Below are 57063 nucleotides of genomic sequence, written 5' to 3' on the forward strand. Positions count from 1 at the left end.
TGGCCGGGCTACGCGACCGCGCCTCCGCACCGCCGCGTCGCCCGGATAAGCGCAGCGCATCCAGGGCATCGCGAACTGGCGGCCCGATCGGCCATCCGGGCCAGGGCACACGCACCTTCGCCCGCAGCCAACCCGCCCGCAGCCCCACCGGAAGATGTAACCGTCGCTAATGCGCCCCGGGCTGCGGCGAGGCTGCCGCCGGCTCGACCCAGATGCGATCCCACATCTGCGCCAGGCGCCGGCGCGCCTCCCACGGCCACTCCAGCTGCTGCGGCGGCAGCTCGCGCCAGCCGGCCCCGTCGCGCTCGGCGACCGCGAAGTTGAAGCTGTAGTCCGGCTCGGCGCCCATGCGCAGGTCGCTCAGCACCAGGCGACCGTCCCGCACCTGCGCCTTCATGAAGCCATGGTTGAACCACGCCAGCCGCGAGACGGCCGGATAGCCGGCCACCTGCGCCAGCGCGTCGACATCGGAGGCGTGGCGACGGAAGGCGATCGGCCGGCGATCGGCCACCAGCGAATGCTCGCCTTCGACGAAGCCCTCCGGCGTCATCGCAACCACCCTCCACAGCAGCGTGTTGAACGGCATCGGCACCGAAAAGCGAGGCGCATCCTGCAGTCCCAGGGCCGCCAGCGAGCGCTCGGCCTCGCGTTCGACCATCGACTTGGCCACCAGCGACCAGCCCAGGTAGCCGCAGCTCAGGACCAGGCCGGCCACCAGCGCCTGTCGCGCGAGCGGCCTGGCGCCCGCGAACAGCGCCATGCACACGCCCAGCAGCAGCCACAGCGTATAGCCCGGGTCGATGATGAACATGCTCGACCACATCACCGGCGGGGTCGCGAGCGGCCACAGCAGCTGGGTGCCGTACACCGTGAACGCGTCGAGCAGCGGGTGCGTCACCAGCGCCAGCTGGATCGCCCAGAGCCAGGGCCACGGCGCCTGCGCCACGCGACCGCCGCCGCGCCGGAACAGCGCCCAGATGCCCCAAGCCACCAGCGGCAGCACGAACAGCGAGTGGCTCAGGCCGCGATGCAGCGTCATCAGCGCGACCGGATCGTCGGTGAACAGCGCGATCGGGAACGAGTCGAGGTCGGGCAGCGTGCCCAGTGCCGCGCCGGCCAGCATCGCCGCGCGCCGGTGGCCGGCGGGCACCACCGCGCCCGCCACCGCGGCACCGAGCAGGAGCTGGCTGATCGAATCCATGGGCGAATGCTAACAGCGGGTGGAGACGCGGCACATCGTGCGGGCGGCCGCGTCCAGGCGCCCCGCCGGTGCATTCGACGTCGACGCCAGTGGCGGCGCGCGCATGACGTTCCGGCGAATTCAGGCGGCGCGCGCCACCGCGGCCTGCGCCACCAGGCGCAGCCTCGGCGCGAGTTCGGCCAGCGTCTCTCCACGATGCGACAGCAGCCGCAGGGTGCCGTCGTGGTCTTCGGCCAGCGCGGTCAGGCTCTCGACCCAGTCGCCGTCGTTGGCGTACACCAGACCGCCGTGCACCTGCAGGGACGCGCGGTGGATGTGCCCGCAGACGATGCCGTCGAGCCCGCGGCGGCGCGCATCGTCCAGCCCCGCCTGCACGAACCGGGCGATGTAGCGTTCGGCCGCGCCGCTGCGCGACTTGAGGAACTCCGACAGCGACCAGTACCGCAGGCCCAGCCGACGCCGCGACGCGTTGAGCCACTGGTTGCCGGTGAGGATGCGCTCGTACAGCCAGTCCCCGAACCGCTCCTGCAGGTTTCCGAAGTGGGTGATGCTGTCGTAGTCGTCGCCGTGCACCACCAGCAGCCGGCGGCCGTCGGCGGTGACGTGGATCGTGCGCCGCCGCACCTGCATCGACGGCAGCATCAGGCCGCAGAAGCGGCGGATCGCCCGGTCGTGGTTGCCCGGCACGTAGACCAGTTCGGTGCCCTGCCGGGACAGCGCATGCAGCGCCTCGACCACGCGGTTGTGCGCCGGCCCCCAGGCCGCGCGACGCTTCGCCATCCACCACAGGTCGACGATGTCGCCGACCAGGTACAGCCGCTCGCACTGCAGCCGTTCCAGGAATCCGCACAACTCCGCGGCGTGGCAGTGGCGCGACCCGAGATGGACGTCGGAAATGAACACGGTCCGGCAATGCGGCAGCGTCGCGCTCATGCGGCCGCCTCCACCGGCGTACTCAGGCGCAGGTAGCGCGCGCTCTTCGCCAGCCGCAACCGCTGCAGGTCCACCTCCACCAGGCCGTCGATCGAATCGCTGAACTCCGGGTCCACGCCGAACGCCAGGAAGCGCACGCCGCCGGGTTCGCATAGTGCGGTGTACTGGCGGTAGAGCACCGGAATCGCCACGCCCATCGCCGCCAGGTCCCGCTGCAGGCGCGCAAGCGAGGCAGCCGCGTCCTCGTGCGGATCGACCGGTGGCGCCACGCCCTGCCACGGCCGGCGCGCGACCGCGAACACGTCGTCCCCGGTGCCGTGGTGGCGGCGGTAGTGATCGACGATCCGAGCGCTAGCCAAGGGCGGCAGCGCGGCGCTGATCGACACCGCGCCATACAGGTAGCGCACCTCCGGGTGACGCGCGAGGTAGGCGCCGATGCCCTGCCACAGCAGGTCCAGGCTGCGCCCACCGCGGTAGTCGGGATCGACGAAGCTGCGGCCGAGTTCGACCCCCTGCGCCAGCCGCGGCCGCATGGCGTCGGCGTAGTCGAACAGGGTGGCGGTGTAGAGGCCGTCGGTGCCGCGCCTGGCGAGCACCGGCGCGCAGCGCGCGATCCGGTACGCGCCGGCGATGCGTGCCGCGTTCGCGTCCCAGGCCAGGAGATGGTCGTAGTCCGGATCGTGGCGGTCGATGTCGCGCGCGCGCCCGGTGCCCTCGCCGACCGAACGGAATGCACGTTCGCGCAACCGCCCGATCTCCTGCAGCAGCGGCGACCCCTCCCGGCACCGGGCCAGCCGCAGCTCGCGTCCTTCCGGCGTGGTTCCGATCAGGTCGGTGGCCGCGATCGCGAGCCGCAGCCGCGCCGGCGCCAGCGGTGCGGGCAGTGGCGCCATGCGTGGCGCCGCCGCGCCCAGGCGATACAGCGCGCGCCGTACCTCGCGCAACTGTCGCCGGGCATCGCCGTCGGCCGGCAGGCGCACCGGATGGCCCACGTGCAGCTGCAGCGGACGGCCGCGACGGGCGAACATCTCGCGCGCCAGCAGCGCAGTCCCCGCCGGCCGGAACAGCGCCGAGGCCCCGTAGAACAGCGTCGAGTTGCGCGCCACCACCCGCACCGGCAGCACCGGCGCACCCGTGCGCCGCGCGAAATGCAGGCAGCCCCGGCGCCAGTGGCCGTCGCGCACGCCGCGCAGCGACAGCCGCGACACTTCGCCGGAGGGAAATACGATCACGCACTGCTCGCGCTGCAGCGCGGCCTCGATCGCCTGCAGGCTGCCGGCGCGTGCGCGGCCGCCGAACACGCGCACCGGCAGCAGCAGGCCGGACAGCGGCTCGAGCGCGGCGAGGACGTCGTTGGCCACGATCCGCACGTCGCCCCGCACCCGCCCGACCGCGTCGAGCAGCGCCAGCGCGTCCAGTGCGCCGGACGGGTGGTTGGCGACGATCACCAGCCGCCCGTGCGCGGGAATCCGCGACAGCCCGTCGTCGGCGATGCGCGCCTCGGTGCCGAGGAAACGCAGCGCCGCGGCCACGAACGCGAGATCCTGCAGGTGCCCGTGCCCGTCGAGGAAGGCATCGATCGCGTCCAGTCGCGACCAGCGCACCATGCCCCGGAGCAGCGGCCGCGCCATCGCGCCGCGCCGTCCCCGGAACCACTGCGGCCAGCGCTGCTGCAGGCGGTGTTCGATCGGCGGCATCGAGATCTCGGGGTCGGCCCGGTTGGCCGGCAGCCTGCGCTCCGGGCGCGACAGCGGCGTTGCGCTTTTCCTGCGCCGGCGTGACACCGCACCCGCCGGTGCCGCGCGGTCGCCCGGATGAGCGCCGCGCATCCGGGAAGCCGCCCCGCCCGGACCTGCGTCGCCCCCGGCACGCGTCGCTCCCTGACGCGACCGGGAAAACGCATGGCTTCGGGTAACCTGAAGCGCCGCCGCGCGCCGGGTGCGCCACGGGGGCGCCCCGTGTATCATGCGCACCCATCTTTTCATCCGAATTGAAGGATATAAGCCGATGTCCAGCTACCTGTTCACCTCCGAATCGGTCTCGGAAGGCCATCCGGACAAGATCGCCGACCAGATTTCCGATGCGGTGCTGGACGCCATCCTCGCCCAGGACAAGCGCGCGCGCGTGGCCTGCGAGACGATGGTCAAGACCGGCGCGGCGATCGTCGCCGGCGAGGTGACCACCTCGGCCTGGGTCGACATCGAAGGCCTGGCGCGCAAGGTCATCAACGGGATCGGCTACGACAATTCCAGCGTCGGCTTCGACGGCCACACCTGCGCGATCATCAACATGCTCGGCAAGCAGTCGCCCGACATCAACCAGGGCGTGGACCGCAAGAAGCCCGAGGAACAGGGCGCCGGCGACCAGGGCCTGATGTTCGGCTACGCCTGCAACGAAGCGCCCGAGTACATGCCCGCGCCGCTGTACTACAGCCACCGCCTGGTCGAGCAGCAGGCCAAGGTGCGCAAGAGCGGCAAGCTCGCCTGGCTGCGCCCGGACGCCAAGAGCCAGGTCACGCTGCGCTACGACGGCAATGCGATCCTCGGCCTCGACGCGGTGGTGCTCTCGACCCAGCACGATCCGGACATCAAGCAGAAGGACCTGGTGGAGGCCGTGCGCGAGCACATCCTCAAGCCCGTGCTGCCGAAGAAGTGGCTCGAGGCGCTGGGCAGGAACAAGGTGCACATCAACCCGACCGGCAAGTTCGTCATCGGCGGCCCGGTGGGCGACTGCGGCCTGACCGGCCGCAAGATCATCGTCGACACCTACGGCGGCATGGCCCGCCACGGCGGCGGCGCGTTCTCCGGCAAGGATCCGTCGAAGGTCGACCGCAGCGCCGCCTATGCCGCGCGCTACGTGGCCAAGAACATCGTCGCCGCGGGCCTGGCCGACAAGTGCGAGGTGCAGGTGAGCTACGCCATCGGCGTGGCCGAGCCGACCTCGATCTCGGTCACCACCTTCGGCACCGGCAAGGTGGGCGACGAGGTGATCGAGAAGCTGATCCGCAAGCACTTCGACCTGCGTCCCTACGGCATCACGAAGATGCTCGACCTGGAGCACCCGATCTACCAGGCCACCGCGGCCTACGGCCACTTCGGCCGCAAGCCGAAGGACATCACCTACGTCGACGGTGCCGGCAAGAAGCACACCGCCACCGCGTTCTCGTGGGAGCGCACCGACAAGGCCGACGAACTGCGCAAGGCGGCGAAGCTGAAGTAGGCGTCGGCGCACGCCCCCGACGCGGGGGCAACCGCCGGTACGACGGGCCGCGCAAGCGGCCCGTTTCCGTTGGGCCTGGCCGGAGCTGCCAGTCGCCATCGACCCGAGCGCTGCGACGCCGGCCGGCAACGCTGGACACCGTGCGGGCATTGCCACCCGCCCGACGCGACAACGGAGCGTCGGCGCTGGCGTGCTCCGGCGCCGCGTGCTATGTCTAGCCGCATCCCCCACGCTGGACCCGGATCGCCGATGTCGCCTGGCTACGACGAGATGCACGATGCGCAAGGCCAGGTCCGCGCGCACTACGCTGCATTCGACGACTGGCTGCGCGACACCCCCGAAGGCGAGATCGAACGCAAGCGGCGCGAGGCCGAGATCTCCTTCCACCGCGTGGGCATCACCTTCTCGGTCTACGGCGAGGAAGCCGGCAACGAACGGCTGATCCCCTTCGACCTGGCGCCGCGCATCCTGCCCGCGGGCGAATGGCGGATGCTCGAGGCCGGCCTGCGCCAGCGCGTGCTGGCGCTGAACCTGTTCCTGGCCGACGTCTACGGGGACCGCCGCATCCTGCGCGAGGGGCGCATTCCCGCCGAACTGGTGCTGGAGAACAGCGAATACCTGGCGCAGATGATCGGCGTACAGGTGCCCGGCGGCGTGTACTCGCACATTTCCGGGATCGACCTGGTGCGCGCGGGCGACGGCCTGTACTACGTGCTCGAGGACAACCTGCGCGTGCCCTCGGGCGTGTCGTACATGCTCGAGAACCGGCGCATGATGGCGCGCCTGGTGCCCGAGCTGTTCGCGCGCCAGCAGATCGCGCCGGTGGAACGCTACCCCGACGCGCTGCTGGAGATCCTGCGCGAGGCCGCGCCCGACGGCATCGACAGCCCGACGGTGGCCGTGCTCACGCCCGGGGCGGCCAATTCCGCGTACTTCGAGCACGCCTTCCTCGCCCAGCAGATGGGCGTGGAGCTGGTCGAGGGCCAGGACCTGTTCGTGCGCGACGACATGGTCTACATGCGCACCACGCGCGGACCGCAGCGCGTGCACGTGATCTACCGCCGGATCAACGACGACTACCTCGACCCCACCGTGTTCCGCGCCGATTCGCTGCTCGGCGTGCCGGGCATCTTCGAGGCCTACAAGGCCGGGCGCGTCACCCTGGCCAATGCGCCGGGCACGGGCGTGGGCGACGACAAGTCGGTCTACCCCTACGTGCCGGAGATGATCCGCTTCTACCTGTCGGAAGAGCCGATCCTGCTCAACGTGCCGACCTGGATGCTGCGCAATCCCGACGACCTGCGCTACACCCTCGAGCATCTGCCCGAGCTGGTGGTCAAGGAGGTCCACGGCGCCGGCGGCTACGGCATGCTGGTCGGCCCGGCGGCCACACGCCAGGAGATCGAGGACTTCCGCCTGCGCATCCTCGCCGACCCGGGCAACTACATCGCCCAGCCGACGCTGTCGCTGTCCACCTGCCCGACCTTCGTCGAGAGCGGGCTGGCGCCGCGGCACATCGACCTGCGGCCCTACATCCTCAGCGGCAAGCGCATCCACGTGGTGCCCGGCGGCCTGACCCGGGTGGCGCTGCGCGAGGGCTCGCTGGTGGTGAACTCGTCGCAGGGCGGCGGCACCAAGGACACCTGGGTGCTGGAAAGCTGATGCTGTGCCGGACCGCCAACGACCTGTACTGGGCGTCGCGCCACATGGAGCGCGCGGAGAACACCGCGCGCCTGATCGACCTGGCCCTGCGCATCTCCATGCTTCCCGAGCGCTACGACCGCGGCAAGGCCCAGGCCGGGCCGTGGCGGCGCGCGCTCGACGCGCTGGGCGCCAGCGGCCGCTACACGGCCCTGTACGGCACGATCGAACCCGAGGGCGTGCTGCGCCACCTGCTCCTGGCGGCGGACAATCCGTTCTCGATCCACAGCTGCCTGCGTGGCGCGCGGGAAAACGCGCGCGCGCAGCGCGGCGCGATCACGGCCGAGATGTACGAGGATCTCAACACCTCGTGGCTGGAGATCCGCAGCCGCACCTGGGACGGCGTGCGCAGCGACGGCATCAGCAACATCGTCGAGTGGGTGAAGTCGCGCTCGGCCTCGTTCCGCGGCGTCACCATCGGCACGCTCGGCCGCGGCGAGGCCTACCAGTTCCTGCAGCTGGGCGCCTTCATCGAACGCTCGAACTGGGCGATCCGCCTGCTCGACGTGGTCGGCAGCGAGGGCGAGATCGACGAGTCCGGCGAAGTCCGCGACGCGACCGACTATTTCCAGTGGAGCGCGCTGCTGCAGTCGCAGTCGGCGTTCGAGACCTACCGCCGCCTGTACCGCGAATCGGTCACCCCGCGCAGCGTCACCGACCTGATGCTGCTGCGCGACGTGAACCCGCGTTCGCTGCAGACCTGCCTGAACACGCTGCACGAGGTGCTGCGGGCGATGACCGGAGGAGAATCGCTCGAGGTGGTGCGGCTGGCCGGCGCGCTGTCGGCGCAGACCCGCTACGCGCGCATCGACGACATCATCGCCCGTGGCCTGGAGCCCCACCTGCAGGCGACGATGGACCTGCTGGTGGAGCTGGGCGAAGCGATCCACGCCCAGTTCATGGTCTCGCTGGAGGCGGGCCACACGCAGTCCCAGCAGCAGGGCTAGCGCGGCCGCGGGCCCGGACCGGGCCGCGCCCGTCGGTCGCAGGCGCGAACCGCTTCACGATCCGCGGGCGCCGCGGGGGCGCCCCTCCCCGTCGGCCCACGCGGCGTTCAGCCGCGCAGGCCCTCCCCTCCCCCGGGGCGGTATAATCGGCAGCCCGTCGAGGGGCGCTGCGACCGTGATTCCACGGCCAGGCTCGACGGTTGCACCACGCGACAACGGCGCCCGTGACCGCATCCATTGCACTCACGGAGTTCCGCATGAACGCACAATTGAAGACCTTCTCCCAGGAAGGCGACTACAAGGTCGCCGACATCTCGCTGGCCGACTGGGGCCGCAAGGAAATCGACATCGCCGAGCACGAGATGCCCGGCCTGATGTCCATCCGCCGCAAGCACGCCGCCGACGCCCCGCTCAAGGGCGTGCGCGTGACCGGCTCGCTGCACATGACCATCCAGACCGCGGTGCTGATCGAGACGCTCAAGGACATCGGCGCCGACGTGCGCTGGGCCTCGTGCAACATCTTCAGCACCCAGGACCACGCCGCCGCGGCGATCGCCGCCACCGGCACCCCGGTGTTCGCCTGGAAGGGCGAGACGCTGGAGGAGTACTGGGACTGCACGCTCGACGCGCTGTCCTTCCCCGACGGCAAGGGCGGCTTCCTCGGCCCGCAACTGGTGGTGGACGACGGCGGCGACGTGACCCTGCTGATCCACAAGGGCTTCGAGCTCGAGCAGGGCGACGAGTCCTGGGTGAACGGGCCTTCCGGCAGCCACGAGGAGCAGGTGATCAAGACCCTGCTCAAGCGCGTGGCCAAGGAGCGTCCCGGCTTCTGGAAGGCCGTCGTCGCCGACTGGAAGGGCGTGTCGGAGGAAACCACCACCGGCGTGCACCGCCTCTACCAGCTGGCCGAGCGCGGCAAGCTGCTGGTGCCGGCGATCAACGTCAACGACTCGGTCACCAAGTCGAAGTTCGACAACCTCTACGGCTGCCGCGAGTCGCTGGCCGACGGCCTCAAGCGCGCGCTCGACGTGATGCTGGCCGGCAAGGTGGCCGTGGTCTGCGGCTATGGCGACGTCGGCAAGGGTTCGGCGGCCTCGCTGCGCGCTTACGGCGCGCGCGTGATCGTGACCGAGATCGATCCGATCTGCGCCCTGCAGGCGGCGATGGAGGGCTTTGAAGTCACCACGATCGAGGACACCCTCGGCCGCGCCGACATCTACGTCACCACCACCGGCAACAAGGACATCATCACCCTCGACCACATGAAGGCGATGAAGGACCAGGCCATCGTCTGCAACATCGGCCACTTCGACAACGAGATCCAGGTCGATGCGCTGTACGCGTCGGGCGCGGTGAAGACCAACATCAAGCCGCAGGTGGACAAGTTCACCTTCGCCAACGGCAATGCGATCTTCCTGCTGGCCGAGGGCCGCCTGGTGAACCTGGGCTGCGCGACCGGGCATCCGAGCTTCGTGATGTCGAACTCGTTCTCCAACCAGACCCTGGCCCAGATCGACCTGTGGGCGAACAGGGACGCCTACGAGTCGAAGGTCTACATCCTGCCCAAGCAGCTCGACGAGGAAGTCGCGCGCCTGCACCTGGAAAAGATCGGCGTGAAGCTGACCAAGCTCACGAAGGAGCAGGCCGACTACCTCGGCGTGGCGGTCGAAGGCCCGTACAAGCCGGAGCACTACCGCTACTGAGCGGGCCCGGCCAGGCGGCATCTCGACGGGCGCCTTCGGGCGCCCGTTGCGTGTCCGGTACCCGCTTGTCCCCGGCGCGCGCGGGACCTACCCTGCGGCGCACCGCCCGCATGGATCCGACGCGATGCCCGAACCGACCATCCCCGGACCCGACGGCCGCCCGCGCTGCCGCTGGTGCGCGGCGGCGCCCGAGTTCTTCGACTACCACGACCGCGAATGGGGCTTCCCGGTCGCCGACGACCGGCGCCTGTTCGAGAAGCTGTGCCTGGAAAGTTTCCAGTCCGGCCTGAGCTGGCGCACGATCCTGGCCAAGCGCGAGAATTTCCGCGCCGCGTTCGCGGGCTTCGACTTCGATGCGGTGGCGCGCTTCGGACCGCGCGAGGCCGAGCGCCTGCTCGGCGACGCCGGCATCGTGCGCCATCGCGGCAAGATCGAGGCGGTGATCAACAACGCCGCCCGCGCCCGCGAGCTTGTCGACGCCGAAGGCTCGCTCGCCGCCTTCGTCTGGCGCTACGAGGCCGGGCGGGAAGCGGATGGCGCGGCGCAGGCCGTGTCGACGTCCCCCGAATCCGTGGCGCTGTCGAAGGAGTTCAAGCGCCGCGGCTGGGCCTTCGTGGGTCCGACGACGGTCTACGCCTTCATGCAGGCGATGGGGCTGGTGAACGACCACGCGCACGCCTGCGTGGTCCGCACGGAGGTCGAGGCGGCACGCGCGGCGTTCCGCCGGCCCGCGTAGTCGCGCGCCCCGCGCGTGCCGAAGCCCGCGGACGACGCGCACATGGGCTGTCGGGTCCGGTACGGACAGCCGCCACTCACGGCCGCCAGTTCGCGTTGCGCTCCCAGAACTCCACGCTGCGGCGATAGGCGTCGCGATCCAGCGGCACGCCCGACCCTCCTTCCTCCACGCCCAGCGCATTGCGCATCATGGTCACCGGCGCCATCGGGATCTCCTCCGGCGCCATCGTGTACAGGCAGCCGACGATGCCCCAGTCGCCGTCGATCGGGGCGCCCTCGGTCGCCAGCTGTTCCGCGCTGTAGAGGATTGCGACCAGGTAGTCGGCCACCGGCGGCTCGACGCCCTCGAACCAGCGCACCAGCACCGGCAGTTCGTCGCGCGAGCGCGCTTCGTAGGCCGAGCGCAGCAGGTGGCGGTTGTCGTCGGTGACCGGCACGGTGAGGCAGCGCGTCGAGGTCCAGTTGCGATGCACGTGCAGCCGGCAGAACGGCGCGTAGCCGTCCAGCACCCGCAGCGGCGCGTGGTCGTTGAGATGGCGCTCGAACTGCGACGGCGTGCAGTCCTGGATGGTGTTGCGCCGCGGCGCGCGCGGAAACAGTCGCGCGCGGGCGAACGGAGTGAGGACGATGCGCATGGCGCCATGATGCCAAACGCGCGATCCGGGACCCTGCCAGGCCATCGGAGCGACGGCCGGCGCGGCGGGAGGCCCGCCCCGGCGTCAAGCACCGGCGTCGCGCGCTCCCGACGCCGCCTCGTCCCGTCCCCCCTCGATCACCGGCCCCGTCCCCGGATCACTCTCCGCAGCCACGCCTGCCGCGGTCCGCGCGAGGCACCCCGGAACACGGGCGGTGTCGCAAAAGTCTTATCATCCATCGCGATACAGAGATATAATCCGCCCGTCCCCGCCGCGGCCGCCGTCGATGATCCCCGTCAGCTTCGAGTTCTATCCGCCCAAGACCGACGACCAGCGCGAGCAGCTTGACCGCACCGTGTCCCGGCTCAGGTCGCACGCGCCGGACTACGTCTCGTGCACGTTCGGGGCCGGCGGTTCGACCCTGAGCTACACCGCCGACACCGTGCGCCGGCTGCTGCAGGACCACGGCTTGGACGCGGCCCCGCACCTGTCCTGCGTCGGCGGCACGCGCGCGGAGATCGCCGAGCTGCTCGATCAGTACCGCGCGCTCGGCTGCCGCCGCCTGGTCGCCCTGCGCGGCGACCTGCCTTCGGGCATGGGCCATCCGGGCGACCTGCGCTACGCCGCGGACCTGATCGGCTTCATCCGGGAACGCCACGGCGCTCACTTCCACGTCGAGGTCGGCGCCTATCCGGAGATGCATCCGCAGGCGGAGGACGCGCTGACGGACCTGCGCCACTTCAAGGCCAAGGTCGACGCCGGCGCCGATGGCGCGATCACGCAGTACTTCTACAACGCCGACGCCTACTTCCACTTCGTCGATGCGGTGCGCGCGCTCGGGGTGGAAGTGCCGATCGTGCCGGGAATCATGCCGATCTCGAACTTCGCCCAGCTGCGGCGGTTCTCCGAGCAGTGCGGCGCCGAGATCCCGCGCTGGATCACGAAGAAGATGCAGGCGATGGGCGACGACGCCGGCGCGATCCGCGAGTTCGGCGCCGACATCGTCGCCCGGCTGTGCCGGCGGCTGGTCGACGGCGGCGCGCCCGCGCTGCACTTCTACACGCTCAACCTCGCCAAGCCGACCCAGGCGGTGCTCGCGCGCATGGCGTGAGGCCGCGCCGACACCCCGCGCGCCGGGTCGCAGACCTGGCGGACTCAGGCGTGCTCGGTGCGGTTGCGGCCGGCGATCTTGGCGCGATACAGCGCCGCATCGACGTCGCCGTAGAACGCGTCGGCGTCTTCGTGGCGCGCAGGATCGAACTGGCCGCAGCCGATGCTGACGGTCACCGCCACCTCGCGGTCCAGTGCCTGCACGGGTTGCCCGGCCAGCGCCTTGCGGAAGGCTTCCGCCCGCTGCGATGCCTGCGCGCGCGCGGCCCGGATGACCACCCCGAATTCCTCGCCGCCGAGCCGCACCGGCAGGTCGCCCGGCTCGCGGAAGTGCTCGCGCAGGCGCTGGGCCAGCGCCACCAGGCAGGCATCCCCGGCGCGGTGGCCGAGGCTGTCGTTGATGCGCTTGAAGTGGTCTACGTCGATGATCAGCAGCGACACCGCACGCGCCGGCGCCGCACCGTCCACGGCCCGCGCCAGCGCGGCGCCGAATTCGCGCCGGTTGGCGAGCCCGGTCAGGCCGTCGACCTGGCTCTGGCGCTCGAACAGGTCGCGCTGGTGGCGCAGGTCCTCTTCCAGCTCCAGCCGCGTGCGGTACTCGCGGTGGCTGCGCCGCAGCACCATCAGCATGTACAGCATGTACACGCCCCACATGATCGCGACCCATTGCGATGCGCCCTGCCACAGCACCACCTGGCTGGGCACCATCACGCACAGGATCGCCACCACCGCGGGCGTGGTGCGCATGCACATCGTGTGCGCCAGAGCCATGCCGAACGCGCCCGAGAAGAGCAGTGCCACCAGGGGCGCCGGCTCCGGCAGCGCGGCGAAGGTCCAGGCGCTGAACGCGCCCCACAGCGCGGTCGAACCCAGCACCACCGCCCACAGCCGCCGCAGCTTGCGGCGCGCTTCGTCGACATCTGGCGCGGCGGACGGCCCGATCAGGCAGCGCGCGATCGCCAGCGCCAGCAGACCGCCCACCACCGCGAGCGCGTGCCAGCGCCATTGCCACAGGCCTGCGGCCAGGAACGCCAGCAGCGCCGCGACCGGATAGAAGAAGCCCCCCAGGCGCGCGCGCTCGCAGGATTCGCGCAGTTCCTGCAGCAAGAGGTTGCGCCCGCGCTGCGCCGCGCGCTGCTCGATGAATTCGTCCTGCGGCATGTGCTGCGTCGTGCGCCGCGCCGGCGCGCGGCCCTCCCCCCTCGCCTTGCCCCTAGCGTACCCCCGGCGCCACCCGCCTGCCCATGGGTCCGGCATGAACGGGCGGGGCGCGCGAAGACGGCCTGAACGCGACGCGCCCGCGGACTTCCCGCGCGGCAGGCGCGGCGATAGGCTGCGGCGATGCCGCACCCGTTCCAGCCCCGCGCCCTGGCCCTGCTCCTGCTGCTCGCGCTGCCGGCGCTCGCGCCGGCGGCGCAGGGCCAGATCCGCCGCTGCGTCACCGACGACGGCAGCCACGTCTACACCGACCGCGCCTGCAAGGACCTGGGCGCGACCGAGCGGGTGCCGCGCCAGGGCGTGGCCGACGCCCCCGGCGGGCGCTACATCCGCCGCGACTGCAGCCGCAACCTGCAGGACCTGGTGTTCGAGCTGACCTCCGCCATCGACGGGCGCGACGTCAACCGCCTGGCCGGGATCTACCACTGGCCCGGCACGTCCTCGCGCACCGCCTACGCGATCATGGGCCGCCTCGACGCCATCGTGAACCGGCCGCTGATCGACGTCAGTCCGCTGCAGCCGCCGCCCGCGCCGACACTCCCGGCTGCGCCCGCGTCCGCCGGCAGCCTCACCTGGCGCAGCCCGGCGCGCCCGGAGATGCGCACCACCTCGAACCCGCAGACCGGCGGCGGAGCGGACGCTGCCCTGCCCGATTCGGTCCGGGCCGCCGCCCAGCGCGGGCAGCAGGCGCGTCGGGCCCCGACCGGGCTGGTGGTCGACCAGACGGTCGCCAACCGGATCACGCCGCTGCAGACGGTGTTCTCGCTGCGCCGGCACCTCGGATGCTGGTGGGTGAGCCTGTAGCCATCGGTGCCCGACGCAGCCGCGGGGCGGACGCGTGCGGGCGCCGCAATCGGGCAAAATGACGCTTTCGAACCTCGAGGGCGGCGCATGCAGTACCCGGACTGGATCTGGCACAACGGCGCGATCAAGCCGTGGGCCGAAGGCACCACCCACGTCATGTCGCACGCGCTGCACTACGGCTCGTCCGTGTTCGAGGGCATCCGCTGCTACGACACCGCGCAGGGCCCGGCGATCTTCCGCCTCACCGACCACAACCGGCGCCTGTACCTGTCGGCCAAGATCCACGAGATCGACATCCCCTACTCGCTGGAGCAGATCAACGCCGCCTGCCGCGAGGTGATCGCCGCCAACGGCAACACCACCGACTACCTGCGTCCGGTCGCCTACCGCGGCCTCGGCGGGTTCGGGCTCTCGGCCGAGACCCCGGTGGACGTGGCCGTAGCCACCTGGAAGATGGGCAAGTACCTGGGCGACGAGGCGCTGTCGAACGGCATCGACGCCTGCGTGTCGAGCTGGCAGCGGTTCGCCCCCAACACCATCCCCGCCGGCGCCAAGGCCGGTGGCAACTATCTGTCGGGCACCCTGGTCGCGCGCGAGGCGCGGAGGCTGGGATTCGGCGAGGGCATCGCCCTGGCTTCGACCGGGCTGCTCAGCGAAGGCGCCGGCGAGAACCTGTTCCTGGTCTTCGACGGCGCGCTGCACACCACGCCGGTCAGCGCCGCGCTGCTCAACGGCATCACCCGCAACTCGATCATCACCCTGGCGCGCGATGCCGGCCTGACGGTCATCGAGCGCGACCTGCCGCGCGAATACCTGTATCTGTGCGACGAGCTGTTCATGTGCGGCACGGCGGCGGAGATCACGCCGATCCGCTCGGTGGACGGGCGCCAGGTCGGCGCCGGCAAGGCCGGGCCGGTGACGCGCCGGATCCAGGAGCTGTTCTTCGGCCTGTTCGACGGCGGCACGCAGGACAAATACGGCTGGCTCGAAGCGGTGTAGCGCTGTCGCCAGCCGCTGCGCCCCGGACCGCCGCACGGCGCGCGGCCGGGACCTGGACGGATCGAGCGCGCGGTCGTGTTGTCCTGGCCGACGACCACGTGGCGCGCTGCCCCGCACCGGATCGATGCGCCGCTCATGGATCGCCGCGGTCGCGCGTGGCCGCCTCGCCCGTGAGCGGCACGAACCGCACCGGTATCACGACCCGTTCGTGCAGGCTGCCGTCCTCGCGCTTCTCCACCACCCGCAGCTCCTGCGTGGCGTGCAGCGGGCCGACCGGAATCACCAGCCGCCCGCCCGGCGCGAGCTGTTCGAGCAGCGGCGGCGGAATGCGTTCGGGCGCGGCGGTCACCACGATGGCGCCGAACGGCGCGTGCTCCGGCCAGCCGGCGTAGCCGTCGCCGCTGCGCACGGCGACGTTGCTGTAGCCCAGCCGGCGCAACGTCAGCGCCGCCCGCGTCGCCAGTGGCGTGACGATCTCGATGCTGTAGACCTCGCCCGCCAGTTCGGCCAGCACCGCCGCCTGGTAGCCCGAGCCGGTGCCCACCTCGAGCACCCGGTCGTCCGGCGCCGGGCGCGCGAGCTGGGTCATCAAGGCGACGATGTAGGGCTGGGAGATGGTCTGGTCGTGGCCGATCGGCAGCGGCTGGTCGCCGTAGGCCTGTTCGGCGAGCGCCTCGGGCACGAAGCGGTGGCGGGGCACCCTGCGCATCGCGTCCAGCACGCGCGTATCGTCGATGCCGCGGGCGACGAGTTGCTGTTCGACCATCGCCTGGCGCGCGGCGGCCGCGGGATCGCCGCTGCCCAGGCCGGTCTGCGCGCAGGCCGCAACCGGCACCCAGCACAGGCCGAGCAGCCAGCGCCAGAAGCGGTGTTTCGGCTTGGGTGATGGGGTATCCATCGCCCGGCTCCATGCGGAATGGCGACGGAGCGCATCATCGCACGGCCACGCGCGTGGCCGGCGAGCGGACCCCGGATGCGCTTGTCTTATCCGGGCTGCGTGATCGGAAGTTCGATGGCGCGGGGCGCGCACCGGCCGCCCGCGCGCCGGGTCACTCCTGGGCGGGCGCGAAGGTCAGGGTGGCGATCACGCCCTGGGTCTCGCCCGGCACCACCCGCACGTTCCAGCCGTAGAGCGCGCACAGCCGGCGCACGATCGACAGGCCGATGCCGCCGCCCTGCGAGTGTTCGGCGTGGGTGCCGCGGTAACCGCGCTCGAACAGGCGTGCCGCGTCCTCGGCACTGAGGCCGGGGCCGGAGTCGATCACCTCCACCGCATTGTCGAGCAGCCGCACCACCACCTCGCCCTGCTGCGTGTACTTGACCGCGTTGCCCACCAGGTTGCCGAGCGCGACAGTGACCGCCGATTCCGGAGCATCGACCACCACCTGCCCCGGCGCACCGTCGAGCCGCAGCCGCAGCGGCTTGCTGCCGAGCTGGCCGCGGTGGGCGTCGAACAGCTGCTCGGCCACCCGGGCGACGTCGGTGGCCCCGTGTCCGCGCTCGTTGCGCGAAAGCAGCAGCAGTGCGCTGATCAGGTCGGTGCACTGCTGTTCGGCGCGCTGGATGCGCAGCAGCCGCGCGCGGGTCTTGTCGTCAAGCTCCGGGCGCGAGAGCAAGAGTTCCACCGCCCCGCGGATCACCGCCAGCGGCGTGCGCAGTTCGTGGCTGACGTCGGCGTTGAACTCGCGGTCGCGCTGCACCACCTCGGTCAGGCGCGCAGCGTAGTCGTCCAGCGCCTTGGCCAGTTCGCCGACCTCGTCGTCCGGGAAATGCGGGGCCAGCGGGTCGGGCGCGGTACTGCCGCCGGACTGCCCGAGGCGTGCCGCCAGCTCCGAGACCGGACTCATCACCCGCGACGCCGACCACCACCCCAGCAGCAGCGACAGCAGCGAGAACAGCAGCACCGAGCCCAGGATCGCGCGCCGGAACTTGTCCTCGCCCTGGCGCACCTGGGTCATGTCGTAGGCGAGGAAGAACCAGGCTTCCGGCGTCTTGCGCACGGCCAGCAGGTAGTTGGTCTCCTGGCCGAATTCGTCGATGTCGCTGAAGTTGTGGATGCCGTCTTCCAGCCGCGCCCATTCCGGCCGGTTGGCGCGCACGGTGTCGAAGCGGTCGGCGGGGAACACCCAGGCCCGCATCTGCGCCACCGGCGCCACGGGCTGTTCGGGGTTGAGCGCGTACTCGTGCGCGGCCGCGTCGATGTTGCGGTTGAGCACGTCCTCGACCAGGTCGTTCTCGACCCGGTTGCGGGTCCAGTTGGTCGCGAAGGCGAACAGGACCATCAGGCCGACGCCCAGCAGGAAGAACGTCAGGATGATGCGGCTGCGCAGCCGCCTGCGGTAGCGGCGTGCGGCGCGGCCGCGCGCCGGGGTCGGCCGCTCCGCGTCAGCCTGCGCCATCGGGCGCGGCGATCCGGTAGCCGATGCCGTGGCGGGTCTGGATCAGCGGCACGTCGAACGGCTTGTCGATCACCGCGCGCAGGCCGTGGATGTGCACCCGCAGCGAGTCCGAATCGGGCAGTTCCTCGCCCCAGACCCGGGTTTCCAGGTCCTGGCGGGTGACCACTGCCGGCGAGGCTTCCATCAGCGCCTGCAGGATCTTCAGCGCGGTCGGGTTGAGCTGCACCAGCTTGCCCTGGCGACGCACTTCCAGGGTGTCGAGGTTGTACTCGAGGTCGTGCACGTCCAGCACCCGCGTCTGCACGCCCTTGCCGCGGCGAGAGAGCGCGTTCAGCCGAACCTCGACTTCCTGCAGCGCGAAGGGCTTGACCAGGTAGTCGTCGGCGCCGGAATCGAAGCCGGCGAGCTTGTTGTCCAGGCTGTCGCGCGCGGTCAGCATCAGCACCGGGGTCTGCTTGCGGGCCTCGTTGCGCAGCTTGCGGCAGACCTCGAGCCCGTCGATCCCGGGCAGGTTGAGGTCGAGCACGATCGCATCGAAGTCGTGGACCACCGCCAGGTGCAGGCCGGTGACGCCGTCGGCGGCGAAGTCGACGGTGTGGCCGCGGTCCTCGAGATAGTCGCCGAGGTTGGCGGCGATGTCCTGGTTGTCTTCGATGACGAGGATGCGCATGTACGGATTCCGTGGGGGCGGCCGGTTGGACCGCGGGATGGGGTTGCGGTTCCGCCGGCGCGGGAGGCGGATTCTGTCACACGCCCCGGTCGCGGCCGCGTCGACGCGCACCCACAAAAGAGCCCAGACGATGCCATCGCCTGGGCCCAAAAGGACTGCCCCGATTACCGTAAATCCGTTGCTGCCCCTTGGACAAGGAAACAGGAGAGAGCGCGGAATCCGGTGCCGACACGGTAGTCCCGGGCCGATTAAACCTTCGTTAAATCGGAACCGCTTCGGAGGTTAATCCGGCGCCTGGTAGCGCGCCGCCGGCGTTGCCCGGATCCTGCATGATCAAGGCCTGAGACGGCGTTTTCGATGATTTTCGCTGCAATATCGACGCCGGTCGCGTCTTCAATGCCTTCCAGCCCGGGTGAGGCATTGACCTCGAGCACCAGCGGGCCGCGGCGCGAGCGGATCAGGTCTACGCCGGCGATCCCCAACCCCACCGCCCGCGCGGCGCGCACGGCGACGTCGCGCTCTTCCGGCGTGGTATCGATCGCCACCGCGGTGCCGCCGCGATGCAGGTTGGAGCGGAAGTCGCCCGCCGGCGCCTGGCGCTGCATCGCCGCCACCACCTCGTCGCCCACGACGAAACAGCGCAGGTCCGCGCCCTCGGCCTCGGCCACGAATTCCTGCACCAGGAAATTCGCGTACAGCCCGCGCAGCGCCTCCACCACCCCGCGCGAGGCCGACAGCTTCTCGGTCAGCATCACGCCCGCGCCCTGGGTGCCCTCGTTGAGCTTGACCACGTGCGGCGGCGGCCCGAGCAGGGCGAGCAGGTCGGCGGTGTCGTCCGGGTTGTCGCCGAACACGGTGGCCGGCAGGCCGATCCCGTGCGCGGCCAGCAACTGGTGGCAGCCGAGCTTGTCGCGCGCGCGTGCGATCGCCGCGGCCGGGTTGGGCGTGCGGCTGCCCATCAGTTCGAACTGTCGCAGCACCGCGCAGCCGTAGCGGGTGATCGAGGCGCCGATGCGCGGGATCACCGCGCCGTAGCCGTCGATCGCGCGGCCCTTGTAGCGCATCGCGAAGCCGTGGTCGTCGATGCGCATGTAGCAGCGCAGCGGATCGAGCACGCGCACGCTGTGTCCGGCCGCGCGCGCGGCCTCCACCAGCCGCCGGGTGGAATAGAGCTTGCCGTTGCGGGACAGGATCGCGAGCTTCATGCGGGGGCGGCGCCGGCGAAAAAACGGCGGCACCACCGTTCGATGGTGCCGCCGCCTGGATTGGAGCGGGTGATGGGAATCGAACCCACGCTAGCAGCTTGGGAAGCTGCAGTTCTACCATTGAACTACACCCGCGCAGGCGAGCAGTCTAAGCCCGGTCGGCGCAGGCTGGCAACGCGGCGCCGTCACCGGCGCCACGTGGCCGCGTCGGTCAGAAACCGGCGCCCAGGGTGGCGAACGCGGTGGTCTGCTTGCCGCCCTTCTCGCCGGCGTTCAGGCTCACGCCGAGGTTGGCGTCGAGGCCGAACAGCGACGTGCGCGCCCCCAGGGTGAGCGTGCTCCAGGTGTCGTCGTAGTCCAGGCCCGGCACGCCGTAGGCCAGCCCGGTGGACTGCGAGGTGGCGAAGGCCTCGGCCGCGCCGTCCTCGAACTCGCGGTCGACGGTGAGCCGAGCGTATGGCGCCAGGTGCGGATTGATCGTGTAGTCCACCTGCCAGCCGACGCTGCCGACCAGCGAGTTGAAGTCCTGGTCCGGGAAGGCCAGCGACGACGAGGAGGCCGGATCGATTTCCGCGAAGCCGTCGATCTCGATTCGCTGCGCCACCACGCCGAGCACCGGCCCGTGGCGCAGCGCGCCCTCGCCCATGCGCCAGCCGGCATGCAGGGCGGCGGTCAGGTTGCTGCCGTCGGTGTCGCCGCGGTGCACCCGCAGCGCCGGGCCGATCGGCACCTGGCGCTGGGTGTCGATGTCGAGCTGGCTGTAGCTCAGCTGCGCACCGAGCCACGCGCCATTCTCGGATTGCCAGCCGACGAAGCCGCCCAGGGTCGCCTCGGACTGGTCCCAGTCGCCACGGCGGCGGCCCCAGTCGTTGGCCTGGCGGCCGTAGCCGGCGAAACCGCCATAGGTCAGCTGGCCGCTGCCCCAGGCCAGGCCCGCGGTGAGCGCGGGGCCGGCGCCGTCGTACTGGTCGCCATGGCCGTAGCGCTGGAAATCGCCGCGCAGGTCGGCGAACCAGCGCCGGCCATCCTGGATCGGCGCCGACACCTGCGCGCCGATGCGTTCGGCCCGGCCGCGGCCGGTCATCGCCGTTGAGCGCGGAAGCACGGCCATCTGGCGCGGCCCCTCGAGCATGCCCAGGGCCAGGTCCGCGATCGCGCGATGCGCTGCGGACGACGGGTGCACGCCATCGGCGAACAGGTAGGTCTGGTCCGCGCCGGGGCTGGCGTAGGTGCCGGGGTTGCAGGTGATCGACTGCGCCGTGATCTGTGGCTGGCAGGCGGTGCCGGTGACGTTGGCGAACCCGTACATCGCCGGGTCGTCCACCACCTCGCGCAGGAACGTGAAGGTGTCGAGCGGGATCACGCGCAGGCCGCTGGCCTCCAGGCCGCCATACAGGGCGTCGTTGTAGGCGGTCGCAAGCGCGGTGCCCTGGGCCGCGGCCGCGGCACCCTGGGCGCGGAAGCTCGGGGTGATGCCGAGGTCGGGGATGTTGGGCACCAGCACGTAGCGCGCGCCGGCGCCCTGCAGCGCGCCGACGATGCCGACCTGGGCGGTCACCGCCGCACCGATGATCTGCTGCGCCTGGGCCGGGTTGGCCGCGATCGCGAACAGGTCGTTGGCGCCGCCCCAGACGGTGTAGAGCGCATCTGGATCGGCTCTCCCTCCCGTGGAGCCCAAGTAGTAGTTCAACTGGGTACTCATAGACGGGGTGAAGCCGAACGGTGGCCCAATGCGATCGGCGCTTACCATGGCGCCACCGGCCGCGTAGTTGTCTCCCCCGGTCAACGCGGGCTGGCAGAAGGTAGGACCACACGCGAGGGATGGATCGACGGCGGGCCTTGCATCGGAGCCGTAGTAGTCGGCCAGCCATTCGGCCCACACCAGCCCGGGATTGGTGGTGAAGCGACCGAGAATCGCGGCCTGCGGATTCTGCTGCACCAGCAGCGGGCGGAAGTAGCCGGCGTCGGTGAGGCTGTCGCCGAAGAACACGGTGCGCGAGAAGGTGTCGTCGGCCAGCGCCGGGGTGGACGCGGCCAGGGCCAGTGCGGCGGCGAGCAGGCCGGTGGCGGGACGGGAACGGTGGATGCGAGGGGGCATGCAGCAACTCCGGGGTGCAATGGGGACGGCGCTCCCAATACGGGACCGCACGGTGCACAAGTCTCCATGAAGCCGCCGCCACGCTCACGCCGCAGTGCCGCACGCGCGCACCGGGCGGATGCAGGCAGGCGCGCATCGGGAGACAATCGCCGCATGGACATCGAACTCAACGGCGACCTCCTGAAGATCGACGACGGCGCCACCGTCCAGGCCCTGCTCGAAGCCCAGGGGCTGGGCACGCGTCGGGTCGCGGTGGAGGTGAACGGCGAGATCGTGCCGCGCGGGCGGCATGCCACCCATCCGCTGCAGCCCGGCGACCGGGTCGAGATCGTGCACGCGCTGGGCGGCGGCTGAGCCGGAGCCGGCGCCACCGCGACGTTTCGCGGCGCCGAATCCGGCGCCTGCCGTCCGCCTCCGCTCATCCGGAACACCTCGCGCTGCCTTCCCGTGGCGCGCCGACCGCGCCTGGCACAGTCGCTTCCGCGGCAGCGATCGCCGGCGGGCGCACGCGAGCCGCGCGCCTTTGCGATAATCGGGCGATGACCACGCACACGCATCACGACGACGGCCTCGTCATCGCCGGCAAGACGTACCGCTCGCGCCTGCTCACCGGCACCGGCAAGTTCAGGGACCTCGACGAAACCCGCCGCGCCACCGAGGCCGCCGGCGCGCAGATCGTCACCGTCGCCATCCGCCGCACCAACATCGGCCAGACGCCCGGCGAGCCGAACCTGCTCGACGTGCTCCCGCCCGACCACTACACCATCCTCCCCAACACCGCCGGCTGCTACACCGCCGAGGACGCCGTGCGCACCTGCCGGCTGGCGCGGGAACTGCTCGACGGCCACCCGCTGACCAAGCTCGAGGTGCTGGGCGACCAGAAGACGCTGTACCCGGACGTGGTCCAGACGCTCAAGGCCGCCGAACAGCTGGTCGCCGACGGCTTCGACGTGATGGTCTACACCAGCGACGATCCGATCCTGGCCCGCCGGCTGGAGGAGATCGGCTGCGTGGCGGTGATGCCACTGGCCGCGCCGATCGGCTCCGGCCTCGGTATCCAGAACCGGTACAACCTGCTGGAGATCGTCGAGAACGCGAAGGTGCCGATCATCGTCGACGCCGGCGTGGGCACCGCCTCCGACGCGGCGATCGCGATGGAACTGGGCTGCGACGGCGTGCTGATGAACACGGCGATTGCCGGCGCGAAAGATCCGGTGCGCATGGCGCGGGCGATGCGGCTCGCGGTCGAGGCCGGGCGCGATGCCTTCCTCGCCGGTCGCATTCCGCGCAAGCGCTTCGCCTCGGCCTCTTCGCCGGTCGACGGGCTGATCGGGTGAACCGGCGCCGCCGGCGCGCGCTGGCCGCATCCGCACGCGCCTGCCGGTGGGCCGCGTGCGCGCGCGGCTGCGGCTGGGTTGCGCGGGGATCGTGGCGGCCTGCCGCACCGGCCGACCGGGCGCGCATCAGCCCGGTGCGGTTCCGCGGGCCCGACGCGCTCGCACCTGCAGGTTTCGCCGCGGCGGATGCGCGTCGTGCCTGATCCGCTGCAGAAGAAGCCCTATACCGCCGATCCCGGCCATCGCGCGATCCGCAGCTTCGTGCTGCGCCAGGGCCGCTTCACCGAGGCGCAGCAGCGCGCGTTCGAAGCGCTGTGGCCGCGCTACGGCCTGGACTACGCCGGCGCCCCGCGCGATTTCGACCGTGTGTTCGAGCGCAGCGCACCGCGCGTGCTGGAGATCGGATTCGGCAACGGCGAGGCGCTGCGCTACGCCGCGGCGCGCGATCCCGCCCGCGACCTGATCGGCATCGAAGTGCACGCACCGGGCGTCGGCCGACTGCTCAACGCGCTCGCCGCCGACGGCGCGTCGAACGTGCGGGTCTACCATCACGATGCGGTCGAGGTGCTGACCCACGAGATCGCCGACGCCGGCCTCGACGAGATCCGCATCTATTTTCCGGACCCGTGGCACAAGAAGCGCCACCACAAGCGGCGCCTCGTCCAGCCGGCGTTCGCCGAGTTGCTGGTACGCAAGCTCGCACCGGGCGGACGCTTGCACCTCGCCACCGATTGGCGGGACTATGCGGAGCAGATGTGGGACGTCCTCGACGCCACCCCGGGACTGCGCAACCGCGCCGGCGCGCGTGGATGCGTGCCGCGTCCCGACTGGCGTCCGCAGACGCACTTCGAGACCCGGGGCCAGCGCCTCGGACACGGCGTCTGGGACCTGCTCTACGACCGGGTGCCCGTACCCGCCGCGGGGCCGCCGCAGGCGCCGTCGGATGAGCGCCGCGATGGTTGAGCCCGGCGCCCGGACCGCGCTGCCGGGTCGGACCCGCGCCGTCGTCGCCGATCGTTGCGCGCCGCAGGGATCCGCCACGCGGCGGATGTGGCCGGCGGTGGCTCACGGCAGCGGATCGGGGACGACCGATCCCGGTTCGCGCCCCTGATGGACACCCAGCTCGCCCTCACCACGGACATGAAGATCGTCCTCGGGCTGGTCGGCCTGACGATGGTGCTGTTCCTGTTCCAGCGCGTGCGCGCCGACCTGGTGGCGCTGGTGGTGCTGGTGATGCTTGGCCTGACCGGACTGGTACAGCCGGAGGACCTGTTCAACGGCTTCTCCTCCAACGCCGTGATCAGCGTGATCGCCACGATGATCCTGGGCATGGGCCTGGACCGCACCGGCGCGCTCAACCGCCTGGCCGGCTGGCTGCTGCGGCGCGCGCGCGGCGTCGAGCAGCGGTTGCTGCTGCTGGTCTCCGGCATCGCTGGCGCCAATTCCTCGGTGATGCAGAACCCGGCGGTGATGGCGCTGTACCTGCCGGTGATCTCGCGCCTGTCCTCGCGCACCGGCATCAGCCTCTCGCGGCTGCTGCTGCCGGTGGCGGTGGCGATCGTGATGGGCGGCTCGCTGACCATGGTCGGCACCTCGCCGCTGATCCTGCTCAACGACCTGCTGGTGGCCGCGAACGCCAACCTGCCCTCGGGCGCGGCTACGCTCGAGCCGCTGAACATGTTCGCGCCGATGCCCATCGGCCTCTCGCTGCTGGCGGCAGGGCTGCTGTACTTCCAGTTCGTCGGCGACCGCAAGCTGCGCGGCGACGGCGACAGCAACGTCACGCCCGCGCGCACCGAGAGCTATTTCTCGCGCACGTACGGCATCGAGGGCGAAGTGCACGAGCTGACGGTCACCGCCGACAGCCCGCTGGTGGGCATGAGCTTCGGCGAGGCCGAGGCGCTGCACAACGCGCCGCTGCTGCTGGCGCTGCAGACCGGCAACGAATCGCGCCTGGCGCCGCCCGGCGACGCGCGGATCTGGGTGGGCAGCGTGCTCGGCGCGATGGGCCCGCGCCAGCAGGTGGCGGATTTCGCGCAGAACCAGTTCCTGCGCATGAATTCGCGCCTGCGCAACTTCGCCGACCTGTTCAACCCGAGCCGCGCGGGCATTTCCGAAGCGGTGATCCCGCCCACCTCGAAGTTCATCGGCAAGACCGCGGCCGACCTGCAGCTGCGCCGCCAGTACGGCATCAGCCTGCTGGCGATCAACCGCGACAAGACCGTGATCCGCGACGACGTGCGCAACACCCCGCTGCGTGCCGGCGACATGCTGGTGCTGCACAGCATCTGGCACGACCTCGGCCAGGCCTCGTCCAGGCGCGACTTCGTGATCGTCACCGACTACCCCAAGGGCGAGCAGCGGCCGCACAAGTTCCGCATCGCGATGACGATCTTCGCCGTCACCATGCTGATCGCGGTGTCCGGCCGGGTGCCGACCTCGATCGCGCTGATGACCGGCGTGGCCGGCATGCTGGTGTTCGGCGTGCTGAAGATGGACGAGGCCTATTCGGCGATCAGCTGGAAGACGGTGTTCCTGATGGCCTGCCTGATTCCGCTGGGCTGGGCCATGGACGGCAGCGGCGCCGCGGCCTGGGTGGCCGGGCACACCATCGAACGGCTGCCCACGGGCCTGCCGATCTGGCTGATCGAGTTCGCCGTGGCCCTGCTCACGGCCGCGTTCTCGATGGTGATCAGCCATGTCGGCGCGACGATCGTGGTGGTGCCGCTGGCGATCAACCTCGCACTGGCCGCGGACGGCAACCCCACCGCGTTCGCGCTGATCGTGGCGCTGTCGGCCTCGAACAACTTCATCACCCAGTCCAACCCGGTGATGTCGATGATCACCGGCCCGGGCGGCTACCGTCCGCGCGAGCTGTGGAAGATCGGCGTGCCGCTGTCGCTGGTGTACACGCTGATCGTGGTGCTGGTGGTGAACCTGATGTTCTGACGCGCCCGTGCGTACCCTGCGCGGCGACGCGCCGGCTCACGCCAGCCGCACCCCGCCGTCCATCACCTCGACCGCGACCGCCCGCAGCGATTCGCCGCGGCACGGGCCGGCCACGCATGCGCCGTTCCCCAGCTCGAACGTGGCCCCGTGCGCGGCGCAGACCAGCAGGCCGTCCTTGGTCTTCAGGAACTGGCCCGACGACCAGTCGAGGCGCCGGCCGGCGTGCGGACAGACATTGAGCCACGCGCGGACCCGTTCGCCGTCGCGGTGCAGCACGAGCGACTCGGCCTCGCCGTCCAGCATGGCCTCGACCTCGGCGAAGCCGCCGTCGGGGATGCGGTCGAGATCGATCAGGGCGGGCGACGGGTCGGGGATGTTCATCACAGCGCTTTAACGAACTTGTTACACGTGGATGGCAGTGGCACCCGATACTGGGCGCCTTGCCATTGTCTCATCCCCGCCGATGTCCTCAGTCCTGTTCCGTACCCTGCATGCCCGCTTCGACGCCTCCGGCCTGCGTGGCCTGCTGACGCCGCGCAAGCCGCGCAACCCGCTGCTGAAGCTGGCGCTGGGGCTGGTCGGCGTCGCGATCCTGGCGGTGCTGCTGGTGGTGGGGCTGTTCGTGGGCGCGGCGATGGTCTCCTTCGGCCTGCTGCGCGGCGCCTTGCGCGCCCGCAAGCCGGCCGGCCGCGATGGCGTGCTCGACGCCGAGTACCGCATCGTCGCCAAGCCTGGCCAGCCCGCGCTGCGCTGACCGCGGATGCACCCGGACGTCGTGCCCGCGGCCCCGGTGCCGCGCATCCCCGTGCGCGGCGGCGGCACCTTCCCGGTGCGCCGCATCTACTGCGTCGGGCGCAATTTCGCCGACCATGCCCGCGAGATGGGCGCCACCGCCCCGGCGTCGAAGGCCGAGCGCGGTACCCCGGTGTTCTTCCACAAGCCGGCCGATGCGATCGTCACCTGCGACGCCGTGGACTACCCGCTGGCCACGCACGATCTGCACCACGAGGTGGAACTGGTGGTCGCGATCGGCCTGGACGCACCGGCGGGCGAACTGCCCGTCGATGCCGCGCAGGCGCTGGTGTTCGGCTACGGCGTGGGGCTGGACCTCACCCGCCGCGACCTGCAGGCCGCGGCGAAGGCCAAGGGCCTGCCGTGGGACACGGCCAAGGGTTTCGACCAGTCGGCGCCGGTGAGCGAGCTGGTGCCGGCGGCCGATGTCGGCGCGTTGCCGTCGCGCGTGCTGTCGCTCGAGGTCAACGGCGAACGCCGCCAGCAGTCGGGCCTGGACCAGCTGATCTGGGACGTGCCGGAGATCCTGCACGAACTCTCGAAGCTCTACGCGCTGCGCGCCGGGGACCTGGTGTTCATGGGCACGCCCGCGGGCGTGGCCGCGCTGCAGCCTGGCGATGCCTGCGTGGCGCGCCTGGACGATGTGCTGGAGCTGCGTTGCCACGTCCGCGCCGCGCGGGCATAGTGGCCGCGGCCGGCGACGGCCGTCCCGATCCGCACGCAGGAGTCCGCGATGGGCATGCTCTCCGAGTTCCGTGAATTCGCGATGCGCGGCAACGTCATCGACCTCGCCGTCGGCGTGGTGATCGGCGCCGCCTTCGGGAAGATCGTCACCTCGCTGGTCGACAATGTGATCATGCCGCCGATCGGACTGCTGCTGGGCGGCGTGGACTTCGCCGACCTGGGCTGGACCCTGCGCGAGGCCACGGTGAACGCGGCCGGCGAGGAGGTGCCCGCGGTGGTGCTGGGGTACGGCGCGTTCATCAACACGATCATCCAGTTCATCATCATCGCGTTCGCGATCTTCCTGCTGGTGCGCACGATCAACCGCTTCCACCGCAAGAAGCCGGCGGAGCCTGAGGCACCGGCCGCACCGCCGGAAGACGTGGTGCTGCTGCGCGAGATCCGCGACCTGCTGCGTCGCTGACACGCGACTTCCCGCACATCCGGTCGAACCCGCCCGCCTGTAGGCTGGCGGCTTCGCCGTGTCCGGACGCCCGATCCATGCGCCTCGCCTCCCTCGTGTTCGCCTGCCTGCTGCCTGCCGCCGCGTCCGCCGCCGAACCCACGCGCATCCCCGATGCCGCGTTCGAAACCGCCGACGCGCTGCGCGAGCGCGCGCTCGCCGACGACACCGCGTGGAACGTCGTCGAGTCGCTCACCACCGAGATCGGCCCGCGCCTGCCCGGCAGCGAGGCCGACGCCCGCGCCGTGGCCTGGGCGCAGGCGAAGCTGCGCGCGCTGGGCTACGACAAGGTGTGGATCGAGCCGGTGCGCTTCCCCACCTGGGAGCGCCGCAGCGAACGCGCCGAGGTGCTCGGCGCGCATGCGCAGCCGCTGCTGGTGACCGCATTGGGCGGCAGTCCCGGCGGCACGGTGGAGGCGGAGATCGTGCGCTTCGACAGCTTCGAGGCGCTGCAGGCCGCGCCCGCGGGATCGCTCGCGGGGAAAATCGCGTTCGTCGATTACGACATGGCGCGCACGCGCGACGGCAGCGGCTACGGCAAGGCCGGCGCGGTGCGCAGCCGCGGCCCGTCCGAGGCGATCCGCAAGGGCGCGGCGGGCTACCTAATGCGCTCGATCGGCACCAGCCCGCACCGGGTGGCGAACACCGGCATCACCCGCTTCGACGAAGGGCTCGCGCCGATTCCCGCGGCCGCGCTCTCGCTGGTGGACGCCGACCAGCTGGCGCGCCTGCTGCAGCGCGGCCCGGCGCGCGTGCGCCTGGCGCTGGACTGTGGCTGGACCGGCGCCGAGTACACCTCGCACAACGTGATCGGCGAGATCACCGGCCGCGAGGCTCCCGACGAAGTCGTGCTGATCGGCGCCCACCTCGATTCGTGGGACCTGGGTACCGGCGCGATCGACGATGGCGCGGGCATCGCGATCACGATGGCCGCCGGCCGCCTGATCGGCCAGCTTCCGCAGCGGCCGCGACGTACGATCCGCGTGGTCGCGTTCGCCAACGAGGAGCAGGGCCTGATCGGTGCGCGGGAATACGCGCGGCGGCATGCGGACGCGGTCGGCAGGCACGTGCTCGCCGCCGAGAGCGATTTCGGCGCCGGCCGCATCTACGGCTTCAGCACCGGCGCGCCCGCGCACGCGCAGGACGCCTCGCGCCGGATCGCCGAAGCGCTGGCGCCGCTGGGCATCGAGTACCTGCCCGGCCAGGGCGGCCCGGGCCCGGACATCTCGCCGCTGGCCGCCATCGGCGGCGCCTGGGCCTGGCTGGGCCAGGACGGCAGCGAGTACTTCGACCTGCACCACAACGCCGACGACACGCTGGACAAGATCGATCCCGACGCGCTGGCGCAGAACGTCGCCGCCTACGCGGTATTCGCGTGGCTGGCGGCGGAAGCCGAGGGCGGCTTCGGCAGCGCGCCGAAGCCGCCGGCAGCGCCCTGACGCGACCGGCGTGACAGCGGCGCGGTGACGAAGCCGCCGCTGATGTCGGCACACGGCGTCGCCGGCCCCGCACGGTGACTCGGTCGCGTGACGCTGCATCGCACACGTCCCTCCGACAGGGCGCCAGCCGCGCAGACTTTCCGCTTGCCTGCGACGGCCGGCCGCGCAGCTCCGGGCGCACGTGCCCGCCATCGCGCTATTCGAATTCGTGTTCGAGCGATTCCGGACACCACGCGAACGGGCCGGTACGCTCGCCCTGTCGACGGGGAAGAGGATTCGCCATGCGCGGCCATGTCATGTCGCTTCTGCTGCCATTGCTGGCGCTCTCCGGCCTCGCGCACGCGGATCCGGCGTCGCCGCTGCAGCTGCGGTCGCCCGGCGGCACGGCCTCCGCGTCGCTGACGCTCGACGCGGCCGGCCAGCCGCGGCTGGCGGTCGCGTGGCGTGATGAACCCGTCCTGCTGCCCTCGCCGCTCGGCGTGCAGTTCGCCGACGACGGCCTCGACCGAGGCCTGCGCATCACCGCCAGCCGCACGCGTGAGCACGACGCGACCTACCGCTTCGTCGCCGGCAAGGCGCGCGACGGTCGCGACCACTATCGCGAACTCGCGATCGACCTCACCGACGCGCAGGGGCGCACGCTCGGCCTCGTGCTGCGGGCCTACGACGACGGCATCGCCTTCCGCTACCGGTTGCCGCTGCCGGCGCAGGGTGACCTGGAGGTCCGCCAGGACCTGACCGGCTACCTGTTCCCGCGCGACTACCGCTGCTGGTCGTTCAACGTCGGTCGCTTCAACACGCCGCATGAAGGCGAGTTCGACCCGATCCAGGCCTCGAAGATCCGGCCGATGCACCTGATCGACCTGCCGCTGGTGTGCGAGACCGGCCACGGGGACGCGACGTTCGCCATCGCCGAAGCCGACCTCGACCGCTACGCGGCGTTCTACCTGTCCGGTCGCGGCGACGGCCGGCTTGGCCTGGACACCCGCCTCTCCCCGCGTCACGACACGCCCGAGTTCGCGGTGCGCATCCCGCGCGACGAGGTCGCCGCGGGCGGCCACCTCACACCGTGGCGCGTAGTGATGCTCGGCGACTCGCCCGGCGCGCTGGTGGAGTCGAACCTGATCGCACACCTCAATCCGCCCACGCCGATCGAGGACACCTCGTGGATCGTGCCCGGCAAGAGCGCGTGGGACTGGTGGTCGGGCAGCGTGGCGCCGGACGTGCCCGAGCCGGGCATGAACACCGCGACCATGCGCCGTTACATCGACCATGCCGCCGACATGGGGCTGGAATACATGCTGATCGACGCCGGCTGGTATCCCGGCAGCAGCGGCGGCGACCTGTGGGAGCCTTCGGCCGACGCCAGCCGCCCGATTCCCGGGCTCGACCTGCCCGCGCTGCTCGCGCATGCGCGCGAGCGCGGCGTGGGCATCTGGCTGTGGGTGCACTTCCGGGCGCTGGAGACGCGCATGGACGAGATGTTCGCGCTGTACCGCGACTGGGGCGTGAAGGGCGTCAAGATCGACTACATGGACCGCAACGACCAGGAGATGGTCGCCTTCTTCCACCGCATGATGCGCAGCGCCGCCGAGCACCGGCTGATGCTCGACCTGCACGGCGCCTATCGCCCGACCGGACTCAACCGCACCTGGCCGCACTTCCTCACCCAGGAAGGCGTACTCGGCGCCGAGTACAACAAGTGGAGCCGTCGGATCACGCCGACGCACAACGTGACCCTCCCGTTCACGCGCATGCTCGTGGGCCCGATCGACTACACGCCCGGCGGCTTCCGCAACGTCGCGCCGGAGGACTTCACCCCGTCGTTCACCCGCCCGCAGGTGATGGGCACGCGCGCGCACCAGCTGGCGATGTTCGTCGTTTATGACAGCCCGCTGCAGATGGTGGCCGACAGCCCGGACGTCTACATCGAGACGCCCGGCGCCGACTTCCTGGGCCTGGTGCCCACGACCTGGGACGAGACCCGCGTGCTGTCGGGCGCGATCGGCGAGCACGTCGCGATCGCTCGCCGCAGCGGGCGCGACTGGTACATCGGCGCGATGACCAACGAATCGCCGCGTACGCTAAAGCTGGACCTGTCCTTCCTCGGCGACGATCGCTACCAGGCGACGCTCTGGCAGGACGGCGCGGCGCCGACGGACGTGCAGCGCAGCGAGCGCGCCGTGCGCGGCGGCCAGGCGCTGTCGCTGCGGCTCGCGGGAGGCGGCGGCGCGGCGCTGAAGCTGTCGCCGGTGGCGGCAGGCGGGGAGTGAAAGCGACACCCGTCCGGGCAGCGCTGGCCCGCGCATCGACCGCTATTGCGCGGCGGGAATCACCTGGCGGCCGCGCACCCACTCGGCCAGCAACACCGCCGTCGCCGCGGCGACGTTGAGGCTCTCCACCGCGCCGGTGCCGGGAATCGACAGGCGCAGGTCGCAGGCGCGGGCGAGGCCCGCATCCATGCCCTGCGCCTCGGCGCCTAGCACGTAGACCAGGCGCGGCGGCAGCGCGGTGGCGAACACGTCCGCGCCACCACGCACCAGGGTGGCGGCGAGCACGAACCCGGCCGAGCGCAGCATCGGGAGTGCCTCGTCCTGCGCCGGCAGGCGGACCAGCGGCACCGCTTCGGCGCCGCCCTCGGCCACGCGCGCGGCCGCGCCCGAAAGCCCGAGCGGCGCCTCGACCGGCAGAAGCAGGCCCGCCACGCCGAAGTGCGCGCACGCGCGCAGGATCGCGCCGAGGTTGTGCGGATTGCCCACGCCGTCGAGCCAGAGCGCGCAGCACGGTCCGACCGGGAGCGCCGCCAGCCAGGCGTCGAACGCCTGCGGCGATTCGCGCCGCACGTCGGCGACCACGCCTTCGTGGTGCGTGCTCGCGGCCAGCCGGCGCAGTTCTTCCACGTCCTCGACCACGCGGTAGCCGACGCGATGCGCCGCGCACCATTTCAGCAGCGGCTGCAGGCGCGGGATGCGGTCGGCCGACAGGTAGAGTTTGCGGATCGCGTCCGGCCGGCGCGCGAACACCGCCTCCACCGCGTTGAGCCCGTACAGGCGCAGCTCCGCGCTGCGGTCGCCACCCGTGGCGGCGTTCCCACGTGCCGGCGCGGTCGCTCCGCTCCCACGCGCGCCCCAGGGCGTCTCGCGCCCGGGCCCGAGCGGCATGCGCCTGCCCCCCATGTCAGTCGCGCTTGCGCCAGAAGGCCGCGTTGCGGATCCCGAGCGCCTCCGGGTCGAAGGTGGGATCCAGGCCCGCCTTCTTCTGCGCCTCGTAGTCGCGCAGCGCAACCAGCGCGGGCTTCTGCAGGATCAGGATCGCGATGATGTTGAGCCACGCCATCAGCCCCACGCCGATGTCGCCCAGGGTCCACGCCATTTCCGCGCTGCGCAGCGACCCGAAGGTGACCGCCGCCAGGATCGCCACCCGCAACACGAACGTCGTCCATGGCCGGTGGATGCGGCGGTTGATGTAGGCGATGTTGGTCTCGGCCATGTAGTAGTAGGCCAGGATGGTGGTGAAGGCGAAGAACAGCAGCGCGAGCGCCACGAACGGCGCGCCGTAGCCGGGCAGGATGCTCTCCACCGCGTTCTGCGCGAAGCCCGGGCCGACGTCCACGCCGGGCAGCGCCTGATACAGCATCGCGCCGTCCGGCCCGGTGACGTTGTACATGCCGGTCGACAGGATCATGAAGGCGGTCGCGCTGCACACCAGCAGCGTGTCGACGTACACCGAGAACGCCTGCACGTAGCCCTGCTTGGCCGGGTGCGAGACCTCAGCCGCGGCGGCCGCATGCGGGCCCGTGCCCTGGCCGGCCTCGTTGGAATAGATGCCGCGCTTGACGCCCCACTCGATCGCCAGGCCCAGCACCGCGCCGAACGCCGCCTCCATGCCGAACGCGCTGCGGAACACCAGCGCGAACATCTCCGGGATCTGCGCGTAGTTGACGAACATGATCACCAGCGCGACCAGGATGTAGGCCAGCGCCATGAACGGCACCACCACCTGCGCGAACGCCGCGATCCGCTTGACGCCGCCGAAGATGATGAAGCCCAGCGCCACGACGAGCAGGGTGGCGGTGGCGGTCGGCGGAATGTTCCAGGCGTTGGTCATGCTGGCCGCGATGCCGTTGGCCTGCACGCCCGGCAGCAGGAAGCCGGTGGCCACCACCGTCACCAGTGCGAACAGCCATGCGTACCAGCGCTGGCCCATCGCCTTCTCGATGTAGTAGGCCGGGCCGCCGCGGTATTGCCCGTTGTCGTCGGTTTCCTTGTAGATCTGCCCGAGCGTGGATTCCACGTATGCGGTCGACGCGCCCAAGAACGCCACCACCCACATCCAGAACACCGCGCCCGGCCCGCCGAAGTAGATCGCGGTGGCGACGCCGGCGATGTTGCCGATGCCCACGCGCCCCGAGAGCGACAGCGCCAGCGCCTGGAACGGCGACACGCCCGCTGGCGACTTCTCGCCCGACAGCATCAGCCGGATCATCTCGCGCACGCCGCGCACCTGCAGGAACCGGGTGCGGATGCTGAAATACAGGCCGGCGCCGAGGCACAGCCAGATCAACGGCGGGCTCCAGATCCAGCTGTTGAGGGTGTTGACGATCTGCTCCACGGACGCTCCCCAGGGGTTCGGACGGGTTGCCGCGCAACCGGCGCGCGGCGGCGGACCGGTCGATTCTGACCCATCGGCCCCGCAAACGCGAAGCCGCCATCGCGATCCCGTGTCCTCCGGTTGCCTGCGTGGCGCATCATCCGCCGCGCGGTCGCGATCCCACGCCGTCAGGACGTCGCAAGGCGCCCACCCGCGATCCGGGCGAACAGGCGCAGGTCGTGGAGCTGGCCGCGCTTGAGCACCGCGCCGCGCAACCGCCCTTCCTCGGCGAAACCGTTGCGCAGCAGCACTCGCGCGGAGGCGAGATTGAAATCCAGCACGGACGCCTGCAGCCGCTGCACCGCCAACGCCCCCATGACCCACGGCGCGTACGCGGCCACGATGCGGCTCATGTGTCCCCGCCCCCAGTGCGCGCGCCCGAGCCAGTATCCCAGCTCCGCGCCGATCGCCCGCTCGCGCGGCAGCCGGTGCGCGCCGATGCCGCCGCAGGCCTCGCCGTCGATCTCGATCGCGAACACCGGCCCGGACAGGTCGACCACCTGGCCTGCCAGAAACGCCTCGCCATCGGTCGGCGTATATGGAAAGGGAAAGCGATCGCTGGTCCCGCGCGAGACCTCGGGATCATCGGCGTGGCGGACGAGCGCAGGCAGGTCGTCCGCACGCCAGCGACGCAGGCGTACGCGTGCATCGGCGACAGGGATCGACTCGGGCCAGACCATCGACGGCGCTCGCGACACGGCCGTTCCAGCCTACACGCCGCGACGGTCGCGTGCGACCGCCAGGGCTCGACTCAGGCGTGCCCGCTGACGGGGGCGACTTCGGCCTCGAGCTGTTCGAGCTTCTTCGCCAGCGCGTCGGGCGAGCGGGTGAACGGGGCCAGCAGGGCGTAGAACGCGGGCACCACGAACAGCGACAGCACGGTGGCGAAGGTGACGCCGAAGATGATCACCACGCCGATCGTCGCGCGGCTGGCCGATCCGGGCCCACCGGCCACCACCAGCGGCACCGCGCCCATTACCGTCGCCGCGGAGGTCATCAGGATCGGGCGCAACCGCACCGCCGACGCTTCGACGATCGCGTCCTTGACGCTCTGCCCCTCGTCGCGCAGCTGGTTGGCGAACTCGACGATCAGGATGCCGTTCTTCGCCGCCAGCCCCACCAGCATCACGATGCCGATCTGGCTGAACAGGTTGAGCGTGCCTCCCGTCAACGACAATCCGATCAGCGCGCCCAGCACCGCCAGCGGCACGGTCAGCATGATCACCAGGGGGTGGATGAAGCTCTCGAACTGGGCCGCCAGCACGAGGTAGACGATCAGCAGCGCCATGGCGAAGGTCAGCAGCACCGCGCCACCGGCGCTCTGGTATTCGCGCGACTCGCCCTTCCAGTCGATCTGGGCATAGTCGGGCAGTTCCTCGTCGACCACCTGCCGGGTCCATTCCAGCGCCTCGCCCATGCTGTAGCCGGGCGCGAGCCCGGCGCTGATGGTGATCGCGCGCAGGCGGTTGAACCGGTTGAAGCTGCCCGGCTCGGCGATCTCGCCCAGCGTGACCAGGTTGGACATCGGGATCAGCGCGTCGTCGCGGCCGCGCACGTAGGTGTTGGTCAGGTCGGCGGGCGTCATGCGGGTCTCGCGCTCGGCCTGCAGCAGCACGTCGTATTCCTCGCCGTTGTCGACGAAGGTGGTGACCTGGCGCGAGCCCATCATCGTTTCGAGCGTTCGGCCGATCTCGGTGACCGACACGCCCAGGTCCGCGGCGCGACCACGATCGATCTCCACCCGCATCTGCGGCCGGGTTTCCTTGTAGTCCGAGTCGGGATCCTGGATGCCCTCGTTCTCCTGCATGCGCGCGAGGATCCGGTCGCGCCATTGCGCGAGCTCGGCATAGTCGGGGCCGCCCAGCACCAGCTGGTAGCGCTGCCCGCGACTGCCGACCAGCCCGCCGGGCACGTTGGCGCGCGCCTGCACGCCGGGCAGTTCCGCAAACCGGGCACGCAGGTCCGCCACGACCTCGTCGGTGGCCTGCTCTCGCTCGCCCCACTCCTCCAGGAACACGATCACCTGGCCGGTGTGCATCTCCTCGCTGCCGCCCCAGCCGCGCGGCACGCGCGAGTTGGCGCGTTCGATCGGCTTGCCCTCGCCCACTTCTCCCAGCACGATGCGCTCGACCTGCTGCATCTGCCCCACGGTGTAGTCGAAGCCCGCGCCCTCGGGGCCGTCGACCATCACGAAGAAGCGGCCGCGGTCCTCCGCGGGCGCCAGTTCGCTGGGCACGCGCAGGAACAGCAGCGCCGCCAGCACCGCGCAGGCCGCCATCACCGCCAGCACCAGCAACGACAGCCGGCCGGTCGGCAGGGCGACCACGCTCGACACGCGCTTGCCATAGCCTGCGCTGATCCGGTTGAGCTGCCGGTTGCGCCATGCGTTGAAGCCGCGTTCGGTGCCGTGCGGGCGCAGCAGCTTGGAACACATCATCGGCGTGAGTGTGAGCGCGATGAACGCCGACAGCGCGACCGCGCCGGCCAACGCGACCGACAGTTCGCGGAACAGGCGTCCGGTGTTGCCCTCCATGAATCCGATCGGCAGGAACACCGAGACCAGGACCGCCGTGGTGGCGATGACCGCGAACGCGACCTGCGCGGTCCCGCGGCGCGCCGCCACGAGCGGCGGCTCCCCCAGATCGACGCGTCGCTGCGCGTTCTCCAGCACGATGATGGCGTCGTCCACCACCAGGCCGATGCACAGCACCAGCGCCAGCAGCGTGAGCAGGTTGATCGAATAGCCGAACGCGTAGAGCGCGATGAACGCCGCGATCAGGCACACCGGCACCGTGACCGCCGGGATCAGTGCCGCCCGCAGGCTGCCCAGGAACATCCAGATCACCAGGAACACGAGCACCATCGCCTCGAACAGCGTCCAGTACACGCGATCGATCGAGGCATCGATGAAGGTGGTGCTGTCGTAGGCGACGAAGATCTCCGTGCCTTCCGGCAACGTGCCCTGGATCGTCTCGGCCTCGGCGCGCGCGGCCGTCGCCACGTCCAGCGCGTTCGCGGTCGACGTGCGGACGATCCCCAGCCCGACGTTCGGCACCCCGTTGCTGCGCAGGTAGGATCGGTATTCCTCGGCCCCCAGCTCGACGCGTGCCACGTCGCCCAGGCGCACCACGTAACCGTCCTCGCCGCGCCGCAGCGGCACCTGGGCGAACTGCTCGGGCTGGCGGTAGCCACGCTCGACGCGCAGGGTGAAATCCCGCGTTTCCGATTCGATGCGCCCGGCGGGCAGCTCGACGTTCTCGCTCCGCAGCGCGCCCTCGACGTCCGCGGCGGTGACGCCGCGCGCGGCCATCGCGTCGCGGTCGAGCCAGATGCGCATCGCGTAGCGCTGGCTGCCTCCGATCTGCACGCGGGCCACGCCGTCGAGCGCGGACAGGCGGTCGACGATGTAGCGGTCGGCGTAGTCGGTGAGCTCCATCGTGTCCATCGCCGTGGAGCGCATGTTCAGCCACACGATCACTTCCGCGTCGGCCTCGACCTTGGAGATTTCCGGCGGGTCGGCCTCGTCGGGCATCCGGTCCATCACCCGGCTGATACGGTCGCGCACGTCGTTGGCGGCGGCCTCGATGTCGCGGGTGAGGTTGAATTCGATGGTCACGTCGGCGCGGCCGTTGCGGCTCTGCGACTCGATGGTGTTGATCCCCTCGATGCCCGACAGCGCGTCCTCGAGGATCTGGGTGACGCGGGTCTCGACCACGGCGGCGGAGGCGCCGGGATAGGTGACTTCGACCGAGACGATCGGCGGATCGATGTTGGGCAGCTCGCGCAGGGTCAGGCGCATGAACGACATCAGCCCCAGCACCACGAGCAGCAGGCTCATGACGATCGCGAAGACCGGCCGCTTGATCGAGATGTCGGAGAGCATCATGGCCGGTCAGTCCTGGCGCGCCGCAGGTGCCGGCTGCGCCTGCCCTGGCGTTGGCTCCGCGGGCGGCGGCGTTGCGGCCTCTGGCGAGGCGGTCGACGCGGCCTGTCCTGCCGGTTGCGATCGCGCCGGCGGCGGATCTTCGCCGGACGGCGTGTCCGGCCCGCCCCCACCGGCCGCCGGAACCTGGCCTTCCTTCACCGTCGCGCCGGGACGCAGCTTGCCGGTGCCCTGGACCACGACGCGTTCGCCCTCCACCAGGCCATCGAGCACCTCGACACTGCCCGCGCGGCGCTCGCCCAGCGTGACCGGTGCGCGCTCCACGGTGTCGTCGTCCTTCACCCGCCACACGAACGTGTCGCGCCCCACCTGCACCACGGCGATCTCGGGAAGCACCAGCGCCTCGCGCGCGGACTGGGCCAGCTGCACCTGCAACAGCATGCCTGGCCGCAGGCGGCGTTCCGGATTGGGGAAATCACCCCGCACCAGCACCGCGCGGGTGCCGGGGTCGACCCGGGTATCGATGCTCGACACCTCGCCCCGGAACGACGTGTCCGGATAGGCGACGCTGGTGCCGACCAGCGACTGGCCCTGCTCGAGCAGCGACAGGTGCACTTCCGGCACCGGGAAATCGACGTGCACGCGCGAGATGTCGTCCAGCGTCGCCACCACGGTTCCCGGGGTGACCAGGGCCCCGGGGCTCACCTGGCGGATGCCCAGCACGCCCGCGAACGGGGCGCGGATGCTGCGATCGCCGATGTCGGCGCGCATCTGCGCGACCCGCGCGATCGTCGCGTCGCGCGTGGCGCGCTGGCTGTCGACCTGCGAGCGCGCGATCAACTGCTGCTGCACCAGTTCGGCGCCACGCCGATACTGCTGCTCGGCCTCCTTCGCCTCGGCCTCGGCTGCCTGCAGCGCGGCCCGCTGCTGGTTGCCCGAGAGGGTGATCAGGACGGCGCCCGCGGCGACTTCGTCGCCGCTGTCGAAGTGCACGCGCTCCACGGTCTCGCTGACCTTGGCGGTGATCGTCACCGATTCGCGCGCGGTCGCAGTGCCCAGGGCGGAGATGGTGTCGCTCCAGGGCGCCTTCGCCACCCGTGTGGTCGTGACCACCGCGGCAGGCGCGCCTTCGCCGGGGCCGGCGGGCGCGGCATTGCCGCCGCAGGCGGACAGCAGCAGGCACACGGCGGCGACGGCCAGGAGTCGGGTGACCGGGGCACGGAAATCGGAAGGCATCAGCGATGGGGGTGGGGAGAACCGCCCGATTCTAGCGAGCGTAGGGTGAAGGCGACCCCTGCCATCAGAGGGGTTCGATCCGGGTCCCGCGTTGTCAACCGCGGCCCCGGCCGTGCGTTATGCGCGACGCGTGGCGTGCCGGTCACGATCGCGACCGCGGGAATCCCGCCGCGATTCCGCGACTCACGTGCCGGGCTTGCGCGCCACGGCGGATCGCCGGCCGACCCGCTGGCGCGTCAGCCGGCGCGGCTCCAGCGTCCCTGCGCCGCCAGCGCATTGGCCCGGGCGCGCGCGAGCACGGTGTCCTGCGCCTTGCCGACATTGCCGGCCAGATCCCGGGACCAGATCTTCATCGCCGCTGACTGCATGGCCCGGCCGTACGAGAACGACAGCGGCCACGGGTGCGGCCCCATGCGGTTCATCGCGTCCAGGTGCGCAGTGGCGGCCTCGTCGTCCTGGCCGCCGGACAGGAACACGATGCCCGGCAGGATCGCCGGCACGGTCGACTTCAGGCACAGCAGGGTCGATTCGGCCACCTCGTCGATGCTGGCGACATCGTCGCTGTCGCCGCCCGGCACCACCATCGAGGCCTTCAGGATCGTGCCCTCGAGCGACACGCTGTGCTGGTAGAGCGCATCGAACAGCGAACGCAGCACCACCTCGTGCACCTCGTAGCTGGTCTCGATGTCGTGCCCGCCATCCATCAGGACCTCCGGCTCGACCATCGGCACCAGGCCCTGCTCCTGGCACAGCGCCGCGAAGCGCGCGAGCGCGTGACTGTTGGAATCGATGCAGGTGCCCGAGGGGGTGTCGTCGTCGATGCGGATCACCGCACGCCATTTGGCGAAGCGCGCGCCAAGCTTGTAATACTCCTCCAGCCGCGCGCGCAGCCCGTCCAGGCCCTCGGTTACCACCTCGCCGGGGCAGCCGGCCAGTGGCTGGGTGCCCTTGTCGACCTTGATTCCGGGCAGGATCCCGCTGTCGGCCAGCACCTGCGCGAACGGCACGCCCTCGCGGGTCGCCTGGCGGATGGTCTCGTCGTAGAGGATCGCGCCGCTGATGTGCTCGCCCAGGCCGGGCGTGGTGATCAGCAGTTCGCGGTAGGCGCGGCGGTTGGCCTCGCTGTTGGGAATGCCGACGTCGGCGAACCTGCGCGCGAGGGTCGCGCTGGATTCGTCGATCGCCAGGATGCCCTTGCCGGCGGCGACCATCGCCTGCGCGGTCTCGGCGAGCGTTTCGATGCTCATGTGGGGACGTCGGCCGGTTGGGAAACCGCCGGAGTATAGCCCCCGCTCCACGACAGCCACTGCCCGCCGGGACGCCTGGCGCCCGCCGTCGCGAGGCGACGGACCGCACCGCCGGCGTGGGGGCTGTCGCGCGCCTACAGCTCGCCCAGGCCCTCGGCGCGTCCGTCCTCGCCGATCTGCAGCAGGCGCAGGGTATTGGTCGCGCCGTGGGTTTCCATGCGCTCGCCGCTGGTGAACACCACGCGGTCGCCCGGTTCGAGCAGGCCGGCCTCGACCAGCAGGCGGATGCTGCCGCGGCCCGCCTCGCCGGGCGTCTGCCCGCGGCTGTCGTAATCGATCGGGAACACGTCGCGCATCAGCGCCATGCGCCGGCGCGCGCCGCCGTGGCGCGAGAACGCGTAGATCGGCGCACCGGAGCGGAAGCGCGACAGGTAGCGCGCGGTGCCGCCGGATTCGGTCATCGCCACGATCGTGCCCACGCCGATGTGCTCGCTCAGGAACATCGCCGCCATCGCGATCGCATGGTCGGCGCGCTCGAGGTTGCGCTGCGCCTTCTCGAAATCGGTGTCGTGCGAGAACTGGCGCTCGGCGCCGGTGCAGATGCGGGCCATCGCCTCCACCGCGCGCACCGGGAAGTTGCCCGCGGCGGTCTCGGCCGAGAGCATCACCGCGTCGGTGCCGTCGATCACGGCGTTGGCCACGTCCAGCACCTCGGCGCGGGTCGGGATCGGCGATTCGACCATCGACTGCAGCATCTGGGTCGCGGTGATCACCACCTTGTTGCGCGCCAGCGACTCGCGGATGATCTTCTTCTGCAGGCCCGGCAGTTCGGCATCGCCGATCTCCACGCCCAGGTCGCCGCGCGCCACCATCACCACGTCGCTGGCGTCGATCACCTCGGCCAGGTTCTCGATCGCCTCGGCGCGCTCCACCTTCGACACCAGCGCGGCGTCGCTGCCGTGCGAGCGCGCGATGCTGCGCGCCTCCTCCATGTCGGCGGCGTTGCGGCAGAACGAGACGGCGATGAAGTCGACCCCGATCTGCGCGGCGACGCCGATCAGCTCCTTGTCGCGCTCGGTCAGCGCGCCCAGCGACAGGCCGCCGCCGAGCTTGTTCAGGCCCTTGCGGTCGGACAGCACGCTGTCGTTGAGCACGGTGTTGACGATGCGCTGGCCCTCGATGCGCTCGACCTTGAGCTGCACCATGCCGTCGTCGAGCATCAGCACGTCGCCGGGGGACAGGTCGCCGGGCAGGCCGAGGTAGCTCACGCCCACTTCGTGCCGGGTGCCGGGGGGCGCGTCCTCGCTGGCCACCAGGTCGAAGCGGTCGCCGGTCTTGAGCGCCACCTTGCCCTCGGCGAAGCGTTCCACCCGGATCTTCGGCCCCGGCAGGTCGGCGAGGATGCCGACTTCCACCCCGACCCGCGCCGCGGCCTCGCGCACGGCCTGCGCTCTCGCCACCTGGCCGGAGGGATCGCCGTGCGAGAAGTTCAGCCGCACCACGTTCACGCCCGCGCGCAGGATGGCATCGAGCACCCCCGGCGGATCGGTGGCCGGGCCGAGGGTGGCGAGGATGCGGGTGCGGCGACGGTGTTCGGACATTGGACGGGAACCGGTTGCAAACGTAAGGATTGCGGCAGCGGCGCCGCGAGAGGCCGCTATCCTAGCCCAGCCCGTTGGCGATATCGCACATGTCCGGCGACATCCACGCCCGTCTTGCCGCCCTGCCCGCGTTCCCGACGCTGACGGGCGCGCGCGTGCGGCTGCGCGAACCGCGCACCGACGATGTCGACGGGGTGTTCGCACTGTTCGGCGACCCGACGGCGATGCGGTACTGGAGCAGCGCACCCATGCGCTCGCGTATGCAGGCCGAAGGCAGGCTGGAGGACATGCAGGCGGCGTTCGCCCGCGGCGAAGCGCTGGACTGGATCATCGCCGACCGCCGCAGCGATCGCGCGATGGGCACATGCACGCTATTCCGCTTCGACGCGCGCCATCGCCGCGCGGAAGTCGGCTATGCGCTCGGCACGGCGCACTGGGGCAAGGGCCTGGCCAGCGAGGCCGTGTCGCTGGCGCTGGACTGGAGCTTCCGCACGCTCGGCCTGCACCGCGTGGAGGCCGACATCGACCCGCGCAACGAACCCTCGCGGCGGCTGCTGCTGCGGCTGGGCTTCCGCAGCGAAGGCCTGATGCGCGAGCGCTTCTTCGTCGGCGGGGAAGCCACCGACTCGGAGCTGTTCGGCCTGTTGGCGCAGGAGTGGCGCAGGCCGGTGCGCTGACGGCAGCGAACCGTGAGCGCGGCCGGCTATCGCGCGCCTGCCTGGACACGATGCGGCTCGACGTAACGCTTCCCCTGGCGGTAGAGCGCCAGTCGCGCATGGAACCCGTCCTCGTCGAATCCGGCTTCCGCGGCTTCGGCGGGAAGGACTTCGATCGCCTCCTCCTGCAGCGCGACGGCGCGCTCGTACTCTCCCGCGGCCGCGTGGCAGGCTGCCACCGTGTCCATCCAGGCGGTCCGGTTTTCATCTTCGAGCAGCGGAATCGCCATCTCTCTGCCGCGCGAAGGGTCGAACAACTCGGACTCCGGTGCGGTGCACAGTCCCCAGGCGAAGTTGTTTCGGGCCGTCGACTCGCCCGCTTCCGCGCCTTGGCGCCAAAGCTCCAGCCCGCGCCGCCGGCTATCGAGCGTGTTGTCGCTCTGGTAGAAGTACCAGCCGCCATATGCGACGTACGCAGGCGCGTAGGACTGCCCGATCGCCTGTTCCAGCCAACGCTTGCCCTGTGCTTCGTCGCGGGCACCCAGTTCGCCGGTGAGCAGCGCGTATCCCAGACGCGTGGCCGAGGCGCCGTCTCCCTTCTCGGCGTCCACACGCAGCCAGGCATCGGCCTGCACGAGGTCCTTGTCCATGCCGCGCCCTGCAATCGCCATTTCCGCGAGGCGTCGGCGCGCCTCCGCGCTGTCCACCTGCTGCGACAGCGAACGATAGGCGTCGGCTGCCTGCCGCGGATCGCCATGCACGCCCGGCCGCGCGTATTCGTACAGGTTCGCCAGCAGCAGGATCGAGTCGACGTCGCCCGCCTGCACGGCACCCAGCAGCCAGCCCTCGGCCTGCGCCCATTCGCCGGCCATCATGCTGTGGTGCGCGCGGCGCCGTGCACCGAGCGCGCTGCCCCCCTGTGCCCCGCGTTCGATCAGCGCCCTCGCCTCGCGCCGCTGCGCCGCAGTCGAGGCGGCCGCAAGCAGGGCGGCACCGGCCGCGACCTGCGCGTTCGCATCGCCCACGTCCGAAGCCGACTTCATCCATCCGTTCGCGGCGAAATGTTCGTCGCGCTGATGGTGATAGCTCATCAGCAGCGCATAGCCCTTGCCGACACCGTTGTTCACCGGGTCGGCGAGTGCCCGCAATTGCTCCGGCACCAACTGCGGCGTGCCCGTTTCAGACAGCGCCAGCGCCGCGCCGATGGCGGCCACCAGCGGATCGCCCGCGGCCTGGGCCGATCGCACCCTCTGCGCCAGGAAGTCGGGCAGCGGCTCGCGCGATACGATCTGGGTCCACATGCCGGTCAGCATGCCCGTCGCGCCGTAGGGCGCCCAGCGTCGATCGGCAGCCTCCAGAAGCGCCTCGGCAGACCGGTGATCCCGTTCGACACCGACACCAAGGGCATAGGCGAGCGCGAGCAGCGCGGTGTGCGCCGCATGCTCCTGTTCGGCATGCGGCAGCAGCGCGTCGACAAGTCCGTCGGCACAGCGATCCGCCGGCTGGAGCGAGCAGGTCAGAAGCCAGGTGCTCAAGGACTGCACGCCGCCGGCGTCGGCACCGGGCCTGAGCCGATCGACGACGGCCGGGGTCGCTCCGGCAAGCCTGAATTCGAAGACCGCCTGCATGTCGAGCGCCGCTGCGTCGCCTCCTCCCGCTAGCGATTCGATGAAGCCGTGAGCCAGCTGCCGGCGCTGGAGCGGGTAGCCGGAGAACGGGTCTTCGCGCACGATGCTGTTGGCGGTGTCGATGTAGTCGAACCAGAGATGGCGCTCCGTGTTCTTCGCATCGTCCCAGACCGCGACCACGAGCGGGTAGTAGCGCTGCGGCTCGACGCTGGCGAAATACTCGTATCGGTACTCGAGGCCTGCCGATGCGAGCAGCGCATACACGTCCGCGGGTCCCATGACGCGCGCCGGCTCCGGCCAGAAGCCCTCCCGGTTGCCCGACAACGCCAGTCGGGACAGCGCCCCCGTCGCCAGCATCGCCTCTTCGGCCGACACATCGTCTCCCGCCGCCTCCGCGCACAGCATGCGAGCGCGGTGCAGCGCGATGCTGACCGGGGCCTGCCGGACGGCTTCTTCCAGGGCGGAGCCATGCTGGCGGCACGCATCCGGATCCACTCCGGCCTGCCCATATCCGACTTCGCCCAGCGCACCGTAGGCGTCGTACGCGTTGGCGTAGGCGGGGTCGGACAGGAACGTGGCCCAGGCGCCATCGGGCGCTGCGATCACGTCACGCGCCTCCAGCGGTCGATCTTCGGCCGAGACCGCCCATACGCAGGCAAGCAGCGGAACCAGGATGGCCGCGCGGATCGTGACGTTCTTCACTGGCTCATCTCCCCGTCGACGGCCTTGCGCAGGAGCTGCTGAAGACGTTGCTGACGATCGTCGGCCGCCGTGGCGGCAGGTACGCGGAACCGGAGCGTCGCGGAGAGCTCGTCCTGCAGCTTCCGCAGCTCGGCCAGATGTGCCGAGGCATCCGTGCCCGCCACCTCCCGATGCTTGACCTGCAGCGTGTACTGGATGTGGGCGCGGCCACCTTCGACCTCCAAGTCGCGCGCATAGTCGAATGACGGGATCGATGCCTGCCGCTGCTCCCTGCCGAACGTGGGCCTCCAACCGTCGGGCACCACCACTTCGATGTCATGGCGATAGTGTCCGGGCACCGCGTAGTCGAGTGGCGAGGTCCTCGCCATCGAGGCGGGAAGCTGGGCGAGTTCATGCAGCGTTTCGGCGTAGACGTCGAGCGCCTTCACCGCGCCGGACTCCGTGTCGAAGGGTTGCACGAGCAGGTATTCCTCCGTGACCCGGAGTTCATTGGCGTCGCGGTCGTCGCGCAGCACAGGCGGCGACACCACTTCGACCTCTCCGAGGCGACGCCGGTAGTAATCCGAATACCTGCGTGCCAGATCCTCGGGACGTTCACTGACGATGGTCCGCCGCCGGGAGTCGGCATGGTGACCGCGGTAGACCGTGTCGACCACGAAGCCCACTCGACGGCCATCGGGGCCTGGCTTGTAGCGTTCGACGACGGTTACCCCGTTGCGCGAGGCGCCGCCTTCAGGGGGCAGGATCGGCTCCATCCGGGCCGGCCCGGGCCCCACCGGCAGCGCGACGCCGTACGGGCTCAGGTCGTAATCGCCTGCGCGACCGCCCTGGAGGGTGATGGTGGGGTCCAGCCAGAGCACCTCCCCGCCGTCCTCGACACGTGCGATCACGTGGTTGAACACCGACGCGGAGGGTGCGAAGCCGGCGATCGACTTGCCCCGATCGGTACTCACCAGCGCCGGCACCGCCTCGACGCCGAGTTCCGACAGCAGACTCACCAGCAGGTACACCTTGTCCTTGCAATCGCCGAAGCGGCGCCGCCAGGTCTCGCCGGGCGGCGTCGGACGATGGGTGTTCTCACCCATCTCGACGCCGAAGTAGCGGACGTCGTCCTGCACCAGCCGCAACGCGGCAGTGATGCGCGCACGCCTGTCCGGCAGGCGCTTCCACGCCGCCAGTCTCTGCTCGAGGTCGACAGGCAGTTGGTCTACCCGCGGATACAGCGGGATTGCCCAGTCCACGACGTCCGCCCACGAGCGCGCCGGGCTGACCTGGGCCAGCGGATAAGGCTGGTACCAAGCGGGATACTGGCCATCGTCGACCACCAGCGGCAGTGCCTGCGCCTCGAGCCGCACCTCCACAGCGTCCGCGCGCTCCACGACCACGGCCTCGGGTGCGCCATTTTCGCGATGGATGTTCGGCCTTGTTCCCGGATCCAGCAGGACGCGCAGGCTCGCGCGCAGCATCGGATGCTGCCATCCGAAACGGATCCAGTCAGAACCCTGCCCGGCCAGCACGGGGTTGCTGCCGGCGATGCTGTAGGCGATCCGCACCACGTCGCGTGGCCGTACGTCGTCCAGGACGATGAGGGCGGTCACGGCGCCGTCGGCCAGGTCCTGTTCGAACCCATCTTCGCGGCGGGCCAGCGAGATCCGCTCGGGAGACAGGCGGTCGAGCCATTGTCCGTCGCGCCGCAGCCTGACGTCGTGGATCGTCAGTTGCTGGTAGCCCGGGTTGAAGCTGACCTGGAAGCGACCCGCGTCACCGACCAGCGACGCGCCCCGCACCTCGTAGGCGTAGTCGACGAAAAGCTGATCGCGGCCCTCGCGCCGGTCCGCCTGGACGTCGTAAAGCCAGTAGCGCCAACGCTCGTCCTCCGCCCCAGGCGCATCGGCAGGCCACTGCTCCGGCGATGGCGCGCGTTCCACGAATTCCGGCACCGCTCCGGTGCCGAATCTGTACTCGCCGCGCTCGTGTTCGACCACGGCCCCCTGCGCCGTTCCCGCAAGCAGGAACAGCCCCCACACGATCGCCCGCATCCCCATCTTCGCCCCACCGGTGTCCCCGCCGGGAAAGGTACACCAGGCAGGCGGCCCCGGTGCAGCCCGCTCAGCCGCGCGCGTCGAGGGCCGCCACCGCCGGCAGGGTCTTGCCCTCGAGGAACTCCAGGAAGGCGCCGCCGCCGGTGGAGATGTAGGACACGTCGCCGGCAATGCCGTACTTGTCCACGGCCGCCAGGGTGTCGCCGCCTCCGGCGATCGAGAACGCGGACGATGCGGCGATCGCGCGCGCGAGCGTCTCGGTGCCCTTGCCGAAGGCGTCGAACTCGAACACGCCCACCGGCCCGTTCCAGACCACGGTGCCGGCCTCGGCGATCATCGCCGCGTAGCGCGCAGCGGTGTCGGGACCGATGTCGAGGATCAGGTCCTCGTCGGCCACCTCGGCCACCGGCTTCACCGTCGCCTCGGCGTCGGGATGGAACTGCGCGGCCACCACCACGTCGGTCGGCACCGGAATGTCGGCGCCGCGCGCCTTCGCGTCGGCCATGATCTGCCTCGCGGTGTCGAGCAGGTCGGGTTCGTGCAGCGACTTGCCCACCGGCAGGCCCTGTGCGGCGATGAAGGTGTTGGCGATGCCGCCACCGACGATCAGCTGGTCCACCTTGCCCACCAGGTTCGACAGCAGTTCGAGCTTGGTCGAGACCTTGCTGCCGGCCACGATCGCCAGCAGCGGGCGCGCGGGATTGTCGAGCGCCTTGGCCAGCGCATCGAGTTCGGCCATCAGCAGCGGGCCGCCGGCGGCCTGCTTCGCGAACCGGATCACGCCGTGGGTGGACGCCTGCGCGCGGTGCGCGGTGCCGAAGGCGTCCATCACGAACACGTCGCACAGCGCGGCGTACTTCTTCGCCAGCTCCTCGCTGTCCTTGCCCTCGCCCGGGTTCATGCGGCAGTTCTCCAGCAGCACGATGCCGCCGGGTTCGACCTCCACGCCATCCACCCAGTCGCGCACCAGCGGCACCTCGCGCCCGAGCAGCTCGCCCAGGCGACGCGCCACCGGCGCGAGCGAGTTCTCCTCGCTCCACTCGCCCTCTTTCGGCCGCCCCAGGTGCGACATCACCATGACCGTCGCGCCGCGCTCGAGCGCGAGGCGGAGCGTCGGCAGCGACGCGGTGATGCGCTGCTCGGACGTGATCCGACCGTCGTCGATCGGCACGTTCAGATCCTGGCGGATCAGCACGCGCTGGCCGGACAGGTCGAGGTCGGTCATGCGGAGGATGGTCATGGGCACGGCTCGGAGGCGGGGGTTCGCCGCCCATTGTCGATGCCGCGCGCGCGGCAGGCAAACGTTGCGCCTGCCACCATCGCGGTCATGCGCGCGGCGTGCGCAACAGGCTGGCGGCGAAGCCCGTGACGAGCAGTGCGCCTGCGACCAGCAGCGCCCACAGCAGCCATGCGCGCCAGTCGCGCGCAGGGCGCAGCGCGGCCTCGCCGGCGAGCGGAACCGACTCCCCCAGCCTTGCGAGCGGCGGCTGCCAGTCCTGGCCTCGCGTATCGCGGATGGCGGCCAGGGACTGCGCGACCGGGGCCGAAGCGCGCGATGCCCGCGCGCTCCCTGCGACCAGGCGGTACGGTGGCGCATCGCGGGCCACGAACACCAGCGACTCCGGATGCCAGCCCAACCGCAACACCGGTGGCGCCGCCTGCGCGTCGCCGGGAACGAGCTTCCAGTGGCGATCGCGCACGGTCGCATCGAGGCGCTGTGGTGGCGACCGCTGGTCGCTGCCGATCGAGTACGCCAGCCACGGCCCGGCGCGCCGCACCCAGGGCGCGTCGTCCGACTCGCGGCTGTAGAGCGTCCATTCCCCGGTGCCGTTGCCCGGCAGCGCGATGTCGGCGCTCACGATCGGAAACCGGCCCTCGAGCGCATATCCGAACCCGGCGCGCCCCGCGGCCGACAGCGCACTGCCCTGCAGCTCGCGCCACAGCGGTGCAGCCGGCGAAGCAGCCTGGGCGGGCATTTCGACCTCCACGCGCGTGAGCACCAGGCCCTCCGCGCCCGCCAGCGGCACCAGCCGCAGATAGCGGGCGGACGCATCGACCGGCATGCGCGGCTGGCGCAATCGCTGCCCCCCGCGCGCCAGGTCGAGCAGCGCGACGTGGGCCTGCAGCACGCGCCACTCGCGCAGGTCGTCGCTGCCTTCGATGCGATAAGTCGCCTCGACCGGCCCGGGCACGCCGGCCCAGTCGAGCACGAGGGCCGCGACCGGCGCGTCGACCGTACTCGTGTCCACCAGCCAGCTCGTGGCCATGCGCGTGGCGACCGGCGCGTCGGGCACCTGCGCCTGTACCCGGACGACGCTGCCATCGCCTGCGCGCTCCACCGCCAGCGCGAGCCCGGCGGGTCGATCGATCGAGGCCGCGGGCAGCGCGAACCACGGGACCGGAATCCGCCGTGGCGCTGGCGTCTCCACGCGTTCGGCCGCGAACAGCTGCGCCGGCACCGCCTGCCCCCGTGCATCCACGATGTCGACATCGTCCAGCCGCGGCGAACGGGCCGCGAGGTAGACCTGCGCATCCAGCGGCACGCGGTAGATGCCGGCGCTGTCGTCCGGCACCGTCAGCAGCCGCTGCACCGCATGGTCCGCCGCGGGCGACGCGAACGCGGCCGCCGTCGACACGACCAGCGCCAGCCATGCCGACGCGCGCCTCATGCCGCTGCTCCCTGCGGGGCGGCCTGCGCTCGCGGAGGCGCCGGCGCGAAATAGCCCACCAGCGTGCACAGCAGCCCGTACGCGATGAACGAGCCGATGCCCAGCAGATCGCCCAGGTGCTGGCGATCCACCAGCACCAGCTTGGCCAGCACCACGCCCATCAGCACCGCGCCGGCCAGCCAGAGCGTGCGCTGGCCGCGGCGCGAACCGGCGATCCAGCCGATCACGCCCAGCAGGCTCCACACCACGGTGAGACTGGTCTGGGCCAGCGTCTCGTCCATCATTCCGGTATCCCACGACACACCGCCCCAGTGGTGCACGGCGCGCAGCGTGACCTGGGTGATCCACACGAAGCCCGCCATCGACAGCAGCGGCACGCGCAGCGGTGCCAGTCCGTGCGGGGCCTGGGTCGACCACAGCCAGCGGACGACCAGCACCAGTACCAGCAGCTGGCCCATCTCCAGCGGATTGAGCAGCGGCAGCCACGGCAGCGGCGCGGCGTCGCCGGCGGCGAGCTGGGTTGCCAGCCACCACATGCCGAGCAGTGCGAACACGGTGAGCTGCAGCGGCAGGCGCAGCGCATCGAACGCCGCGCCACGCGGCGCGCGCAACGCCTGCCAGCGCCACATCGAGGCCGCCACCAGCGCCACCCACGGCAGCGCGACCGCGGTATGCGCCCACCCCGACGCCAGCTCGAGACGACCGGCCAGCCAGCCGGCGAACAGCGCGAGCACGGTCGGCCAGACCAGCCACCAGACGAACTGCGCCCAGTCGCCGATCCGGTCGGCGTCGCCGCGCAGGCACAGCAGGCTGCGCACGCCGAGCGCCGCGAACGCGATCCAGGCCCACGCGCCCATGCCGGCGAACGGGTGCGCGTGCACCGCGGCCTGCGCGAGCGCGAACGGGATCGCGGACGCCAGCGCCAGCAGCGTCGTCGCCGCCAGCGCGCACGCGGGGCGTGCGCGATGCACTTCCGCCGCGATCCAGCCGGTCAACGCGGCGGCGGCCAGCATGGCGTCGACCTGCGCGTCGCCGGCCACGAAGCCCACGATTTCCTGGTGCAGGTTGCCGCACCACCACAGCAGGCCCCACAGGTAGTAGCCCAGCGCGATGCGCGGCTGGCCGGCATCGCGATAGCTCCATGCGCTCGCGAAACCGGCCAGTGCGATCAGCAGCGCACCCATGAAGGCGGGATTGGCGAGCGGCTGCACATCGGGTGCGGGCGCCGTCGACATGCCGATGGCGTAGGCGCCCGCGGCCGCCAGCTGCAGGCCAAGGCCGGCCAGCTGCGGCAGCACGCGCCGCTGCCGCAGGCCGAGCCAGACCAGCGCCGCGCCTTCCAGCGCGAACACGCTGGCGGTCGCATTCGCCGACAGCGCCAGCGGCACCGAGAGCGTCGCGAACCCCAGCGCCAGCAGCGCGTGCGCCTGCGCCAGCAGCGCATAGCCGTCGCGCTGGCGCAGGACCCACGCCAGCACCGCATACACCGTCGCCAGCGCGAGCGCACACAGCGCCAGCGGCATGCGCGCGCCGTCGAGCAGGGCCGCCTGCAGCGCGAACGCGACCAGCGGCGTGCCGAACAGCAGGCAGCCGTCGATCAGGTCGCGGCGGCTGGCCGGGCGGCGCCGCGCGTACAGGATCGGCAGCAGCAGGTAGAACGCGAAGAACAGCACCAGGAACGGCTGGGTGCTGGCCTGCTTGTCGGGCGAATACGCCAGTACGCCCCAGGCGATGCCGATGCCCCAGGTGAATGCGAAGCCGAGCAGGTTGAGCACCCGCCACGACTTCACCCAGGCGATGGCGAAGATCGCCGCGTTCAACACGGCGTAGTAGGAGAACAGCGCGACATGATTGCCGCTCCCGGTCGACAGCCAGATCGGCGCGAGGAACCCGGCGAGGATGCCGAGCACCGCCAGCGTGCGCGAATCCTGCAGGACGGCGAGCACCCCCAGTCCGGCAACGAGCGAAACACTGAGCGCGAATGCCGCTGCCGCGGGCAGCAGCCCGTAGAGCTTGAAGGCCGCGAACACCACCAGCAGCAGCACGCCGATCGCGCCGCCCTGGAGCGCGAGCGCGAATGCCGGCCTGTCACCGCGCTGTCGCCAGCCGAACACCAGGCCGGCCATGGCGGCTGCGGACACGCCCGCCAGCCGCAGCTCGATCGGCAGTTGCAGCCAGCCCTGGTCGTTGGCGTACTTCAGCAGCGCGGCCACGCCGGCCAGCAGCACCAGCATGCCGACCTTGACCGGCACGTTGCCGACCGTGAACCAGCGTTGCACCGCGCGTGCCGCAGACCCGGCGAAGTCGCGCGGCGGCGGCTGGCGCGGTGGCGTGGGCGGAAGGGGCGCACGCGGCGCGGGCGTTGCGACCGCGCGCGAGGGCAGCGGGGGCGGAACGGGCGGCGCAGTCCCCGGCGCGCCGGCGCCCGGTGCGGCACCTGGCGTCGACGATCCAGCCTCCTGCCCGGCCATGGGTCCGCGCGCGCCGGCGACATCGACCGGCGTCGACGCGGACGATGTCGCGCCTGCCTGTCCGTCGACCGCAGACGCGTCCGGCGTTGCCTCTGCAGCCGGTGCAGTCCCGTGCGCGGCCGTCGACGCTGCATCCGTCCATGGACGCGATGTCCCCTCGCCTTGCCGGGTCGCCCCGCGCATGTCCGCCGGCGCCTCCGCGCCTGCGGCAAGGGGGGCGCTGACGCGCAGCTGCGCCACCGCGTCCTCCAGCTCGGCCACGCGCCGCTTCAGCCCGCCGATCGATACCAGCGCCACCACCAGCAGCACCGGCACGGCCAACGCCGCCAGCCCCAGCAGGGTCAGGACTCCTTCCATCGCGATTTCCCCGTCGGCGCCCGCGCGGGCGCATTGCCGGCCACCCTAGCCGGTCCGTGCGCGAAAACAAGAAGCCCCGCGCAGGCGGGGCTTCGGGTATCGCGGATGGCTACTTCCGGCTTACTTGCCGGCGACCACGCGCACCATTTCCAGGCACTTGTTCGAATAGCCCCACTCGTTGTCGTACCAGGCCACCAGCTTGACGAAGGTCGGGTCGAGCGCGATGCCGGCGTCGGCGTCGAACACCGAGGTGCAGGTCTCGCCGACGAAATCGGTCGCCACCACCTTGTCCTCGGTGTAGCCGAGGATGCCCTTGAGCGCGCCTTCGCTCTGCGCCTTCATCTCGGCCTTGATCTCGTCGTAGCTGGCGGGCTTCTCGAGCTCGGCGGTCAGGTCGACCACCGACACGTCCGAGGTCGGCACGCGGAAGCTCATGCCGGTGAGCTTCTTGTTGAGCTCCGGGATCACCACGCCCACGGCCTTGGCCGCGCCGGTGCTGGAGGGAATGATGTTCTCGAGGATGCCGCGGCCGCCGCGCCAGTCCTTGTTGCTCGGGCCGTCGACCGTCTTCTGCGTCGCCGTGGCGGCGTGCACGGTGGTCATCAGGCCGCGCTTGATGCCCCACTTGTCGTTGAGCACCTTGGCCAGCGGCGCCAGGCAGTTGGTGGTGCACGAGGCGTTGGAGATGATCGCCTCGCCCTTGTACGACTTGTCGTTGACGCCGAAGACGAACATCGGCGTGTCGTCCTTCGACGGCGCGGACAGGATGACCTTCTTCGCGCCCGCGTCGAGGTGCTTCTGCGCGGTGGTCTTGTCGAGGAACAGGCCGGTGGATTCGATCACCACCTCGGCGCCCACCGCATCCCACTTCAGGTTGGACGGGTCGCGCTCCTGGGTGAGGCGGATCCGGTTGCCGTTGACCACCAGGGTGTCGCCATCGATCGAGACCTCGCCCTTGAAGCGGCCGTGCACCGAGTCGTAGCGCAGCATGTAGGCCAGGTATTCGGGTTCGAGCAGGTCGTTGATGGCGACGATCTGGATGTCGTCGAAGTTCTGGACCGCCGAACGCAGCACGTTGCGGCCGATGCGGCCGAACCCGTTGATGCCTACCTTGATCGCCATGGTGCGCGGACTCCCGGACAGGGTTTGGAAAGAGCGTCGATTCTAGCAGCACCGGCGTGGCCGGCCCGTGCCGCAGCCGGCATGCCGTGGTGGTTGCGATTGCAATGATCCGGATCAAGGAGGCGCCGGCGCGCGGCTTCCAGACTGTGCGCAGACCCCACACGGAACCCGTACCATGACCCGCACCCCTGCACTCCTGCTCGCGGCCCTTGCCGCCGCTCTCGCCCTGCCCGCCGCCGCCCAGTCGAGGGGCGAGTGGACCCTCGGCCTCGGTGCCCACAACGTCGACCCGAAATCCGACAACGGCAGCCTCGACGCCACCGCCCTGGGCCTCGGCCCGCTGCCGCCGACCGAAGTGGGCAGCAGCGTGCGCCCGACCATCACCGCCGAGTACTTCATCCGCGACAACCTGGGGCTGGAAGTGCTGGCGTCGCTCCCATTCCAGCACGACATCGACATCCGCGGGGTGGGCCGGGTGGGCAGCACCAAGCACCTGCCGCCCACCGTGTCGCTGCAGTACCACTTCGCCAACGCCAGCCGCGCCACCCCGTTCGTGGGCGTGGGCGTGAACTACACCACCTTCTTCAGCGAAGACACCACCGGCGCCCTGGCCGGCACCGACCTGTCGCTGGACGACTCCTGGGGCCTGGCGGCCCATGCGGGCATCGACTTCGCCGTGGGCGCGCGCAGCGCGATCCGGCTGGATGCGCGCTGGATCGACATCGACACCGACGTGAAGGTGAACGGCACCAGGGTGGGCACCGCCAACATCGACCCGCTGGTGTACGGCGCGGCGTGGGTGGTGAAGTTCTGAGCGAGGCGCAGCAGCAGGCCCGCGCTCCGCTGCGTTCCGACCGGGGATGCGAGTGGCGCGCCCCGCCACCCGCATCCCGCACCCGTGTCGCCTGGCGGACCCAGCGCTTGGGTAGACTGCCCGCCATGCCACGCATCCCTACCGCACTCGTTCTCGCACTCCTGATCGCCTGCGCCCCGGCCGCCCACGCCTGGGGCCCGCTGGGCCACCGCCTGGTGGCGCGCCTGGCCGAACCGCAGCTCACCCCGGCCGCGCACGCCGAGGTGCAACGCCTGCTGGCCACCGAGGGCCTGCACGCACTGGCCGACGTGGCCAACTGGGCCGACGACGTGCGCGCCAACGACCCGGACCTGGGCAGACGCTCGGCCAAGTGGCACTACGTGAACCTCGGCGAGCTGGGCTGCCGCTACGACGCCGACGCCGCCTGCCCGAAGGGCGACTGCGCGGTGGAGGCGATCCGCGCCCAGGCCGCGATCCTGGCCGACCGCGGCCGCAGCAATGCCGAGCGCCTGCAGGCGCTGAAGTTCCTGGTCCACTTCGTGGGCGACGTCCACCAGCCCATGCACGCCGGCAACGCCCGCGACCGCGGCGGCAACACGGTGCAGGTGCAGCTCCACGGCAAGGGCACCAACCTGCACCGGGTGTGGGATGGAGAGCTCTTGAAATCGGCCGGGCTGCCCGAGGACGCCTACGTGCACCGCCTTGCGGCGGGCCCGACGACGCGGGACGCGAATGCGACCGCTGCCGATGCGGCTCACTGGGCGGAGCACTCCTGCCGGATCGCCTTCGCGCCCGGCGTGTATCCCGCGCGCGCAAACCTGGACGCGCGCTACCTCGCCACCCACACGCCGACCGCCGAATCCCAGGTGCGGCTGGCAGGCGCACGGCTGGCATCGCTGATCGACGGCGCGCTGGGCGCCGCCCGGTAGACGCTACCGATGGGGTCGACGCAATACGGTTGACCTGGCGCCCCGGCGCGACACCTGCCGCAGGAGGTGCGCAGATGGACCCGGCGCGGCTGCGCGGGGCGGCTGTCTGGTGCGGTCCAGCACCTGATCAGCGCGCTGGGGTCAGCGTCCCGCCCGGATTGCCCGGAGAACCGGGCATCGGCTGCGACTGGAAGACGCTGTAGCCGCTGAACTGCCCGAGCGTGCCCTGGAACAGCATCGCCGCCATCGGAGGCGTGCTGACGATGAGCGTGGTCAGGATCAGGCCGAGCCCGCCCTGCTGCATCGCCATGCTGGTGAGGCTTTCGCCATCGCCGCCCACCCCCAGCATGCTGCCGATCCAGAAGGCGGTGCCGACCGCGATCACCATGTCCAGCGCCAGGGTGACCGTGACACTCAGTACCGCCATCGAGAAGATCGCGCCGACGCCATAGAGCAGCCATTTGTGGAACAACGGCTTGGTCGGCTCGAACAGCAGGCAGAGGATGAAGAGCGGGCCCAGCGCGAGCACCAGCCCGATGGCGAACTTGTTGAGCATGATCGCGGCGGCCGCGGTGATGGCCGGCAGGCCCAGGCCCGCGGTGATCATGGCCAGGGTCCGGTCCTTGCGCTCGCGCGTCTCCTCGTCGTAGGAGGTATCGACCGAATCGACCACCGTGAGCGCGGCCTGCATGATCGCCAGCGTTCGGTCGATGTCGGCATAGGCGTCCTCGCCGTCGGGATCGCCGGTCATCGTTTCGTTGACGGTCCGCGAGAGTCCGTCGGTGACCGTGCCGTAGATCGGACCGAACGACGCGCCGAGCCCCAGCGCGATGCCGACGATAAAGGTCGCGCGCAGCGCATTGACCACCAGGGCCATCATCGATTCGCGCGACTGACCGGTGACGATCCGGTATCCCTGGACCATGATCCACAGCGTCAGCAGCAGCACACCGACCCCGCCGAGCACCCGGATCACGCGCTCCCCGAGATTGGGCAGGTATTCGTGGATCAGCTCGTCGTCGACGAAGGCGTTGATCTCGTGGAAGAAGACGAAACTGGGCAGCCCGGCCCGGGCGGGAACCAGGTCCAGCAGTGTTCCCGCCAATGTGAGCATGCCGTCCATCGCGTCCCCGAGCATCCGATTCCAGTTCCTGCGCTTCTCTTATGACGATCGCTTCATGCCCCGCGGTCAGCGATCCCGCGAGCGCGCGACCTGCAGCGCACCCTTCAAGGTCGCGTACTCGACGACGTGGCCGAGCAGGCTGCGCTTGTTGGTGAATGCGGCCTGCCCCGACCACGCCATTTCGTTTGAAAATGCCTCGATCTGGTGGGCGTAGTACTGAAGCTGACGCTGCGCGTTCTCCATCTCGGCGGCCTGTGCCGCCTGGAGCTGCTGGATGGCATTCGAGTTGCGCTCGAGCCGCCCTCGCTCGTTGCCGCTGGTGCTTGCGCTTTCGGCCTGCAGCTTGGCAATCTCGGCATCCTGGGCTTGGACCTTCCTGATCACGTCCACCAGGAAGTTGTGCCGATGGTTGTCGAGCTGGACCATCGAGGCGCATGCGTCGTACTGTCGCTCTCGCGCCTTCGAGACCCGCCGAGGCGCCCTCACGCCGCCGAGCATCGCGCGCAGCCCTTCGGCGGCGAGCGGGCCACATCGCTCCTCCAGGAACGCGTTGTCAGCGCGCCGGCGCAGATCGGTGTCGCGAGGGCCGCGCTCGGACAGGAACTTCAGGCCGTTGACCTGTTGCTCCTGGATGTCCTGGATCTGGTTGCGAA

General features: G+C 71.0%; 45 protein-coding genes, 1 tRNA gene, 1 pseudogene and 1 riboswitch (1 of these 48 only partly in view). Of the genes and pseudogenes, 20 read left to right on the plus strand and 27 right to left on the minus strand.

Features of this window, described 5'->3' with window-relative positions; genetic code table 11:
• Positions 1-166: 166 nt before the first annotated feature.
• The 3 genes from QFW80_RS07645 to olsF form a co-directional block, all read right to left on the minus strand.
• Positions 167-1201, minus strand: coding sequence for a metal-dependent hydrolase (locus QFW80_RS07645; protein WP_280601031.1), 1035 nt, complete (start codon positions 1199-1201; stop codon positions 167-169).
• A 120-nt stretch (positions 1202-1321) separates the two neighbouring features.
• Complete coding sequence (locus QFW80_RS07650; protein WP_280601032.1) at positions 1322-2134, minus strand: UDP-2,3-diacylglucosamine diphosphatase; 813 nt, start codon at positions 2132-2134, stop codon at positions 1322-1324.
• Positions 2131-3831, minus strand: a complete 1701-nt coding sequence (gene olsF, locus QFW80_RS07655; RefSeq protein WP_280601033.1) for a bifunctional ornithine lipid synthase OlsF — start codon at positions 3829-3831, stop codon at positions 2131-2133. The genes QFW80_RS07650 and olsF overlap by 4 nt, the downstream gene beginning before the upstream one ends.
• 310 nt (positions 3832-4141) lie before the next feature.
• Between olsF and metK the strand changes: the two genes are divergently transcribed.
• The 5 genes from metK to QFW80_RS07680 all read left to right on the plus strand — a co-directional run bounded on the left by metK (position 4142) and on the right by QFW80_RS07680 (position 10440).
• Positions 4142-5353: a methionine adenosyltransferase gene (gene metK, locus QFW80_RS07660; protein ID WP_280601034.1), complete on the plus strand. Its 1212-nt coding sequence runs from the start codon at positions 4142-4144 to the stop codon at positions 5351-5353.
• A gap of 249 nt (positions 5354-5602) precedes the next feature.
• Positions 5603-7015, plus strand: coding sequence for a circularly permuted type 2 ATP-grasp protein (locus tag QFW80_RS07665; RefSeq protein ID WP_280601035.1), 1413 nt, complete (start codon positions 5603-5605; stop codon positions 7013-7015).
• Entirely contained in the window at positions 7015-8001 is a 987-nt protein-coding gene (locus tag QFW80_RS07670) for an alpha-E domain-containing protein (RefSeq protein ID WP_280601037.1), read from the plus strand. Before QFW80_RS07665 ends, QFW80_RS07670 begins: the two co-directional genes overlap by 1 nt.
• A gap of 153 nt (positions 8002-8154) precedes the next feature.
• A riboswitch (S-adenosyl-L-homocysteine riboswitch) is annotated at positions 8155-8232 on the plus strand.
• Between the two features lie 26 nt (positions 8233-8258).
• Positions 8259-9704 carry an adenosylhomocysteinase gene (gene ahcY, locus QFW80_RS07675; RefSeq protein ID WP_280601038.1) on the plus strand — a complete coding sequence of 482 codons (1446 nt, stop codon included), beginning with the start codon at positions 8259-8261 and terminating at the stop codon, positions 9702-9704.
• Positions 9705-9828: 124 nt separating this feature from the next.
• Positions 9829-10440 (plus strand): DNA-3-methyladenine glycosylase I, encoded by a 612-nt coding sequence (locus QFW80_RS07680; RefSeq protein ID WP_280601040.1) that lies wholly within the window; start codon positions 9829-9831, stop codon positions 10438-10440.
• A 76-nt stretch (positions 10441-10516) separates the two neighbouring features.
• Here QFW80_RS07680 and QFW80_RS07685 read toward each other — a convergent pair whose 3' ends face one another.
• Positions 10517-11074, minus strand: coding sequence for a DUF3228 family protein (locus QFW80_RS07685; RefSeq protein ID WP_280601042.1), 558 nt, complete (start codon positions 11072-11074; stop codon positions 10517-10519).
• Positions 11075-11360: 286 nt separating this feature from the next.
• Here QFW80_RS07685 and metF point away from each other — a divergent pair, with 286 nt between their 5' ends.
• Positions 11361-12185 (plus strand): methylenetetrahydrofolate reductase [NAD(P)H], encoded by an 825-nt coding sequence (gene metF, locus QFW80_RS07690; protein ID WP_280601043.1) that lies wholly within the window; start codon positions 11361-11363, stop codon positions 12183-12185.
• A 44-nt stretch (positions 12186-12229) separates the two neighbouring features.
• Here metF and QFW80_RS07695 read toward each other — a convergent pair whose 3' ends face one another.
• Positions 12230-13345, minus strand: coding sequence for a GGDEF domain-containing protein (locus QFW80_RS07695; protein ID WP_280601044.1), 1116 nt, complete (start codon positions 13343-13345; stop codon positions 12230-12232).
• A 180-nt stretch (positions 13346-13525) separates the two neighbouring features.
• On the opposite strand from QFW80_RS07695, the gene QFW80_RS07700 reads away from it, so the two are divergent.
• Both QFW80_RS07700 and QFW80_RS07705 read left to right on the plus strand, forming a co-directional pair.
• On the plus strand, positions 13526-14206 hold the full coding sequence (locus QFW80_RS07700) for a DUF4124 domain-containing protein (protein ID WP_280601046.1): 681 nt from the start codon (positions 13526-13528) through the stop codon (positions 14204-14206).
• An 87-nt stretch (positions 14207-14293) separates the two neighbouring features.
• Positions 14294-15205, plus strand: coding sequence for a branched-chain amino acid transaminase (locus QFW80_RS07705; RefSeq protein ID WP_280601048.1), 912 nt, complete (start codon positions 14294-14296; stop codon positions 15203-15205).
• Between the two features lie 133 nt (positions 15206-15338).
• Here QFW80_RS07705 and QFW80_RS07710 read toward each other — a convergent pair whose 3' ends face one another.
• From QFW80_RS07710 to QFW80_RS07735, 6 genes are all read right to left on the minus strand, one after another.
• A complete protein-coding gene (locus tag QFW80_RS07710; RefSeq protein WP_280601049.1) occupies positions 15339-16103 on the minus strand; it encodes a protein-L-isoaspartate(D-aspartate) O-methyltransferase in 765 nt (254 codons plus the stop codon).
• 151 nt (positions 16104-16254) lie between these two features.
• The gene (locus QFW80_RS07715; protein ID WP_280601051.1) at positions 16255-17604 is read right to left on the minus strand and encodes a sensor histidine kinase; all 1350 of its coding nucleotides are present in this window, start codon (positions 17602-17604) and stop codon (positions 16255-16257) included.
• Positions 17591-18274 (minus strand): response regulator transcription factor, encoded by a 684-nt coding sequence (locus QFW80_RS07720; RefSeq protein WP_280601053.1) that lies wholly within the window; start codon positions 18272-18274, stop codon positions 17591-17593. Before QFW80_RS07720 ends, QFW80_RS07715 begins: the two co-directional genes overlap by 14 nt.
• A 248-nt stretch (positions 18275-18522) precedes the next feature.
• Complete coding sequence (rimK, locus tag QFW80_RS07725; protein WP_280601055.1) at positions 18523-19479, minus strand: 30S ribosomal protein S6--L-glutamate ligase; 957 nt, start codon at positions 19477-19479, stop codon at positions 18523-18525.
• Between the two features lie 61 nt (positions 19480-19540).
• Positions 19541-19614: transfer RNA gene (locus tag QFW80_RS07730), tRNA-Gly, on the minus strand.
• A 76-nt stretch (positions 19615-19690) separates the two neighbouring features.
• Positions 19691-21577, minus strand: a complete 1887-nt coding sequence (locus QFW80_RS07735) for an autotransporter domain-containing protein (protein WP_280601056.1) — start codon at positions 21575-21577, stop codon at positions 19691-19693.
• Positions 21578-21730: 153 nt separating this feature from the next.
• On the opposite strand from QFW80_RS07735, the gene thiS reads away from it, so the two are divergent.
• From thiS to QFW80_RS07755, 4 genes are all read left to right on the plus strand, one after another.
• Positions 21731-21931 (plus strand): sulfur carrier protein ThiS, encoded by a 201-nt coding sequence (gene thiS, locus QFW80_RS07740; protein WP_280601058.1) that lies wholly within the window; start codon positions 21731-21733, stop codon positions 21929-21931.
• Positions 21932-22116: 185 nt separating this feature from the next.
• Positions 22117-22914: a thiazole synthase gene (locus QFW80_RS07745; RefSeq protein ID WP_280601059.1), complete on the plus strand. Its 798-nt coding sequence runs from the start codon at positions 22117-22119 to the stop codon at positions 22912-22914.
• Positions 22915-23109: 195 nt separating this feature from the next.
• On the plus strand, positions 23110-23877 hold the full coding sequence (gene trmB, locus QFW80_RS07750; RefSeq protein WP_280601060.1) for a tRNA (guanosine(46)-N7)-methyltransferase TrmB: 768 nt from the start codon (positions 23110-23112) through the stop codon (positions 23875-23877).
• A 147-nt stretch (positions 23878-24024) separates the two neighbouring features.
• On the plus strand, positions 24025-25863 hold the full coding sequence (locus QFW80_RS07755; RefSeq protein ID WP_280601061.1) for an SLC13 family permease: 1839 nt from the start codon (positions 24025-24027) through the stop codon (positions 25861-25863).
• Between the two features lie 36 nt (positions 25864-25899).
• Here the strand turns inward: QFW80_RS07755 and QFW80_RS07760 are convergent, their stop codons facing one another.
• On the minus strand, positions 25900-26244 hold the full coding sequence (locus QFW80_RS07760) for a Rieske (2Fe-2S) protein (RefSeq protein ID WP_280601062.1): 345 nt from the start codon (positions 26242-26244) through the stop codon (positions 25900-25902).
• 82 nt (positions 26245-26326) lie between these two features.
• Here QFW80_RS07760 and QFW80_RS07765 point away from each other — a divergent pair, with 82 nt between their 5' ends.
• The 5 genes from QFW80_RS07765 (at position 26327) to QFW80_RS07785 (ending at position 31553) form a co-directional block, all read left to right on the plus strand.
• Positions 26327-26617 carry a hypothetical protein gene (locus QFW80_RS07765; protein ID WP_280601063.1) on the plus strand — a complete coding sequence of 97 codons (291 nt, stop codon included), beginning with the start codon at positions 26327-26329 and terminating at the stop codon, positions 26615-26617.
• Positions 26618-26623: 6 nt separating this feature from the next.
• A complete protein-coding gene (locus tag QFW80_RS07770) occupies positions 26624-27340 on the plus strand; it encodes a fumarylacetoacetate hydrolase family protein (RefSeq protein WP_280601065.1) in 717 nt (238 codons plus the stop codon).
• 48 nt (positions 27341-27388) lie between these two features.
• A complete protein-coding gene (gene mscL, locus QFW80_RS07775; RefSeq protein WP_280601067.1) occupies positions 27389-27802 on the plus strand; it encodes a large-conductance mechanosensitive channel protein MscL in 414 nt (137 codons plus the stop codon).
• A 77-nt stretch (positions 27803-27879) separates the two neighbouring features.
• Entirely contained in the window at positions 27880-29280 is a 1401-nt protein-coding gene (locus QFW80_RS07780) for a M20/M25/M40 family metallo-hydrolase (protein ID WP_280601069.1), read from the plus strand.
• Positions 29281-29561: 281 nt separating this feature from the next.
• Positions 29562-31553, plus strand: coding sequence for a glycoside hydrolase family 97 protein (locus QFW80_RS07785; RefSeq protein ID WP_280601071.1), 1992 nt, complete (start codon positions 29562-29564; stop codon positions 31551-31553).
• A gap of 42 nt (positions 31554-31595) precedes the next feature.
• On the opposite strand, the gene QFW80_RS07790 is transcribed toward QFW80_RS07785, so the two are convergent.
• The 7 genes and pseudogenes from QFW80_RS07790 to pyk form a co-directional block, all read right to left on the minus strand.
• Entirely contained in the window at positions 31596-32441 is an 846-nt protein-coding gene (locus tag QFW80_RS07790; protein ID WP_331488489.1) for a TrmH family RNA methyltransferase, read from the minus strand.
• Positions 32442-32457: 16 nt separating this feature from the next.
• Positions 32458-33891, minus strand: coding sequence for an alanine/glycine:cation symporter family protein (locus QFW80_RS07795; RefSeq protein ID WP_280601073.1), 1434 nt, complete (start codon positions 33889-33891; stop codon positions 32458-32460).
• A gap of 167 nt (positions 33892-34058) precedes the next feature.
• Entirely contained in the window at positions 34059-34610 is a 552-nt protein-coding gene (locus tag QFW80_RS07800) for a GNAT family N-acetyltransferase (protein ID WP_280601379.1), read from the minus strand.
• A gap of 71 nt (positions 34611-34681) precedes the next feature.
• On the minus strand, positions 34682-37816 hold the full coding sequence (locus QFW80_RS07805) for an efflux RND transporter permease subunit (RefSeq protein WP_280601074.1): 3135 nt from the start codon (positions 37814-37816) through the stop codon (positions 34682-34684).
• A 171-nt stretch (positions 37817-37987) separates the two neighbouring features.
• A pseudogene (locus QFW80_RS07810) lies at positions 37988-39049 on the minus strand (efflux RND transporter periplasmic adaptor subunit); the annotation flags it as partial.
• A gap of 236 nt (positions 39050-39285) precedes the next feature.
• Positions 39286-40296, minus strand: a complete 1011-nt coding sequence (locus QFW80_RS07815; RefSeq protein WP_280601075.1) for a class I fructose-bisphosphate aldolase — start codon at positions 40294-40296, stop codon at positions 39286-39288.
• A 134-nt stretch (positions 40297-40430) separates the two neighbouring features.
• Positions 40431-41897: a pyruvate kinase gene (gene pyk / locus QFW80_RS07820; RefSeq protein ID WP_280601076.1), complete on the minus strand. Its 1467-nt coding sequence runs from the start codon at positions 41895-41897 to the stop codon at positions 40431-40433.
• Positions 41898-41986: 89 nt separating this feature from the next.
• Here pyk and QFW80_RS07825 point away from each other — a divergent pair, with 89 nt between their 5' ends.
• Positions 41987-42574 (plus strand): GNAT family N-acetyltransferase, encoded by a 588-nt coding sequence (locus QFW80_RS07825; RefSeq protein ID WP_280601077.1) that lies wholly within the window; start codon positions 41987-41989, stop codon positions 42572-42574.
• Positions 42575-42600: 26 nt separating this feature from the next.
• Here the strand turns inward: QFW80_RS07825 and QFW80_RS07830 are convergent, their stop codons facing one another.
• The 6 genes from QFW80_RS07830 to gap form a co-directional block, all read right to left on the minus strand.
• The gene (locus tag QFW80_RS07830; protein WP_280601078.1) at positions 42601-44883 is read right to left on the minus strand and encodes a tetratricopeptide repeat protein; all 2283 of its coding nucleotides are present in this window, start codon (positions 44881-44883) and stop codon (positions 42601-42603) included.
• Positions 44880-46922 carry a DUF3857 domain-containing protein gene (locus QFW80_RS07835; RefSeq protein WP_280601079.1) on the minus strand — a complete coding sequence of 681 codons (2043 nt, stop codon included), beginning with the start codon at positions 46920-46922 and terminating at the stop codon, positions 44880-44882. The genes QFW80_RS07830 and QFW80_RS07835 overlap by 4 nt, the downstream gene beginning before the upstream one ends.
• Positions 46923-46992: 70 nt before the next feature.
• The gene (locus tag QFW80_RS07840; RefSeq protein ID WP_280601081.1) at positions 46993-48165 is read right to left on the minus strand and encodes a phosphoglycerate kinase; all 1173 of its coding nucleotides are present in this window, start codon (positions 48163-48165) and stop codon (positions 46993-46995) included.
• Between the two features lie 85 nt (positions 48166-48250).
• Positions 48251-49594, minus strand: coding sequence for a DUF3999 domain-containing protein (locus tag QFW80_RS07845; protein WP_280601083.1), 1344 nt, complete (start codon positions 49592-49594; stop codon positions 48251-48253).
• Complete coding sequence (locus QFW80_RS07850) at positions 49591-52422, minus strand: DUF2339 domain-containing protein (protein WP_280601084.1); 2832 nt, start codon at positions 52420-52422, stop codon at positions 49591-49593. The genes QFW80_RS07845 and QFW80_RS07850 overlap by 4 nt, the downstream gene beginning before the upstream one ends.
• Positions 52423-52542: 120 nt before the next feature.
• Positions 52543-53544: a type I glyceraldehyde-3-phosphate dehydrogenase gene (gap, locus tag QFW80_RS07855; RefSeq protein WP_280601085.1), complete on the minus strand. Its 1002-nt coding sequence runs from the start codon at positions 53542-53544 to the stop codon at positions 52543-52545.
• A gap of 175 nt (positions 53545-53719) precedes the next feature.
• Between gap and QFW80_RS07860 the strand changes: the two genes are divergently transcribed.
• Positions 53720-54358: an OmpW/AlkL family protein gene (locus QFW80_RS07860; RefSeq protein WP_280601086.1), complete on the plus strand. Its 639-nt coding sequence runs from the start codon at positions 53720-53722 to the stop codon at positions 54356-54358.
• 125 nt (positions 54359-54483) lie between these two features.
• A complete protein-coding gene (locus tag QFW80_RS07865) occupies positions 54484-55287 on the plus strand; it encodes a S1/P1 nuclease (protein ID WP_280601088.1) in 804 nt (267 codons plus the stop codon).
• A gap of 127 nt (positions 55288-55414) precedes the next feature.
• On the opposite strand, the gene QFW80_RS07870 is transcribed toward QFW80_RS07865, so the two are convergent.
• On the minus strand, positions 55415-56425 hold the full coding sequence (locus tag QFW80_RS07870) for a TrbL/VirB6 family protein (protein ID WP_280601090.1): 1011 nt from the start codon (positions 56423-56425) through the stop codon (positions 55415-55417).
• A gap of 51 nt (positions 56426-56476) precedes the next feature.
• A protein-coding gene (locus QFW80_RS07875; RefSeq protein WP_280601092.1) for a hypothetical protein crosses the window boundary here: on the minus strand, positions 56477-57063 show its 3' portion. The gene runs 205 nt beyond the window's last position; the window shows 587 of its 792 coding nt (coding positions 206-792); its start codon lies beyond the right edge, outside the window — the gene reads right to left on this strand; it ends in the stop codon at positions 56477-56479.

Source organism: Luteimonas rhizosphaericola, from assembly GCF_029888045.1.
GTDB classification, from domain to species: domain Bacteria; phylum Pseudomonadota; class Gammaproteobacteria; order Xanthomonadales; family Xanthomonadaceae; genus Luteimonas; species Luteimonas rhizosphaericola.

What these genes read in the sequence shown, in the direction of transcription:
- QFW80_RS07645 (WP_280601031.1), bottom strand. Translation starts at nt 1,201, where the DNA reads ATGGATTCGATCAGCCAGCTCCTGCTCGGTGCCGCGGTGGCGGGCGCG.
- QFW80_RS07650 (WP_280601032.1), bottom strand. Translation starts at nt 2,134, where the DNA reads ATGAGCGCGACGCTGCCGCATTGCCGGACCGTGTTCATTTCCGACGTC.
- olsF (WP_280601033.1), bottom strand. Translation starts at nt 3,831, where the DNA reads ATGCCGCCGATCGAACACCGCCTGCAGCAGCGCTGGCCGCAGTGGTTC.
- metK (WP_280601034.1), top strand. Translation starts at nt 4,142, where the DNA reads ATGTCCAGCTACCTGTTCACCTCCGAATCGGTCTCGGAAGGCCATCCG.
- QFW80_RS07665 (WP_280601035.1), top strand. Translation starts at nt 5,603, where the DNA reads ATGTCGCCTGGCTACGACGAGATGCACGATGCGCAAGGCCAGGTCCGC.
- QFW80_RS07670 (WP_280601037.1), top strand. Translation starts at nt 7,015, where the DNA reads ATGCTGTGCCGGACCGCCAACGACCTGTACTGGGCGTCGCGCCACATG.
- ahcY (WP_280601038.1), top strand. Translation starts at nt 8,259, where the DNA reads ATGAACGCACAATTGAAGACCTTCTCCCAGGAAGGCGACTACAAGGTC.
- QFW80_RS07680 (WP_280601040.1), top strand. Translation starts at nt 9,829, where the DNA reads ATGCCCGAACCGACCATCCCCGGACCCGACGGCCGCCCGCGCTGCCGC.
- QFW80_RS07685 (WP_280601042.1), bottom strand. Translation starts at nt 11,074, where the DNA reads ATGCGCATCGTCCTCACTCCGTTCGCCCGCGCGCGACTGTTTCCGCGC.
- metF (WP_280601043.1), top strand. Translation starts at nt 11,361, where the DNA reads ATGATCCCCGTCAGCTTCGAGTTCTATCCGCCCAAGACCGACGACCAG.
- QFW80_RS07695 (WP_280601044.1), bottom strand. Translation starts at nt 13,345, where the DNA reads ATGCCGCAGGACGAATTCATCGAGCAGCGCGCGGCGCAGCGCGGGCGC.
- QFW80_RS07700 (WP_280601046.1), top strand. Translation starts at nt 13,526, where the DNA reads ATGCCGCACCCGTTCCAGCCCCGCGCCCTGGCCCTGCTCCTGCTGCTC.
- QFW80_RS07705 (WP_280601048.1), top strand. Translation starts at nt 14,294, where the DNA reads ATGCAGTACCCGGACTGGATCTGGCACAACGGCGCGATCAAGCCGTGG.
- QFW80_RS07710 (WP_280601049.1), bottom strand. Translation starts at nt 16,103, where the DNA reads ATGGATACCCCATCACCCAAGCCGAAACACCGCTTCTGGCGCTGGCTG.
- QFW80_RS07715 (WP_280601051.1), bottom strand. Translation starts at nt 17,604, where the DNA reads ATGGCGCAGGCTGACGCGGAGCGGCCGACCCCGGCGCGCGGCCGCGCC.
- QFW80_RS07720 (WP_280601053.1), bottom strand. Translation starts at nt 18,274, where the DNA reads ATGCGCATCCTCGTCATCGAAGACAACCAGGACATCGCCGCCAACCTC.
- rimK (WP_280601055.1), bottom strand. Translation starts at nt 19,479, where the DNA reads ATGAAGCTCGCGATCCTGTCCCGCAACGGCAAGCTCTATTCCACCCGG.
- QFW80_RS07735 (WP_280601056.1), bottom strand. Translation starts at nt 21,577, where the DNA reads ATGCCCCCTCGCATCCACCGTTCCCGTCCCGCCACCGGCCTGCTCGCC.
- thiS (WP_280601058.1), top strand. Translation starts at nt 21,731, where the DNA reads ATGGACATCGAACTCAACGGCGACCTCCTGAAGATCGACGACGGCGCC.
- QFW80_RS07745 (WP_280601059.1), top strand. Translation starts at nt 22,117, where the DNA reads ATGACCACGCACACGCATCACGACGACGGCCTCGTCATCGCCGGCAAG.
- QFW80_RS07755 (WP_280601061.1), top strand. Translation starts at nt 24,025, where the DNA reads ATGGACACCCAGCTCGCCCTCACCACGGACATGAAGATCGTCCTCGGG.
- QFW80_RS07760 (WP_280601062.1), bottom strand. Translation starts at nt 26,244, where the DNA reads ATGAACATCCCCGACCCGTCGCCCGCCCTGATCGATCTCGACCGCATC.
- QFW80_RS07765 (WP_280601063.1), top strand. Translation starts at nt 26,327, where the DNA reads ATGTCCTCAGTCCTGTTCCGTACCCTGCATGCCCGCTTCGACGCCTCC.
- QFW80_RS07770 (WP_280601065.1), top strand. Translation starts at nt 26,624, where the DNA reads ATGCACCCGGACGTCGTGCCCGCGGCCCCGGTGCCGCGCATCCCCGTG.
- mscL (WP_280601067.1), top strand. Translation starts at nt 27,389, where the DNA reads ATGGGCATGCTCTCCGAGTTCCGTGAATTCGCGATGCGCGGCAACGTC.
- QFW80_RS07780 (WP_280601069.1), top strand. Translation starts at nt 27,880, where the DNA reads ATGCGCCTCGCCTCCCTCGTGTTCGCCTGCCTGCTGCCTGCCGCCGCG.
- QFW80_RS07785 (WP_280601071.1), top strand. Translation starts at nt 29,562, where the DNA reads ATGCGCGGCCATGTCATGTCGCTTCTGCTGCCATTGCTGGCGCTCTCC.
- QFW80_RS07790 (WP_331488489.1), bottom strand. Translation starts at nt 32,441, where the DNA reads ATGCCGCTCGGGCCCGGGCGCGAGACGCCCTGGGGCGCGCGTGGGAGC.
- QFW80_RS07800 (WP_280601379.1), bottom strand. Translation starts at nt 34,610, where the DNA reads ATGGTCTGGCCCGAGTCGATCCCTGTCGCCGATGCACGCGTACGCCTG.
- QFW80_RS07805 (WP_280601074.1), bottom strand. Translation starts at nt 37,816, where the DNA reads ATGATGCTCTCCGACATCTCGATCAAGCGGCCGGTCTTCGCGATCGTC.
- QFW80_RS07815 (WP_280601075.1), bottom strand. Translation starts at nt 40,296, where the DNA reads ATGAGCATCGAAACGCTCGCCGAGACCGCGCAGGCGATGGTCGCCGCC.
- pyk (WP_280601076.1), bottom strand. Translation starts at nt 41,897, where the DNA reads ATGTCCGAACACCGTCGCCGCACCCGCATCCTCGCCACCCTCGGCCCG.
- QFW80_RS07825 (WP_280601077.1), top strand. Translation starts at nt 41,987, where the DNA reads ATGTCCGGCGACATCCACGCCCGTCTTGCCGCCCTGCCCGCGTTCCCG.
- QFW80_RS07835 (WP_280601079.1), bottom strand. Translation starts at nt 46,922, where the DNA reads ATGCGGGCGATCGTGTGGGGGCTGTTCCTGCTTGCGGGAACGGCGCAG.
- QFW80_RS07840 (WP_280601081.1), bottom strand. Translation starts at nt 48,165, where the DNA reads ATGACCATCCTCCGCATGACCGACCTCGACCTGTCCGGCCAGCGCGTG.
- QFW80_RS07845 (WP_280601083.1), bottom strand. Translation starts at nt 49,594, where the DNA reads ATGAGGCGCGCGTCGGCATGGCTGGCGCTGGTCGTGTCGACGGCGGCC.
- QFW80_RS07850 (WP_280601084.1), bottom strand. Translation starts at nt 52,422, where the DNA reads ATGGAAGGAGTCCTGACCCTGCTGGGGCTGGCGGCGTTGGCCGTGCCG.
- gap (WP_280601085.1), bottom strand. Translation starts at nt 53,544, where the DNA reads ATGGCGATCAAGGTAGGCATCAACGGGTTCGGCCGCATCGGCCGCAAC.
- QFW80_RS07860 (WP_280601086.1), top strand. Translation starts at nt 53,720, where the DNA reads ATGACCCGCACCCCTGCACTCCTGCTCGCGGCCCTTGCCGCCGCTCTC.
- QFW80_RS07865 (WP_280601088.1), top strand. Translation starts at nt 54,484, where the DNA reads ATGCCACGCATCCCTACCGCACTCGTTCTCGCACTCCTGATCGCCTGC.
- QFW80_RS07870 (WP_280601090.1), bottom strand. Translation starts at nt 56,425, where the DNA reads ATGCTCGGGGACGCGATGGACGGCATGCTCACATTGGCGGGAACACTG.